Source organism: Paenibacillus sp. 05T425, from assembly GCF_056396205.1.
In genome coordinates, this window is sequence record NZ_JBFTLA010000015.1 from 57,672 (window position 1) to 113,904 (window position 56,233).

At 53.5% G+C, this 56,233-nt stretch carries 60 protein-coding genes, 1 riboswitch and 1 other annotated feature (1 of these 62 running past the window's edge); of the genes, 50 read left to right on the top strand and 10 right to left on the bottom strand.

Annotated features, from left to right (window positions below; all coding sequences use genetic code 11):
- The 20 genes from AC1DF0_RS26790 to spoVM all read left to right on the top strand — a co-directional run.
- Window positions 1-1,806, top strand: the 3' portion of a protein-coding gene (locus AC1DF0_RS26790; protein ID WP_477576352.1) for a calcium-translocating P-type ATPase, SERCA-type. 975 nt of this gene lie to the left of the window's left edge; the window shows 1,806 of its 2,781 coding nt (coding positions 976-2,781); the start codon falls outside the window, past its left edge; it ends in the stop codon at window positions 1,804-1,806.
- A gap of 118 nt (window positions 1,807-1,924) precedes the next feature.
- Window positions 1,925-2,755, top strand: coding sequence for a diaminopimelate epimerase (dapF, locus tag AC1DF0_RS26795; RefSeq protein ID WP_442051585.1), 831 nt, complete (start codon window positions 1,925-1,927; stop codon window positions 2,753-2,755).
- A 31-nt stretch (window positions 2,756-2,786) separates the two neighbouring features.
- Complete coding sequence (locus AC1DF0_RS26800) at window positions 2,787-4,676, top strand: bifunctional homocysteine S-methyltransferase/methylenetetrahydrofolate reductase (protein WP_442051619.1); 1,890 nt, start codon at window positions 2,787-2,789, stop codon at window positions 4,674-4,676.
- A gap of 330 nt (window positions 4,677-5,006) precedes the next feature.
- A complete protein-coding gene (gene remA, locus AC1DF0_RS26805; RefSeq protein WP_005548256.1) occupies window positions 5,007-5,267 on the top strand; it encodes an extracellular matrix/biofilm regulator RemA in 261 nt (86 codons plus the stop codon).
- 19 nt (window positions 5,268-5,286) lie between these two features.
- The gene (gmk, locus tag AC1DF0_RS26810; protein ID WP_442051586.1) at window positions 5,287-5,898 is read left to right on the top strand and encodes a guanylate kinase; all 612 of its coding nucleotides are present in this window, start codon (window positions 5,287-5,289) and stop codon (window positions 5,896-5,898) included.
- A 16-nt stretch (window positions 5,899-5,914) separates the two neighbouring features.
- Window positions 5,915-6,127 carry a DNA-directed RNA polymerase subunit omega gene (gene rpoZ / locus AC1DF0_RS26815; protein ID WP_442051587.1) on the top strand — a complete coding sequence of 71 codons (213 nt, stop codon included), beginning with the start codon at window positions 5,915-5,917 and terminating at the stop codon, window positions 6,125-6,127.
- Window positions 6,128-6,229: 102 nt separating this feature from the next.
- Complete coding sequence (locus tag AC1DF0_RS26820) at window positions 6,230-6,769, top strand: NUDIX hydrolase (protein ID WP_477576355.1); 540 nt, start codon at window positions 6,230-6,232, stop codon at window positions 6,767-6,769.
- An 85-nt stretch (window positions 6,770-6,854) separates the two neighbouring features.
- Complete coding sequence (locus tag AC1DF0_RS26825) at window positions 6,855-7,382, top strand: YfiT family bacillithiol transferase (protein ID WP_475820482.1); 528 nt, start codon at window positions 6,855-6,857, stop codon at window positions 7,380-7,382.
- A 14-nt stretch (window positions 7,383-7,396) separates the two neighbouring features.
- Complete coding sequence (gene coaBC / locus AC1DF0_RS26830; protein WP_477576358.1) at window positions 7,397-8,614, top strand: bifunctional phosphopantothenoylcysteine decarboxylase/phosphopantothenate--cysteine ligase CoaBC; 1,218 nt, start codon at window positions 7,397-7,399, stop codon at window positions 8,612-8,614.
- Window positions 8,611-11,115 (top strand): primosomal protein N', encoded by a 2,505-nt coding sequence (priA, locus tag AC1DF0_RS26835; protein WP_477576360.1) that lies wholly within the window; start codon window positions 8,611-8,613, stop codon window positions 11,113-11,115. Before coaBC ends, priA begins: the two co-directional genes overlap by 4 nt.
- A gap of 82 nt (window positions 11,116-11,197) precedes the next feature.
- Window positions 11,198-11,683 carry a peptide deformylase gene (def, locus tag AC1DF0_RS26840; RefSeq protein ID WP_442051592.1) on the top strand — a complete coding sequence of 162 codons (486 nt, stop codon included), beginning with the start codon at window positions 11,198-11,200 and terminating at the stop codon, window positions 11,681-11,683.
- A 4-nt stretch (window positions 11,684-11,687) separates the two neighbouring features.
- Complete coding sequence (fmt, locus tag AC1DF0_RS26845; RefSeq protein ID WP_477576362.1) at window positions 11,688-12,638, top strand: methionyl-tRNA formyltransferase; 951 nt, start codon at window positions 11,688-11,690, stop codon at window positions 12,636-12,638.
- Window positions 12,635-14,128: a 16S rRNA (cytosine(967)-C(5))-methyltransferase RsmB gene (gene rsmB / locus AC1DF0_RS26850; protein ID WP_477576364.1), complete on the top strand. Its 1,494-nt coding sequence runs from the start codon at window positions 12,635-12,637 to the stop codon at window positions 14,126-14,128. Before fmt ends, rsmB begins: the two co-directional genes overlap by 4 nt.
- Window positions 14,129-14,226: 98 nt before the next feature.
- Complete coding sequence (gene rlmN / locus AC1DF0_RS26855; protein WP_442051595.1) at window positions 14,227-15,273, top strand: dual-specificity RNA methyltransferase RlmN; 1,047 nt, start codon at window positions 14,227-14,229, stop codon at window positions 15,271-15,273.
- Window positions 15,274-15,284: 11 nt separating this feature from the next.
- A complete protein-coding gene (locus AC1DF0_RS26860; RefSeq protein WP_442051596.1) occupies window positions 15,285-16,055 on the top strand; it encodes a Stp1/IreP family PP2C-type Ser/Thr phosphatase in 771 nt (256 codons plus the stop codon).
- A complete protein-coding gene (gene pknB, locus AC1DF0_RS26865) occupies window positions 16,052-18,181 on the top strand; it encodes a Stk1 family PASTA domain-containing Ser/Thr kinase (RefSeq protein ID WP_477576367.1) in 2,130 nt (709 codons plus the stop codon). Before AC1DF0_RS26860 ends, pknB begins: the two co-directional genes overlap by 4 nt.
- Window positions 18,126-19,112, top strand: a complete 987-nt coding sequence (gene rsgA / locus AC1DF0_RS26870) for a ribosome small subunit-dependent GTPase A (RefSeq protein WP_442051598.1) — start codon at window positions 18,126-18,128, stop codon at window positions 19,110-19,112. Before pknB ends, rsgA begins: the two co-directional genes overlap by 56 nt.
- A 6-nt stretch (window positions 19,113-19,118) precedes the next feature.
- Window positions 19,119-19,763, top strand: a complete 645-nt coding sequence (rpe, locus tag AC1DF0_RS26875; protein WP_442051599.1) for a ribulose-phosphate 3-epimerase — start codon at window positions 19,119-19,121, stop codon at window positions 19,761-19,763.
- A gap of 11 nt (window positions 19,764-19,774) precedes the next feature.
- A complete protein-coding gene (locus AC1DF0_RS26880; RefSeq protein WP_442051600.1) occupies window positions 19,775-20,050 on the top strand; it encodes a hypothetical protein in 276 nt (91 codons plus the stop codon).
- Between the two features lie 121 nt (window positions 20,051-20,171).
- Window positions 20,172-20,252, top strand: a complete 81-nt coding sequence (spoVM, locus tag AC1DF0_RS26885) for a stage V sporulation protein SpoVM (protein ID WP_040711006.1) — start codon at window positions 20,172-20,174, stop codon at window positions 20,250-20,252.
- 98 nt (window positions 20,253-20,350) lie between these two features.
- Here spoVM and rpmB read toward each other — a convergent pair whose 3' ends face one another.
- A complete protein-coding gene (rpmB, locus tag AC1DF0_RS26890) occupies window positions 20,351-20,539 on the bottom strand; it encodes a 50S ribosomal protein L28 (protein WP_337098770.1) in 189 nt (62 codons plus the stop codon).
- Window positions 20,540-20,808: 269 nt separating this feature from the next.
- Between rpmB and AC1DF0_RS26895 the strand changes: the two genes are divergently transcribed.
- The 5 genes from AC1DF0_RS26895 to AC1DF0_RS26915 all read left to right on the top strand — a co-directional run bounded on the left by AC1DF0_RS26895 (window position 20,809) and on the right by AC1DF0_RS26915 (window position 26,293).
- Entirely contained in the window at window positions 20,809-21,168 is a 360-nt protein-coding gene (locus tag AC1DF0_RS26895; RefSeq protein WP_337098771.1) for an Asp23/Gls24 family envelope stress response protein, read from the top strand.
- Between the two features lie 56 nt (window positions 21,169-21,224).
- Complete coding sequence (locus AC1DF0_RS26900; RefSeq protein WP_477576431.1) at window positions 21,225-22,967, top strand: DAK2 domain-containing protein; 1,743 nt, start codon at window positions 21,225-21,227, stop codon at window positions 22,965-22,967.
- A 35-nt stretch (window positions 22,968-23,002) separates the two neighbouring features.
- Complete coding sequence (locus AC1DF0_RS26905; RefSeq protein ID WP_477576371.1) at window positions 23,003-23,860, top strand: DegV family protein; 858 nt, start codon at window positions 23,003-23,005, stop codon at window positions 23,858-23,860.
- Window positions 23,861-23,864: 4 nt separating this feature from the next.
- The gene (recG, locus tag AC1DF0_RS26910; RefSeq protein WP_477576373.1) at window positions 23,865-25,940 is read left to right on the top strand and encodes an ATP-dependent DNA helicase RecG; all 2,076 of its coding nucleotides are present in this window, start codon (window positions 23,865-23,867) and stop codon (window positions 25,938-25,940) included.
- A gap of 65 nt (window positions 25,941-26,005) precedes the next feature.
- On the top strand, window positions 26,006-26,293 hold the full coding sequence (locus tag AC1DF0_RS26915; protein WP_442051604.1) for a stage VI sporulation protein F: 288 nt from the start codon (window positions 26,006-26,008) through the stop codon (window positions 26,291-26,293).
- 233 nt (window positions 26,294-26,526) lie between these two features.
- Here AC1DF0_RS26915 and AC1DF0_RS26920 read toward each other — a convergent pair whose 3' ends face one another.
- Window positions 26,527-27,225 (bottom strand): SOS response-associated peptidase, encoded by a 699-nt coding sequence (locus tag AC1DF0_RS26920; RefSeq protein WP_442051605.1) that lies wholly within the window; start codon window positions 27,223-27,225, stop codon window positions 26,527-26,529.
- Between the two features lie 165 nt (window positions 27,226-27,390).
- On the opposite strand from AC1DF0_RS26920, the gene AC1DF0_RS26925 reads away from it, so the two are divergent.
- On the top strand, window positions 27,391-28,719 hold the full coding sequence (locus AC1DF0_RS26925) for a DUF2515 domain-containing protein (RefSeq protein WP_477576376.1): 1,329 nt from the start codon (window positions 27,391-27,393) through the stop codon (window positions 28,717-28,719).
- Here AC1DF0_RS26925 and AC1DF0_RS26930 read toward each other — a convergent pair.
- The gene (locus tag AC1DF0_RS26930) at window positions 28,716-29,042 is read right to left on the bottom strand and encodes a YolD-like family protein (RefSeq protein ID WP_477576378.1); all 327 of its coding nucleotides are present in this window, start codon (window positions 29,040-29,042) and stop codon (window positions 28,716-28,718) included. The genes AC1DF0_RS26925 and AC1DF0_RS26930 overlap by 4 nt on opposite strands.
- Entirely contained in the window at window positions 29,039-30,304 is a 1,266-nt protein-coding gene (locus AC1DF0_RS26935) for a DNA polymerase IV (RefSeq protein ID WP_442051608.1), read from the bottom strand. The genes AC1DF0_RS26930 and AC1DF0_RS26935 overlap by 4 nt, the downstream gene beginning before the upstream one ends.
- Before the next feature lie 289 nt (window positions 30,305-30,593).
- Here AC1DF0_RS26935 and AC1DF0_RS26940 point away from each other — a divergent pair, with 289 nt between their 5' ends.
- The 10 genes from AC1DF0_RS26940 (at window position 30,594) to AC1DF0_RS26985 (ending at window position 41,836) form a co-directional block, all read left to right on the top strand.
- Window positions 30,594-32,141, top strand: coding sequence for a spore germination protein (locus AC1DF0_RS26940; protein WP_442051609.1), 1,548 nt, complete (start codon window positions 30,594-30,596; stop codon window positions 32,139-32,141).
- Window positions 32,142-32,158: 17 nt separating this feature from the next.
- Window positions 32,159-33,379, top strand: a complete 1,221-nt coding sequence (locus tag AC1DF0_RS26945) for a Ger(x)C family spore germination protein (protein WP_477576379.1) — start codon at window positions 32,159-32,161, stop codon at window positions 33,377-33,379.
- Between the two features lie 16 nt (window positions 33,380-33,395).
- Entirely contained in the window at window positions 33,396-34,508 is a 1,113-nt protein-coding gene (locus AC1DF0_RS26950; RefSeq protein ID WP_477576381.1) for a GerAB/ArcD/ProY family transporter, read from the top strand.
- Between the two features lie 73 nt (window positions 34,509-34,581).
- Window positions 34,582-34,697: riboswitch (TPP riboswitch) on the top strand.
- 222 nt (window positions 34,698-34,919) lie between these two features.
- Window positions 34,920-35,966, top strand: coding sequence for an ABC transporter substrate-binding protein (locus AC1DF0_RS26955; RefSeq protein ID WP_477576383.1), 1,047 nt, complete (start codon window positions 34,920-34,922; stop codon window positions 35,964-35,966).
- A gap of 28 nt (window positions 35,967-35,994) precedes the next feature.
- Window positions 35,995-36,297, top strand: coding sequence for a thiamine-binding protein (locus AC1DF0_RS26960; RefSeq protein WP_442051613.1), 303 nt, complete (start codon window positions 35,995-35,997; stop codon window positions 36,295-36,297).
- Window positions 36,287-37,069, top strand: coding sequence for an ABC transporter permease (locus AC1DF0_RS26965; RefSeq protein ID WP_442051614.1), 783 nt, complete (start codon window positions 36,287-36,289; stop codon window positions 37,067-37,069). Before AC1DF0_RS26960 ends, AC1DF0_RS26965 begins: the two co-directional genes overlap by 11 nt.
- Window positions 37,070-37,071: 2 nt before the next feature.
- Window positions 37,072-37,935, top strand: coding sequence for an ABC transporter ATP-binding protein (locus AC1DF0_RS26970; RefSeq protein WP_442051615.1), 864 nt, complete (start codon window positions 37,072-37,074; stop codon window positions 37,933-37,935).
- Window positions 37,919-38,746, top strand: coding sequence for a TatD family hydrolase (locus tag AC1DF0_RS26975; RefSeq protein ID WP_477576386.1), 828 nt, complete (start codon window positions 37,919-37,921; stop codon window positions 38,744-38,746). Before AC1DF0_RS26970 ends, AC1DF0_RS26975 begins: the two co-directional genes overlap by 17 nt.
- Window positions 38,747-38,946: 200 nt before the next feature.
- Window positions 38,947-39,717, top strand: a complete 771-nt coding sequence (locus AC1DF0_RS26980) for a glucosaminidase domain-containing protein (protein ID WP_477576388.1) — start codon at window positions 38,947-38,949, stop codon at window positions 39,715-39,717.
- Window positions 39,718-39,775: 58 nt separating this feature from the next.
- Window positions 39,776-40,034: a binding site (T-box leader), on the top strand.
- Between the two features lie 95 nt (window positions 40,035-40,129).
- Entirely contained in the window at window positions 40,130-41,836 is a 1,707-nt protein-coding gene (locus AC1DF0_RS26985; RefSeq protein WP_477576390.1) for a glutamine--tRNA ligase/YqeY domain fusion protein, read from the top strand.
- Window positions 41,837-41,923: 87 nt separating this feature from the next.
- Here AC1DF0_RS26985 and AC1DF0_RS26990 read toward each other — a convergent pair whose 3' ends face one another.
- Both AC1DF0_RS26990 and AC1DF0_RS26995 read right to left on the bottom strand, forming a co-directional pair.
- Entirely contained in the window at window positions 41,924-42,082 is a 159-nt protein-coding gene (locus tag AC1DF0_RS26990) for a hypothetical protein (RefSeq protein WP_442053494.1), read from the bottom strand.
- Between the two features lie 182 nt (window positions 42,083-42,264).
- A complete protein-coding gene (locus AC1DF0_RS26995; protein ID WP_442053493.1) occupies window positions 42,265-42,459 on the bottom strand; it encodes an aspartyl-phosphate phosphatase Spo0E family protein in 195 nt (64 codons plus the stop codon).
- A gap of 557 nt (window positions 42,460-43,016) precedes the next feature.
- On the opposite strand from AC1DF0_RS26995, the gene AC1DF0_RS27000 reads away from it, so the two are divergent.
- Together AC1DF0_RS27000 and AC1DF0_RS27005 are read left to right on the top strand one after the other, a co-directional pair.
- Complete coding sequence (locus AC1DF0_RS27000; protein WP_477576392.1) at window positions 43,017-43,262, top strand: YolD-like family protein; 246 nt, start codon at window positions 43,017-43,019, stop codon at window positions 43,260-43,262.
- An 83-nt stretch (window positions 43,263-43,345) separates the two neighbouring features.
- On the top strand, window positions 43,346-43,999 hold the full coding sequence (locus tag AC1DF0_RS27005) for a hypothetical protein (protein ID WP_477576394.1): 654 nt from the start codon (window positions 43,346-43,348) through the stop codon (window positions 43,997-43,999).
- Between the two features lie 31 nt (window positions 44,000-44,030).
- Here AC1DF0_RS27005 and AC1DF0_RS27010 read toward each other — a convergent pair whose 3' ends face one another.
- A complete protein-coding gene (locus tag AC1DF0_RS27010) occupies window positions 44,031-44,189 on the bottom strand; it encodes an asparagine synthase (protein WP_337098799.1) in 159 nt (52 codons plus the stop codon).
- Between the two features lie 697 nt (window positions 44,190-44,886).
- Window positions 44,887-45,063: a putative motility protein gene (locus AC1DF0_RS27015; RefSeq protein WP_475820511.1), complete on the bottom strand. Its 177-nt coding sequence runs from the start codon at window positions 45,061-45,063 to the stop codon at window positions 44,887-44,889.
- Between the two features lie 172 nt (window positions 45,064-45,235).
- On the opposite strand from AC1DF0_RS27015, the gene AC1DF0_RS27020 reads away from it, so the two are divergent.
- From AC1DF0_RS27020 to coaD, 3 genes are all read left to right on the top strand, one after another.
- A complete protein-coding gene (locus tag AC1DF0_RS27020) occupies window positions 45,236-45,361 on the top strand; it encodes a hypothetical protein (RefSeq protein ID WP_442053417.1) in 126 nt (41 codons plus the stop codon).
- Between the two features lie 129 nt (window positions 45,362-45,490).
- The gene (gene rsmD / locus AC1DF0_RS27025) at window positions 45,491-46,087 is read left to right on the top strand and encodes a 16S rRNA (guanine(966)-N(2))-methyltransferase RsmD (protein ID WP_477576397.1); all 597 of its coding nucleotides are present in this window, start codon (window positions 45,491-45,493) and stop codon (window positions 46,085-46,087) included.
- Complete coding sequence (gene coaD, locus AC1DF0_RS27030) at window positions 46,074-46,583, top strand: pantetheine-phosphate adenylyltransferase (protein ID WP_477576399.1); 510 nt, start codon at window positions 46,074-46,076, stop codon at window positions 46,581-46,583. The genes rsmD and coaD overlap by 14 nt, the downstream gene beginning before the upstream one ends.
- A gap of 6 nt (window positions 46,584-46,589) precedes the next feature.
- On the opposite strand, the gene AC1DF0_RS27035 is transcribed toward coaD, so the two are convergent.
- Complete coding sequence (locus tag AC1DF0_RS27035) at window positions 46,590-47,825, bottom strand: nucleoside recognition domain-containing protein (RefSeq protein WP_477576401.1); 1,236 nt, start codon at window positions 47,823-47,825, stop codon at window positions 46,590-46,592.
- A gap of 157 nt (window positions 47,826-47,982) precedes the next feature.
- Between AC1DF0_RS27035 and AC1DF0_RS27040 the strand changes: the two genes are divergently transcribed.
- Window positions 47,983-49,044, top strand: a complete 1,062-nt coding sequence (locus AC1DF0_RS27040; RefSeq protein WP_477576403.1) for a S16 family serine protease — start codon at window positions 47,983-47,985, stop codon at window positions 49,042-49,044.
- Window positions 49,045-49,064: 20 nt separating this feature from the next.
- On the opposite strand, the gene AC1DF0_RS27045 is transcribed toward AC1DF0_RS27040, so the two are convergent.
- The gene (locus tag AC1DF0_RS27045) at window positions 49,065-50,309 is read right to left on the bottom strand and encodes a nucleotidyltransferase (protein WP_477576405.1); all 1,245 of its coding nucleotides are present in this window, start codon (window positions 50,307-50,309) and stop codon (window positions 49,065-49,067) included.
- A 159-nt stretch (window positions 50,310-50,468) separates the two neighbouring features.
- Here AC1DF0_RS27045 and AC1DF0_RS27050 point away from each other — a divergent pair, with 159 nt between their 5' ends.
- The 8 genes from AC1DF0_RS27050 to AC1DF0_RS27085 all read left to right on the top strand — a co-directional run bounded on the left by AC1DF0_RS27050 (window position 50,469) and on the right by AC1DF0_RS27085 (window position 56,118).
- The gene (locus AC1DF0_RS27050) at window positions 50,469-50,981 is read left to right on the top strand and encodes a YceD family protein (protein ID WP_477576407.1); all 513 of its coding nucleotides are present in this window, start codon (window positions 50,469-50,471) and stop codon (window positions 50,979-50,981) included.
- Window positions 50,982-51,015: 34 nt separating this feature from the next.
- Window positions 51,016-51,189, top strand: coding sequence for a 50S ribosomal protein L32 (gene rpmF, locus AC1DF0_RS27055; RefSeq protein WP_116043433.1), 174 nt, complete (start codon window positions 51,016-51,018; stop codon window positions 51,187-51,189).
- 237 nt (window positions 51,190-51,426) lie between these two features.
- A complete protein-coding gene (gene fapR / locus AC1DF0_RS27060; RefSeq protein ID WP_337098808.1) occupies window positions 51,427-52,023 on the top strand; it encodes a transcription factor FapR in 597 nt (198 codons plus the stop codon).
- Window positions 52,007-52,996 (top strand): phosphate acyltransferase PlsX, encoded by a 990-nt coding sequence (gene plsX / locus AC1DF0_RS27065; protein ID WP_477576409.1) that lies wholly within the window; start codon window positions 52,007-52,009, stop codon window positions 52,994-52,996. The genes fapR and plsX overlap by 17 nt, the downstream gene beginning before the upstream one ends.
- 9 nt (window positions 52,997-53,005) lie before the next feature.
- Window positions 53,006-53,992 carry a beta-ketoacyl-ACP synthase III gene (locus AC1DF0_RS27070; RefSeq protein ID WP_477576411.1) on the top strand — a complete coding sequence of 329 codons (987 nt, stop codon included), beginning with the start codon at window positions 53,006-53,008 and terminating at the stop codon, window positions 53,990-53,992.
- Between the two features lie 51 nt (window positions 53,993-54,043).
- Entirely contained in the window at window positions 54,044-54,973 is a 930-nt protein-coding gene (fabD, locus tag AC1DF0_RS27075; RefSeq protein ID WP_442052362.1) for an ACP S-malonyltransferase, read from the top strand.
- 22 nt (window positions 54,974-54,995) lie between these two features.
- On the top strand, window positions 54,996-55,745 hold the full coding sequence (fabG, locus tag AC1DF0_RS27080) for a 3-oxoacyl-[acyl-carrier-protein] reductase (protein ID WP_442052361.1): 750 nt from the start codon (window positions 54,996-54,998) through the stop codon (window positions 55,743-55,745).
- A gap of 139 nt (window positions 55,746-55,884) precedes the next feature.
- The gene (locus AC1DF0_RS27085; protein ID WP_053375686.1) at window positions 55,885-56,118 is read left to right on the top strand and encodes an acyl carrier protein; all 234 of its coding nucleotides are present in this window, start codon (window positions 55,885-55,887) and stop codon (window positions 56,116-56,118) included.
- The last annotated feature ends 115 nt before the right edge of the window (window positions 56,119-56,233 follow it).

The following is a 56,233-nucleotide window of genomic DNA, read 5'->3' on the forward strand; positions in this document are numbered from 1 at the left end:
ATCTGTTCCGATAAGACGGGTACGCTGACGCAAAATAAAATGACGGTTACGCATGTCTGGCTTGGAGGCCGCCAATTGGAAGTGAGCGGCGAAGGCTATGAGCCGGTCGGCAACATATACGAGGACGGCAAGGCGCTTGACGTGAAGCATGACCAGTCGGTCAAGCGGCTGCTGCAAGTTGGCGCGTTATGCAATAATGCGCAGGTTGTGAAGGTTGAGGCGGAGGAGACGAAGCGCCGCAAGAGCAAGGAGCCGCAGGAGGAATGGGTTCTGAAGGGCGATCCGACAGAAGGAGCGCTTGCCGTTCTTGCCGCGAAGCTAGGCTCATCGGCGAAATCGTTGGAAATGCTCTATAAAAGGGAGCAAGAGTTTCCGTTCGATTCCGAGCGCAAACGAATGTCTGTCGTTGTATCTCATCAGGGCGGCAGGCTTGTATGCACGAAAGGCGCGCCGGATATGCTGATGGAGCTGTGCAGCTACGTACTGTGGGACGGCAAGGTCGTGCCGTTCACGCAGACGCTGAAGCGCAAGTGCGCGGATGCGGGAGAAGTGATGGCGCAATCGGCGCTTCGCGTATTGGGCTTCGCTTACCGCGACCTGCGAACGACCGACAAGTGCGATTCGGAACAAGATGTCGAGAGCCAGCTCGTGTTCGTTGGTTTGACCGGCATGATCGATCCGCCTCGCCGCGAGGTGAAAGACGCGATTGCAACTTGCCGCCGCGCGGGCATCAAGACGGTTATGATTACAGGCGATCACCAATTGACGGCGGAAGCTATCGCCGGGCAGCTTGGCATTATGCCGCGCGGAGGTATCGCAATGAGCGGCAAGCAGCTTGAAGCGATGACTGACGAGCAGCTTGATCGACTCGTCGATAACACTTACGTCTATGCGCGAGTATCGCCTGAGCATAAGCTGCGTATTATTAAGTCGCTGCAGCGTCAAGGCCATGTCGTGGCGATGACCGGCGACGGAGTGAACGATGCTCCTGCAATCAAGGCGGCCGACATCGGCATTGCGATGGGCATAACGGGCACGGACGTATCGAAGGAAGCTTCGGCGCTCGTGCTGAGCGATGACAACTTCTCCACAATCGTAGCTGCTATCGAAGAGGGCAGGGGCATCTATGAGAACATTAGAAAGTTTATTCGTTACTTGCTCGCATCCAACGTTGGCGAAATACTCGTTATGTTCCTTGCGATGATGGCGGGTCTGCCGCTGCCGCTCGTGCCGATCCAAATCTTATGGGTCAACCTCGTAACCGACGGCCTGCCTGCCATGGCGCTTGGCGTCGATCAGGCCGAGAAGGATCTGATGCAGCATAAGCCGAGAACGTCCAAGGAAAGTATATTTGCCCGCAGGTTGGGCTGGAAGATCATAAGCAGGGGCATTCTGATTGGCGTCTGTACGCTGGGCGCTTTCTGGATTACGCTCAGGGAGGCGCCGGGAAGCGCCGACCACTTGATAAAGGCGCAGACAGTCGCATTCGCCACTCTCGTTATGGCCCAGCTCATTCACGTATTCGATTGCCGCAGCTCGCGCTCGATTTTCCACCGCAACCCGCTGCAAAACAAATATTTGGTGCTGGCCGTGCTCTCGTCGCTCATCCTTATGCTAGGCGTACTCTATATCGACGCGTTRCAGCCGATCTTTAAGACCGTTCCGCTTGGCTTCCGCGAATGGTGTCTCGTCTTCGTCGCGGCAGGCATTCCTACCTTCCTCATGGGTATCGGCAGCGTCATGGGCACGCGAAAAAACAAGTCGCAATCGAAGACGCCATTCCGTCCGCAAACGGCAGCCAGATAACGGAATAATGCAAATGATGATACAAATTATGAATAGCCTTTCTCCTTTCTTTACGGTATGCTAATAGCATTATTAATAGCTTATTAGACATACGTAAGGTTAAGGAGAGGGCTAATAGATGAACTTTACAAAGATGAACGGACTAGGAAATGACTTTATCGTTGTCGCAGGCGAGCAGCAGCTTCCAGGCAACGCTGCTGAACTTGCTGCCCAGCTATGCAACCGATTTTTCGGTGTCGGGGCAGACGGTCTCGTCTATATTTTGCCATCAGAAATCGCTGATTTCCGTATGCGCATCATTAATTCGGACGGCTCAGAGGCCGAGCAATGCGGCAATGCGATTCGTTGCGTCGCGAAGTACGTCTACGATAACGGTCTTACGAATAAAGAAGAGATTACGATCGAGACGCTGGGCGCAGGGGCACAGAAAGTGCAACTGACGGTTAGCGACGCTAAAGTGCAAAGCGTACGCGTCGATATGGGCGAGCCGATCCTGAATGGTCTGCAAGTGCCGACGACGGTAGACGCAGAGCGCGTTATCGAGCATCCGATCGAGGTTGACGGACGCGAATTCCGCTTTACTGCCGTATCGATGGGCAATCCGCATGCCGTGATCTACGTGGACGATGCGGTGAACTTCGATCTGAATACTTGGGGACCGAAGCTGGAAACGCATCCGATGTTCCCGCGCAAGATCAACGTGGAATTCGTTACGGTCAATTCGCGTACGCAAACCGATATGCGCGTATGGGAGCGCGGCGCAGGTCCAACGCTCGCTTGCGGAACAGGAGCATGTGCGACTGTCGTAGCGTCCGTGCTTAACGGAGCGACAGACCGCGAGGCAACCGTATCGCTTAAAGGCGGCGATCTGTTCATTGAATGGAATGAAGCGGACAATCACGTATATATGACAGGACCTGCTGCGGAAGTTTTCCGCGGGACGCTGTAGGCGTCCGCGCAGGATGGGTGAAAGAGAAAAGATGAAGCCGGATTTGCGACAAGCTCTGCAAGAGCGCATATTGACCGGAGACGGCGCGATGGGAACCTATCTGTATCAGATGGGGTTCCCTGTTGGCGTTTCTTACGAGGAATTCAATACGCTTAGACCTGATGTCATTGAACATGTTCACCGCAGTTATTATGAAGCGGGCGCAAGAGTGATTGAGACGAATACGTTCTCGGCCAATACCGAGAAGCTGTTGAAATACGGCCTTGAGGCAGAGATGGAAGCGATTAACCGCGCAGGTGTCCGAATCGCGCGTTCGGCCGTCGGAGCGGATGCGTATGTTGTCGGCGCTGTCGGCTCGATCCGCGACGGCAAGCTGAGAAACATGCGTACGGCGATCGTAAGCGAATCCTATGAACGCCAAATCCATGCTTTGCTTGAGGAGGGCGTGGACGGCCTCTTGTTCGAGACGTTCTACGATTTGGACGAGATGCTGCTTGCCCTGCGGATTGCAAGAAACGTGTCGAAGCTACCTATTATTTGTCAATTCGCAGTTGACGATATCGGCCGCACGCAAGACGGCATCGGCCTAAAGGATGCCTATGAGACGCTTCGCCAGGAAGGCGCAGACGTTGTTGGCCTTAATTGCCGAAGCGGCCCTAACGGGATAATGCGGGCGATTGATACGATAGACGGTCCGATCGGACTTCCTTTGTCCGTATTTCCGAATGCGGGCTTCCCGGATTATGTGGACGGCAAATATACGTACTCGGCAGGACCGCAGTACTTTGCCGAGACGGCGCTTCGCTTCGCGGACCGCGGCGCGCGTATTATCGGCGGCTGCTGCGGTACGACGCCGGAGCATATCGCCGCTATCGCGCAGGCGTTAGACGGCTATGTGCCGCAGAGCGGAAACGCTGCCCCGCTGCGTACGCCTGCGGCGCCGCAAACAGAAACGATCACACCGCGAACCGCTAACGATGGAGCGTCTCAAGAGCAGCCGGCTGATCAGTCGGCGGTTGAACGCGAGCCTTCGATCGTAGATCTCGTTAAGCAGCGGCATACGGTCATCGTGGAGCTTGATCCTCCGCGCGATCTAGACATTCGCAAGTTCATGGACGGTGCGGCGGCGCTTAAGGCGGCGTCCGCGGACGCCGTTACGATGGCGGACAACTCGCTTGCGGTTACGCGAATGAGCAACATCGCATTGGCCGCGCTCGTTCAAGAGCGGGTCGGCATCCGTCCGCTCGTTCATATTGCCTGCCGAGACCGCAATCTGATCGGCACGCAGTCGCATATGATGGGACTTGATGCGCTGGACATCGACCATGTGCTCGCCGTAACGGGCGATCCGGCACGCTTCGGCGATCTGCCTGACTCCAGCTCGGTGTATGACTTAACATCGTTCGAGATGATTCGAATGATTAAACAGCTTAACGACGGAACGGCATTCAGCGGCAAGCCGCTGAAGCAGAAGGCGAAGTTCGTGGTCGGAGCGGCGTTCAATCCGAACGTCAAGCACTTGGACAAAGCGGTTCAGCGACTTGAAAGGAAGATTGCTTCCGGCGCCGACTATATCATGACGCAGCCTGTTTATGATCCCGATCTGATCGTGAAGGTTGCGGAAGCGACGAAACAACTGTCCGTGCCGGTATTCATCGGCATCATGCCACTGGCCAGCGGACGGAACGCCGAATATTTGCATAACGAAGTGCCGGGCATTCAACTGTCGGACGAGGTGCGGCAACGGATGGCTGGGCTCGAAGGCGAGGCAGGCCGCGCGGAGGGCGTTAAGATCGCAAAGGAGCTGCTTGATTGCGCTTTGCCTCATTTTAACGGCATTTACTTGATTACTCCGTTCATGTTCTACGACATGGCGGTTCAATTGACGGAATATGTATGGCGCAAAACAGAGAAACAATGAGCACCATTGCCTAAGAGAGAGCGAATATGAGCATTTTGTGCTCTTTTCGCTTTTTCCCTTGTTCGTAAGCGGAAAATCAATTAGAATATAATAAAGTTTGGATACCGTTGCCATGCTCCTTCCAATTCAGACAAGCACGAACCTGTGCCCCAGCACGAAGCGGGCAGCAACCGTATCACGTATGCTCCGAGGTTTTTTCGTCAACAATAGTGCAGTAGTTCTGTCGGTATTTGGCAAGAACGCAAACTTCGTCGTATTCACATTATTAATAATAGAAGTTTATTAGAGGCAGAAGCATAAGGATTAGTGGGGGCGAAGGGGGAACCTGGGTTGGCTATAAAGCTTATTAATATCGGGTTTGGCAACATTGTATCGGCAAATCGCATTATTTCGATCGTAAGCCCGGAATCGGCGCCTATTAAGCGGATCATCCAAGAAGCGCGCGACCGTCACATGCTTATCGATGCGACATATGGACGCCGGACGCGTGCCGTTATTATTACGGACAGCGACCATGTCATTTTATCGGCTGTACAACCGGAGACGGTGGCACACCGGTTATCCACCAAGGATGACGATAACGACGAATAGTACGGGGAGTATTAAGAATATGGGATTGCTAATTGTTTTATCCGGACCTGCCGGTGTCGGCAAAGGAACGGTGTGTACGGCTCTTCGGAGCAAGATGCCGGATATCGTCTACTCTGTGTCAGCTACTACGAGGCAGCCGAGACAGGGAGAGGTTGACGGCGTCAACTACTTCTTCAAATCGAAAGAGCAGTTCCAGGACATGATCGCGCGCGACGCGTTGCTTGAACATGCCGAGTATGTAGGCAACTACTACGGAACGCCAAGAGACTTTGTCGAACGCACGCTTGCGAGCGGCAAGGACATTATTCTGGAGATTGAAGTGCAAGGCGCCCTTAAGGTGAAGGAGAAGTTCCCGCAAGGGATATTTATTTTCCTAATGCCTCCTTCCATGGAGGAATTGAAGCAGCGTATTACGGGCCGAGGCACGGAATCGCAGGATACGATTAATCATCGGATGAACGTTGCAGTGGAAGAGATGAACCTGCTTCGCCATTATGATTATGCAGTCGTGAACGATCAGATCGACTCGGCTTGCCATCGTATTCAGAGCATTGTTGTCGCTGAGCATTGCCGCAGTGAGAGGGTTATGCCTTACCTAGCGGAAGCGCAAGCGGCTATTGAGAAAGCATGAGTGAGGAGAATGAATAATGTTATATCCGTCCATTGACGAAATGGTTAAGAAGGTAGACAGCAAGTACACGCTGGTCGTTGCGGCTTCCAGACGCGCACGCATGCTTCGCAACGGTGAGAAATCCGAGCTTCGCAACCCGCGTTCCCGCAAATATGTTGGCGTAGCGCTTGAAGAAATTTATAACGATATTTTAATAGTGGAATCCAACGTCACCAAAGACGAGCAATAAGGCACGGAATATGGAGGCTGTCCGGTGGTCATTGACCTTCGGACAGCTTCTTTGTATTTTCATAGAGTCGGCGCGTAATAAAGAGGGCAGGAGGAAAAACGAATGTACACAGAGTTGGAGCAGTATAAAGCTTTATCGCAGCCTATTGTATGGGGAGCGGTAGAAAATTGTTTTACGCTGGATATGGAGATAGATGAATCGCTTGTAAGCAACATTAGCATCATACCGACAGTCGGTGAGCATTACGCGGTCATTCAGCTTGAGGATGGACGGTGGGAGCTCGCGGGGGGGACGCTTGAGCCCGGCGAGCATTATCAGGATGCGCTTGTGCGCGAAGTGCGGGAGGAGCTTGGAGCCGAGCTGAAGTCGTATACGCGGTTTGGCTGCTTCAAATGCCGATCTTCGGCTGCCCAGCCGTATCGGCCGCATATTCCGCATCCTAGCTTTATTAGGCTTGTCGGCTATGGCGAGGTGGAGCTTGTCGGCAAGCCGCTGAACCCGCCGGATGGGGAACAGATTTCCGTCGTCGACGTCGTAGATATTGATGAAGCCGTACGGCGTTTCGAGGAGATCGGTAGACATGATATCGCCGAACTTTACTTGCTGACGCATCAATTAAGGCAGGCGGAAAGACGTCTGTAATCGGCCAAAAAAAGATGAAAGCGCAGTTAGATTTTAAATCGGCATATGGTATGATAGGGAAAATAGGTGTCAGGAGGCGAAGCAAATGGAAAAGCTGCGTTACCCGATTGGCAGATATGTGTACGAAGGTATGACGACGAAGCAGAAGGATCAATGGATTTCCGATATGGAAAAATTGCCCGGTCAGCTTAGAGAGGCTTTATCCGGATTGTCCGAGGAAGGGCTTGATACCGCTTATCGAAGCGGAGGCTGGACAGCCCGTCAAGTCGCACATCATCTTGCAGACGCCACAATGAACTCTTTCTCCCGCTTCAAGCTTGCCTTGACGGAGAAAAATCCGACCATTAAGCCATTCGACGAAGAGCAGTGGGCGGAAACAGCTGATAGCTTGAACGCATCGCCGGATATTAGCCTGGCAATCGTCGAAGGCATTTATGCGCGCTGGGTGCTGCTGCTTCGTTCAATGGAGCGTTCCGATTACGATAAACAGTTTTATCATCCCGGGGAAGGTAAGCAGATCGGTCTTGCTTATTTCCTAGGTTTCGTAGCTTGGCATGGCAAGCATCATGTAGCGCATATCAATATAGCGAAAGAACGGACGAATGGGCAGTGACAGGAGACATAAGCATGCTAAGAGGAAAATCTATTATTCTTGGAATTACCGGCGGAATCGCCGCTTATAAGGGAGCAGCGCTATGCAGCAAGCTTGTGCAGGCCGGCGCTAACGTTCGCGTCATCATGACGGAGTCCGCGACGAAGTTCATTACGCCGCTAACGTTGCAAACGCTGTCGCGAAATCCTGTATATATCGATACGTTCGATGAGCGCGACCCGGCTGTCGTCTCGCATATCGACCTAGCCGATCATGCCGATCTTATTATTATTGCTCCAGCGACCGCGAATGCGATTGCCAAGCTTGCCGGAGGGCAAGGAGACGATATGCTGAGCACGACGCTGCTCGCCGCGACGTGTCCGATCGTTGTTGCTCCGGCCATGAATGTGCATATGTATGAGCATCCGGCCGTTGTTGCGAATATGGAGCTGCTTGCCTCGCGAGGCGTTATGTTCGTCGAGCCTGGCACCGGGCAGCTCGCTTGCGGTTATGTCGCGAAGGGGCGTCTTGCCGAGCCCGAAGATATTGTGGCAGCGGTTGAAGATTGGCTCTCCAGCGGGAGCCTGCTTGCCGGCAAGCGGGTCATCGTGACGGCTGGCGGAACGATGGAGCGACTTGATCCCGTTCGTTACTTGACGAATGATTCCTCCGGCAAGATGGGCTTCGCTATTGCAGAGGCTGCCCTGCTGATGGGCGCGGACGTGACGCTCATTGCGGGCAGAACGTCTGCCGCCCCGCCTGCGGGTGTTAAGCTCGTTAGAGTAGAATCAGCTGAGCAGATGCTGGCTGCCGTTACTGCGGAATACGACGAGGCTGATATTGTCGTGAAGGCGGCGGCTGTGGCCGACTATCGACCGGTCGTTGTCAGCGGACAGAAGATTAAGAAAAACGGTGACCGGCTCACGCTTGAGCTGGAGAGGACAACCGATATTTTGCAGAAGTTAGGCGAGAGGAAGCGGCATCAATTTCTTGTTGGCTTTGCTGCCGAGACGGAGCAGCTGGACCATTATGCAATGGACAAGCTGCAACGCAAAAACTGTGATCTGATCGTAGCGAACGATGTGAGCGAGAGCGGAGCGGGCTTCAACGGAGAGACGAACATCGTTAAGCTGTTCGATGCCGGAGGGCTCGTGGAATCGTTGCCGTTGCAATCGAAACGGTCGATCGCCCGCAGGCTTCTAGAGGTTGTCGCGGAACGGTTGCCGCGCAGCAGCGGGGGAATGAAGTCATGATTGCCAAAGTGATCGTAGACGTGCCGAGCCGCCAGACGGATCGGCCGTTTGACTATTTGGTCCCATTCGAGATGGAGACGTGGATCGAGGTCGGCAGCAGAGTCGGCGTGCCGTTCGGCGGACGCGTGCTGCAAGGCTTCGTTGTTGGACTTGCCGGTGAGGCGGATATTGATCCGAAACGTCTTAAAGCCGTGTCTGAGCTGCTTGATCCGATGCCGCCGCTGCTGCCTGATCTAGTAGAGCTCGCGAAGTGGCTTAGCGATAAATACTGCTGCTCATGGACGACTGCTCTGCAAGCGATGGTACCGGGAGCCCTGAAGGGGAAAGCCGAACGTGTAATCGAGCTAGGGGAGACTTCCGAGGAAGACGAGCAGGAGCTTCCGGATGAATTGGTGGACTGGCTGAACTCGCAAGGAGGCGCAGCGAAGCTTGATTCGCTGCTCGCGCTGTTCCCTCACTATGCGAAGGAAGTGAAGAACGGACTTCGAGCTGGCGAGCTCATCGAGCACGCCTCAATTAAAGATCGGTTATCTATTAAGAAAGTGTTAACCGTCTTCCTCGGCACAGCGGGAGAGGCGGCCATTAGGGCCGCAGCAGAGGAACTGCCCGCAAGAGCGGCGAAGCAGCGCGATATGCTGCTTTATATGCTCAGTCATGGCAAGCCGCTCCAACTGCAGGCGTTAATCGCGGCGACCGGAGGTTCGGCATCGACTGTTCGGGCACTGGGGGGCAAAGGGTTGCTCGAGCTTCAAGAGGTTGAGCAGCAGCGCGATCCATATGCCGGCCGCGAGTTCGAGCGCACGAAGCCGTTGCCGCTCATGCCGGGGCAGCAAGCGGTGTTCGAGCGTATTGTTCGCTCGGTACAATCGGGCGAGCCGGATACGATGCTGCTGCACGGCGTAACGGGCAGCGGCAAGACCGAGGTCTACCTGCAATCGATTCAATATTGCTTGGAGCTCGGCAAGCAAGCGATCGTGCTCGTGCCGGAGATATCCTTGACCCCGCAGATGGTGGAGCGGTTCAAGGGACGCTTCGGCGATGCGGTAGCCGTTATGCACAGCCGGCTGTCGAATGGCGAGCGGTACGATGAATGGCGCAAAATCCGCAGCCGCCAAGTGCAGGTCGCCATCGGCGCACGATCGGCGATCTTCGCTCCCTTCGAGTCGATCGGTCTTATCATTATCGACGAAGAGCATGAATCCTCCTACAAACAGGAGGAGAGTCCGAAATACCACGCGCGCGATGTTGCGGTGCGCAGGGCGAGGCAGCATGGCGCAGCCGTTGTGCTTGGTTCGGCTACGCCTTCGATCGAGTCTTTCGCGGCAGCGAACCGTTCTGCGCAGCTATCGGGTACAACTGGCGGCCGGGAGCCGGCGCTGCTGCCGATGCCGGAGCGGGTAGGCGGACGTCCGCTTCCGCCGGTTGAGGTCATCGACATGCGCGAGGAGCTTCGCGAAGGCAATCGCTCGATGTTCAGCCGCAAGCTGCACGAGCTGCTGACCGATCGTCTAGAGAAGGGCGAGCAATCGGTGCTGCTGCTTAATCGGAGGGGCTATTCGACCTTCGTTATGTGCCGCTCCTGCGGGTACACCGCGCAATGTCCGCATTGCGATATTTCTCTTACATATCATCAGAAGACGCGCGTCATGCGCTGCCATTATTGCGGCCATGCCGAACAAGCGCCTGCCAATTGTCCTTCTTGCGAGAGCGAGCATATTCGCTACTTTGGAACAGGCACGCAACGGGTCGAGGAGGAGCTTGCCAAGCTGTTCCCCGGCATACGCGTAATTCGGATGGACGTGGATACGACGACCGAGAAAAATGCCCACGAGAAGTTGCTTAAGCAGTTCGGCGAGCGCAAAGCCGATGTGCTCCTAGGCACGCAAATGGTAGCCAAAGGGCTGGATTTTCCATACGTTACACTAGTGGGCGTTATCGCGGCCGATACGTCGCTTAACTTGCCTGACTTTCGCGCGGCTGAGAGGACGTTCCAGCTGCTTACACAGGTGGCGGGACGCGCGGGGCGGCATCATTTGCCCGGGGAGGTCGTCATTCAGACGTATTCGCCTGAGCACTATGCAGTTACAACCGCTCAGCACCACGATTATGCTGCGTTCATCACTGAGGAACTGCGCCATCGCGGTGCAATGGGATATCCGCCTTATTGCCGCTTGATCCTCATAACGATGTCGCATGAGCAGCTTACGCTGCTTTCCTCGGTAGGCGAACAATTCGCTTCGCGCCTGCGCGATCTGGCGGAAGAGCAGGGCATTCTCGTTCCGCTCAGCAGCGGCTTGCCGAGAGCTTTCGACGTGCTTGGACCGGTCGCATCGCCAATCTCTAGAATGAAAGATCGCTACCGTTTTCAATGTGTGATAAAATATCGTGGTAGCATTGACGCTTCCGCGCTTATTAAGGAGGCGCTCGCACCGTTTAGCGACGGTCCGCCCCAGCGTCAGGTGCAATTCAGCGTCGATGTGGATCCGCAAGTTATTTTATAAACATAAGCATGTTCAAGATTTACGTCCATACCATATAGACGTTATATTCTCACTATTAACATGAGTAAAGGAAGGGAATACCATGAGTATCCGTATCATTGTGAAGGACCCAGATCCTGTATTGCGGGAAGAGGCAAAGGAAGTAACGAAGTTTAATCCGAACTTGAAAAAATTGCTCAAGGATATGGCGGAGACGATGTACGATGCGGAGGGCGTTGGCCTTGCTGCGCCGCAGATCGGCATTTCGAAGCGCGTTATCGTTGTAGACATAGGCGATGAGACAGGTCTGATCGAGATGGTTAACCCAGTAATCGTCGAGCAAGAGGGCGAACAGCTTGGACCTGAGGGCTGTCTAAGTATCCCGAACTTGAACGGCGAGGTTATGCGCGCGGATCGCATTGTCGTGAAAGGGCAAAACTCCGACGGCGAGTACTTTACGGTAGAAGCCAGCGGCTACTTGTCACGCGCCTTCCAGCATGAGGTCGATCATCTGAACGGCATTTTGTTCACCGATCTTGCCGAGAGCATTTACGACATTTCGGAGAGACCAAGAAAAGGCGGCGAATAGATTCATGCGTATTGTATTCATGGGAACGCCTGAGTTTGCCGTTCCCTCCTTGAAGCTTCTGCTGGAGCAGAACTACGAGGTTGTTGCTGTCGTATCGCAGCCAGACCGGCCGAAGGGCCGCAAAAAAACGCCTACGCCGCCGCCTGTGAAGGAAGCGGCGTTGTCGCTTGGACTGCCTGTGCTGCAGCCGGAGAGGATGCGCAGCGCAGAAGCGGCAGCTGCGATTGCCGAGCTGGCGCCTGATCTGATCGTTACGGCAGCTTATGGGCAAATACTGCCGAAGGCCGTGCTCGATGTTCCGCGTCTCGGCTGCATTAACGTGCACGGCTCGCTGCTTCCGAAATACCGCGGAGGAGCGCCGATTCAGCGTTCGATCATTAACGGCGAGGACAAAACCGGCGTTACGATCATGTATATGGCTGAAGGGCTGGACACCGGCGATATGATCAGCTCGGTAGAGGTAGCTATCCAAGAACATGACACTTCGGGTACTTTATTCGAGAAGCTAAGCGCGGCAGGAGCAGAGCTGCTGGGCAGAACGCTGCCTTCCATCGTGGACGGTACGGCAGTTGCCGTACCGCAAAATAACGAAGAAGCGACCTACGCCCCCAATTTGACCCGCGACGACGAACGTATAGATTGGAGCAAATCAGCTCGAGCGATATACAATCAAGTGCGCGGACTTTCGCCGATGGCGGGGGCTTTCACTTATTTGGGCGGTGAGGTGTTCAAAGTTTGGTCTTGCTCTCCTGCAGCGAACGGGGACAAGGCTGGAGCAACGCCGGGAACGATTATTCGTACCGATAATACGGGAATTACCGTTCAGACGGGACAAGGCCAGCTGCTGCTTACTAACATCCAGCCAGCAGGCAAGAAGGCGATGGCTGCCGCAGAGTGGCTGAAGGGAGCCCGCATCGAAGCTGGCAGCAGCTTTGATGACGGAGGTGCGCAATGACCGGTGCAAAGAACGGCAAGCCCCAAGGCAGACGGCAAAGTGGCGGCCATTCGCCTCGGAAGGCTCCGCAAGGAGCGGCTGTCTCTTCATCAGCGGCTCCGCAGACGCAATCCCGCAAGGCGAAGTCGCCCCGTGAATTGGCGATGGACGTTCTCGTCAAAGTAGCCGAGACCGGCGCATACAGCAATCTGCAGCTTAATCGTACGCTGCAGGATGCGAAGCTGGAACGCGCTGACGCAGGACTTGTTACCGAGCTTGTCTACGGCACGATCCAGCGTCAGCTGACGCTCGATTATTGGCTCGATAAGTTCGTAGCCAAAGGAGTAAGTAAGCTGCAGCCTTGGGTGCATCAGCTGCTTCGCCTGAGCGCTTATCAGCTTCTCTATCTAGACCGGATTCCGCCGCATGCAGCGGTGAACGAAGCGGTTACGATTGCGAAGAAACGCGGACATATGGGGATCTCCGGCATGGTGAACGGCGTCTTAAGAAGCATGGATCGCGGCAAAAGCGACCTAACGCCTGACCATATTAAGCATGATGATCCGGCTGTGCAGCTGTCGCTTCGCCATTCGTACCCGGAATGGCTCGTTAGACGGTGGCTGGCTTCATACGGCGCAGAGACGACGGAAGCCATATGTGCGGCAGGCAATGAACAGCCGCATTCCAGCATACGCGTCAATACGCTTCGGTCTACCCGCGAAGCGGCGCTTGAACTGCTGCGCGAGAGCGGTTACGACGCCGAAGCGTCCAAGCTTGCTCCGTCCGGCATTAACGTGGGCAAGGGCGGCAATCTGGCCGATACGATCGAATTCCGTGACGGATTATGGTCGGTGCAGGACGAGAGCTCCATGCTCGTCGCCGAAGTTGTTGCTCCAGAAGCGGGCATGAAGGTGCTCGATTGCTGCGCGGCGCCGGGAGGCAAGAGCACGCATCTTGCGGAGCTTATGGGCGGCAAAGGCAAAGTATGGGCGAATGATCTGCACGAACACAAGCGTGAGCTGATCGTATCGCAGACGGAGCGCCTGAAGCTGCGCAACGTCGAAGCGATTACGGAGGATGCAACAAAGCTGTCCGAACGGTTCGCACCGGGGTCGATGGATGCGGTGCTGCTGGACGCGCCTTGCTCCGGGTTCGGCGTCATTCGAAGAAAGCCGGAGATCCGGTGGACGAAGACGGCGGGAGATGTTGCAGAGATTGCAGCGGTGCAGCATCGGCTGCTCGATGCGGTATGCGGGCTTGTACGCATAGGCGGCGTATTCGTCTATAGTACGTGCACGATGGAGGCGGAAGAGAACGAGGAGCAGGTTGCGGCATTTTTGCAGCGTCATCCTGAATTCAAGCTCGATGCGGCCGGCTGGAATGAAGCTATCGTGGACAGCCTGCGGGAGGCGCGAGCAATCCGCGAAGATTTTGACGGGCAGGCACAGCTTCTTCCGCATCATTTTGGCAGTGACGGATTTTTCATTGCGAGGATGATTCGGCGCGCTTAGGACGATTATGGCTGAATATGGGCGTTTGTGGTAAAATAAATCGATGGCGGCTCGCAATAGTTCGAAGCCGCCCTACTTTAAGGTACAGGTGTGATGAGATGAAACCGTTCATTTATGACTATACGCTCGAGCAGCTTCAAGAATGGGTGAAGGAAAATGGTGAGCCTGCGTTCCGCGCGGGACAACTGTTTGACTGGCTCTACGTGAAGCGGGTCAAGAGCTTCGAAGATATGACCAACTTGCCGAAGCAGCTTCGCGATAAGCTGGAGGATCAATTCCAATTCGTGACGCTGACGGAGATTACGAAGTTCGAATCGAAGGACGGCACCGTTAAGTTTCTGTTCGGCCTTCATGACAACCATGCAATCGAGACTGTAATTATGAGACATAATTACGGCAACAGCGTATGTGTAACGACACAGGTTGGCTGCCGTATCGGCTGTACGTTCTGCGCATCTACGCTCGGCGGACTGAAGCGCAATCTGACTGCAGGCGAGATTATCGCACAGGTTGTTACTGCGCAGCAGATGCTCGACGCAACAGGAGACCGCGTATCCAGTATCGTTATTATGGGCTCTGGCGAGCCGTTCGAGAATTATGAAGCAACGATGACGTTCCTTCGTAATATGATTCATGAGAAGGGGCTCAATATTGGCCAACGCCATATTACCGTCTCCACGAGCGGTATCGTGCCTAGCATGTACAAGTTCGCGGACGAGAACACGCAGATCAATCTGGCGCTCTCGATCCACGCGCCGAACGATACGCTTCGCTCGAAGCTGATGCCGGTTAACCGCCGCTTCCCGTTCGAGGACGTAATGGCCGCTTGCCATTACTATATTGCGAAGACGGGACGCCGGATTACGTTCGAATACGCTTTGATCGGCGGCGTCAACGATCGTCCTGAGCATGCGCAAGAGCTGGCAGACGTGCTTCAAGGCATGTTGTGTCACGTCAATCTAATTCCGGTCAACCATGTGCCGGAGCGCAATTACGTGCGGACACCGCGTGAGGATATATTCGAATTCCAACGCATCTTGGAGCGCAATAAGATTAACGCGACGATCCGCAGAGAGCAAGGCCATGATATAGCGGCCGCATGCGGCCAATTAAGAGCCAAACATATGGAGTCCCAAGCGAGGTAGGTGAAGATCGATTGTTGACTGCAAATCGCAGCGATATTGGACGAGTTCGGCAAGTTAATGAAGATTATTCATGGGTGAGCCAATTCAATAACGGAGTTACGCTTGCCATTGTGGCCGACGGCATGGGAGGACACAAAGCGGGCGACGTTGCCAGTCAGAAGGCGGTTGACGCCTTCCGCAGCACGGTCGAGCATGGCGCAGCCAAACCCGATCTATCGCTGCAGGAGGGCAAGATGCTTATTCGACAGGCGATTTCGTCTGCGAACGAGGCTGTCTATGACTTGGCCTCCCGAAACGAGCAATATTCCAATATGGGCACGACGATCGTAGCGGCGCTTGTAAAGAGCGACAATGCGATCATCGGCTATGTCGGCGACAGCCGGGCCTATAAGATTGCCGAAGGTGACATTACGCAATTGACGGTCGATCATACGCTTGTCAATGAGTTGGTCAAGTCGGGACAGCTAAGCGCCGAGGAAGCGGCTCATCATCCGCGCCGCAACGTGCTGACGCGCGCAGTGGGAACGGATTCCCATGTAGATATTGATATTCAAACGGTTGATTTGTTGCAAGGTGACGTATTGCTGCTATGCAGCGACGGTCTCACGAATATGGTTACCGATCAGCAGATGCTGGAGACAGTAATGAATGAGCATTTAGAGCTGGACGCGAAGGCGGAGCATCTCATTTCGCTGGCGCTGCATGCAGGTGGAGACGACAATATTACGATTGTTCTTCTACAGGATGCGGCTGGCGCGAATCGAGAGGAGCGAGTTGGATGATCGGACATGATCTAGGCGGACGCTATGAGATACTGACTAGAATCGGCGGCGGCGGCATGGCGCTCGTATATAAGGCGCATGACGTGCTTCTGAACCGCAAGGTGGCCGTTAAAGTGCTGCGGCAGCAGTTCGTGCACGACGAAGAGTTTATTCGCCGTTTTCGCCGCGAGGCGCAATCGGCTGCGGCTTTGTCTCATCCGAACGTCGTAAGCATCTATGATGTAGGGCAAGAGGACGATACGCATTACATCGTCATGGAATACGTGGAAGGCAATAATCTGAACGAAGTCATTCAAGAGCGAGCGCCGCTGCAAGCTGATGAAGCGGTGCGCATTGCCATGCAAATTTGTGATGCGCTTGATCACGCTCACCAGAACCATATTATTCATCGCGATATTAAGCCTCATAACATATTGATCGGCAAGAACGGCCGCGTTAAGGTAACCGATTTTGGTATTGCCCGTGCAGTAACCTCCTCTACGATTACGCAGACGGGTTCGGTTATCGGCTCCGTCCACTATTTCTCTCCGGAGCATGCCAAGGGCATCAATACCGGCGAGAAATCGGATATCTATTCGCTGGGTATCGTTCTGTACCAGATGCTGACGGCAAGACTTCCGTTTCTTGGGGAAAGCCCGATTAGCGTAGCTCTTAAGCATCTTCAGGACAACTTCGAGGAGCCGCGCGTGGCTAACCCGCATATTCCGCAAAGCGTGGAGAATATCATCCTCAAGGCTATGCGCAAAAACCAAAGCGAGCGTTATAGCTCGGCTCGCGAAATGCTGCTCGATCTGGATACATGCTTGCGCCCGGATCGGCTTAAAGAGAAGAAAATTACGTTTAACAGCGACAGCGATATGGAAGAAACGAGAGTCATGCCCGCGATTCGCGACATGCAGGTGTCGAAGCCGATTGGGGGCAGCGAGCGGTCGGAGCAATCCGCCGCGGCAGCAAATGCGAATACGGATACGCAATGGAACGAGAAGGGCTTATCGGCCAAAGAGAAGGGCTGGAAGAAGCCGGTTACGATTGTTGGCGTAACGCTCGTCGTGCTGGCGCTCATTATCTGGGGCTTCATAGCGCTGCTCGGCCGACTTGACGTTCCAGAGGTTAAAGTACCTTATGTTGTAGACAAATCATTCGAGGTCGCCAAGGCGGAGATCGAAGCGGCTGGTCTGAGGGTGCAAGATCCGGTTACTCGGGAGTTCAAGAAGGACATTCCGAAGGATCAAGTATTCCAGCAGTCGAAGGCGAATATGTTTGTCAAGGAAGGTTCCCTTATCGAGCTGTGGGTTAGTGACGGGCCTGAGATGGAGAAACTGGATAATTACGTTGACAAGCTGCTTCAGGACGCCAAGGACGCGCTTGCTGCGCTTGGTGTTGAGGAGGGTCAGATCAAGACCGATCCTGTGTTCAGCGAAGAACCCGAGGGTACGATTCTGAAGCAAACACCGGAAGCCGGCACGGACTTCGATTCGGAGCAAGTGGAGATCACGTTCATGGTCAGCAAAGGCAAGGAGGAGGTTTCGATGCCGAATCTTATCGATCGATCGCTAGATGAAGCGAAGGACCTGTTGAAAGCGAGCGAGCTCGTTCTAAACAATGATGACATCCTCTATGAGCCGAGCTATCTGCATCAGAAAGGCTATGTCATTAGCCAAGGGCCATATCAGCCGAATGAGAAGGTTGGCAAAGGTGAAAAAATTACGATTACCGTAAGCTCCGGATCGCCGGCTGATGCGAAGGAGCATAAGTTCAATTTCATTATCTCGCCTGCTGAAGCGGGCAAGACGAGCCAAATACGAATCATGTATTCCGACGCGCGCGGCGAGGATTTGGAATGGGACAAACCGCGGCAAATTGACAGCACGCGGACATTCGCGGTAACGGTTGTCGTCGCGCCGGATACCGAAGCGAGAGTAACGATCATCCGCGATAATCAATTCGTCGAGACGATGACGATTACGTATGATGAAGTTGCGGGAGGGTCAACCTCATCGAACGTGACGATTCCGGGCAACGAGGCGCCTCCATCCGAGGAGCCGACCCAAGCGGAGGTAGGCGAAGGCAATGAGCAGCCAAAGCAAGAAGAACAACAACAGCAAGAGCAGCAAGACCAACAATAACAATAGTAATGGCACAGATAAGCTGAGAGGCACGATCGTCAAAGCGCTTAGCGGATACTATTATGTTCGCGCGGAGGGTGTCTCCACCGATACAGCGCCGGTCCAATGCCGTGCGCGCGGCATATTCAAGAAGCGGGGAATATCCCCGCTTGTTGGAGACGAGGTGCTTTACAGCATGACGGATAACGGCGAAGGAACGGTTGAGGAAGTGATGCCTCGCAGCACGGAGCTCATTAGGCCCCCGGTAGCTAATATCGATCTTGCCATTCTCGTGTTCTCAGTGACGGAGCCGGCGCTTAACTTGCAGCTTCTGGATAAATTTCTAGTCCATATCGAGCATGCGGGCATCGAGCCCGTTCTATGCTTAAGCAAGCAAGATCTTGAAAATGACGGTATGGAGACGGAGGAGGCGCAGCTTGCGGCCTCCTCCGTTAACCGTATTTACCGTTCTATCGGTTATGAGGTGTTTGGTACAAGCTCGCGCAAGGGCGAAGGCATCGAAGCGCTGCATGAACGTCTTAAAGGCCACTTGGCCGTCTTCGCAGGTCAATCAGGCGTCGGGAAGTCGTCGTTGCTGAACGCAATCGTACCTGGGCTTACGCTCGAGACAAATGAGATCAGCAACAGACTTGGCCGCGGCAAGCATACGACACGTCATGTTGAGCTGATCGCGATTGGCGGAGGTTATGTCGCGGATACGCCGGGCTTCAGCCAGCTTGACTTTGCTGAGCTGGGTATTGAGGATTTAAGCTACTGTTTCGTAGAGATGCGTCATCTTGCTTCCGACTGCAAGTTCCGCGGCTGCACGCATCTGCATGAGCCGGGCTGTGCGGTGCTTGCCGCGGTGGATAAAGGCGAGATCGAGCGGAGCAGATATGACAACTATGTATTGTTCATGAATGAAATGAACGACAAGAAACGGAGGTACTAACCTATTATGACTATTATTGCGCCTTCTATATTGTCGGCCAACTTCGCCAAGCTTGGCGATGAGATTAAGGATGCGGAGAGAGCAGGGGCGGATTGGATTCACGTGGACGTCATGGACGGACATTTCGTTCCGAACCTAACCTTTGGCCCGCCGGTTATTGCCGCGGTTCGCAGCGCAACGAAGCTGCCTTTCGACGTTCATCTCATGATTGAGCGTCCTGAGCTGTCGTTATCCGATTATATTGCCGCAGGTGCGGATCGAATTACCGTACATGCGGAAGCGTGCGTTCATCTTCACCGTACGGTTCACTTTATTAAAGAAAAAGGATTGCCGGTTGGCGTTGCCCTTAATCCGGCTACGCCGGTGTCCGTACTTACGCCGATTCTACAGGATCTCGATCTGGTGCTGATTATGACAGTGAATCCGGGCTTTGGCGGTCAATCGTTCATTCCGTATTCGCTCGTCAAGCTGCGCCAGCTGCGAGCCGCTCTGAATGAGCGCGGTTTGGACGGGGTGCATGTTCAAGTTGACGGGGGCGTTAATCGCGAGACGGCTCCGCTTATCCGTGAAGCAGGCGCCAACGTGCTTGTGGCGGGTAATGCGGTGTTCGCCGAGAACGATCGCGCTGCGGCGATTGCGGCTCTTAGATAGGGGATGTAACGATGAGCGATAGATTCAAGTCGATTGTATGGATGATTCTTTATTCGTTCGCGGCTGGGGCACTGCTGGCTGCTTTCAGTTTTACACCCGGATTTATGAAATACTTGTTCTCGCTCTTGGCCTTATATATCGGCATCCGCTTCTTTCGCAAGTACGATAGCATCGGCCTGCGAATCGCTTTCTTCGTTGTTGCGATCCTTTTTTATCTCGTTGTCGCGATCATCGTCTCAATCGTTACGTATATGCGCGATAATCCGGATTTGATAAACAACGTATAACAGCCCTTTCAGAGCACGCTCACGATGGAATAGGACAGACCAGGGACGCATAGGATGGTTACATAAGCGTATGTTCTGGTCACGGTACAATTCGATGAGCGTGTCTGAGGAGGGATGAGGCATGAAATTTTACACGATCAAACTGCCGAAATTTTTGGGCGGTTTCGTAAAGGCGATATTGAATACCTTCCAAAAAAGCTGATAGTGTTCCTGGCTGCCGCCTTACGACCGCGATCGCGTAAAGGGATAACAAAAAGCACCTGAGGTCTCAGGTGCTTTTATCTATGGCCAAAGCCATGATTATACGCGTGTAACTTTGCCGGATTTCAGTGCGCGAGCACTAACATAAACACGTTTCGGTTTACCATCAACAAGGATGCGAACCTTTTGAACGTTTACGCCCCAAGTACGACGCGTTTTGTTGTTGGCGTGGGATACGTTGTTCCCTTTGCCCGGTGCTTTACCTGTAAGAAAACATTTGCGGGACATGACTACACCTCCTTCAAGATTTGCGTATGCAAAAACTTAAGTTCGTTAGCGGATATTCATTAGAACGCATTTGAACACACTTGAACATCGTATCATAAACTAAGTTTCTGTTCAACCCAATTCTAAAGGATCCAGCGTGTAAAATATAATGAATAATTAAGCATTTTGCTTGATTATGACCGTATTTGGCGTGTACACTTCTATAAAGACGCTGTTTATAGTACAATGATACATAGTCCATAATACTTACAGTAAGGGAGTGTAGTTCTATGCCTCTGCAGCTTAGCACCGAGCTTGGTTCCATTCACGTTACAGATCACTGCATTGCCGTTATTGCTGGCTCCGCAGCTTTGGATTGTTATGGACTTGTCGGAATGGCTTCGAGAAAGCAACTGAAGGACGGTATCGCCGAGCTATTGGGAAGAGACAATTATACGCGCGGGGTAGAAGTGCGGCGGGAGCAAGAGAAGCTGCATATCGATCTTCATATTGTCGTGAGCTACGGCACTAAGATTTCCGAAGTTGCCCATAATATTCAATCAAAAGTGAAATATGTACTTAACAATGTATTCGATCTACAAGTGGAACAAGTCCATATATTTGTTCAAGACGTGAGGGTATCCAGGTAGCGGAAGGGGAATTTTCTTTGAGTAAGCGCTTTATTAACGGATCTGATTTTGCCGCAATGGCACTGCTAGGTGCAGAATATTTACAGCGTAACGCCGAACATGTTAACGCTTTGAATGTGTTTCCTGTGCCGGATGGCGATACGGGAACCAACATGAATTTAACGATGACCTCCGGTATTCGCGAGCTGCGCAGTAAACCGTCCGCAGGGGTGGGCAAAGCGGCAGAAGCTCTTTCGAAAGGGCTGCTCATGGGCGCGCGCGGCAATTCCGGCGTTATTCTATCGCAGCTGTTCCGCGGCTTCTCGAAGTCGCTGAGCGGGGTGGAAGAAGCGGGAGTGCTCCAGCTTGCGAACGCGCTTCAGCACGGTGTAGACATGGCCTATAAGGCGGTTGTTAAGCCGGTCGAAGGAACAATACTTACGGTTGCCAGAGAAGCAGCCAAACATGCGGTTCAGTATGCGCGCAGAACGAATGATGTTGCCGATCTGATGCGTGAAGTGCACGCGAAGGCGCATGAAGCGTTGCAGCGCACGCCTGATCTGCTGCCTGTCCTGAAGCAGGTCGGCGTAGTCGATTCCGGCGGGCAAGGGCTCGTATTTATTTATGAAGGCTTCGTGCATAGCTTGAACGCTGGTTCTGGAAACGCAGAGCAAGAAGGCTACACATTGCCTTCTGAAGCCGCGCCTCCTGAGGAAGTGGCCGTTCCCGGCTCAGCGCCAAGCATTMGCAAGCAGGAGCCAAGCTCTGCGCAAGCGAGACTGTCGACGGAAGCCATTGAGTTTTTATACGACATGGAATTTTTTATCAATCGCAAGCTGATCGGCAATAAAGCGGCGTTTTTTGATGAATCCGCTTACAAACGTGCGCTCGAGAAGGACGGAGACTCCATTCTCGTCATTACGGACGACGACATTATCAAAGTGCATGTTCATTCGCGCAAGCCTGGCGATGTGCTTAACTTATCTCTGCCTTACGGCGAGTTGACCGATATTCATATCTTAAACATGAGAGAGCAGCACCGCGAGCTGCTGGAGCAGGAGCATGAAACATCCAATTATGCGACTGCAAGCTTAGCTGCAGCGGAATTGCTGGCGGGGCAAGTGCCGGATGCGGCGGTAGCGCCTGGACAAGTATACGAACGCGCTCCTTACGGCATCATCGCAGTAGCTCTTGGCGACGGCATTGCCGACATTTTCCTCGAAAATGATGTGGATACCGTATTGTCCGGCGGACAAACGATGAATCCGAGCACGGAAGATTTCGTGAAGGCAATCGAGGCGCTCTCCGCTGAGCATATTTATTTGCTTCCGAATAACGGCAATATCATTCTTGCCGCTGAACAAGCTGCCGAGCTTAGCGAACGCAGTGTGACGGTTATTGCTACACGTACGATTCCTCAGGGGCTGGCGGCTGTGCTTGCCTTCAAAGAGGATGAATCGATGGAGCGCAATACGGACTGGATGCGGAATGCGGCTGAACAGGTCGTTTCCGGCCAAGTAACGAAGGCCGTTCGGGATACGACGATCGAAGGGGTCTCGATTCGCGAAGGCGAATATATCGGCATTAAGGAGAAGACGATTGTTGTTTCTGATCCGGCTGTGCTGGGCGCGTGCCAGTCGCTGCTAGCCAGCATGCTGGCGGACGGCGGCGATCTCGTAACCGTGCTTACAGGCGAGGATGCCGACCCGAGCGTAACCGCGGCATTGTGCGAATGGATTGCCGAGCAGTACCCAGAGCTTGAGACCGAGGTGCAAGAAGGCGGTCAGCCTCTTTACCCTTATTTGTTCGCCGTTGAATAATTGGCAATCGTTATTATGTCCGGGAGGGGATTCCTATGGGGAAGGTTCGAATTGTAACGGATAGTACCGCTGATATTCCGCTCGAGGTAAGAGAGAAGCTGGGTATTTCGATGGTGCCGCTCAAGGTTCTGTTCGGGGAAGAAACGTATTTGGACGGCGTGACGATCCAGAACGAGGAGTTMTACGCGAAGCTGACCTCATCGTCCGTTCTGCCGACGACCTCGCAGCCGTCGCCGAACGAGTTCTCCGAGATGTACGAGCAATTGCTCGCCGAGGATCCGGAAGGGCCGATTATTTCGTTGCACTTATCGGCAGCGCTGAGCGGAACGTATCAATCGGCGGTTATTGCGCAGTCGATGCTGGAGGACGCCGGCGATATTACGATCATTGATTCCAAGTCGGCTTCGTACGGCTTCGGCATGCGTGCTATTCGGGCGGCCGAGATGGCGCTGGCCGGTGAATCGAAGGATGTCATCCTGGCCGAGCTGCAGCGTCTCGAAGGCGAGATGCAAATTTATTTTTTGGTGGATTCGCTTGAATATTTGCAGAAGGGCGGACGGATCGGCAAAGCTTCGGCACTTATAGGTTCGATTCTTAATATTAAGCCGATTCTGTCGCTGGACCCGGACGGAACGGTCTATCCTGTCGATAAGGTGCGCGGAACGAAAAAAGCGATGGCGCGCGTGCTTGAGATGTTGAAGCAGCGCTTCGACGCGCAGGAGCCTGTGTCGATGACGATTGCGTGGTCTTCAGGTCATGATACAGCTATGGAGCTGTGTGAATACTTGAAGGGCCATTTCAATATTCAGCATATAGGCTTCACGACAATCGGAGCGGTTATCGGAACGCATACGGGACCGGGGTTATCGGCCGTATTTATGTACAAGGTGTGAGTGAATGATGATTAGCTTAGATCAAGTTTCCGTTAAACAAATTAAAGGCGTGAGCGCTCCTAAGGAACAGGAGCTTCACGCCTTTGGCATTCAAACCGTCGCCGATCTGCTCGACTATTTTCCATATCGGTACGAGGACTATCGCATTCGTAATTTGGCAGATGCCAAGGATGGCGAGAAAGTGACTGTGCTTGGCCATATCCGCGGTAATCCGCTGCTTCAACGATACGGAAAAGGGAAGTCGCGGCTGACCTGCAAGATTGAGATTGACGGATGGCTTGTGACGGCCGTCTGGTTCAATCGGCATTACTTGCAGGAGCAGCTTACGCTTGGGCGTGAAGTGATGCTGACGGGCAAATGGGAGCAGCATCGGCTGCAGATGACGGTATCCGATTCGGAGTTTCAGGATGGCGGCAGCACGGCTACAGGAGGCAAGGCGGCTAAGAGCGGTACGCTTCAGCCCGTCTATTCTGTAGGCGGCAGCATTACGCAGCCGTGGATGCGAAAGACGATTCGCCAAGCGCTGACGCAATACGAGACGATGATCGAGGAAGTGCTGCCGCATGAGCTGGTGCAGCGTCATCAGCTTATGGCTAGGCGCGACGCTGTGCGCCATATTCATCTGCCGGAGGACGCGAAGGAAGGACAAGCTGCCAGGCGGCGCCTTGTGTACGAGGAGCTGTTCCTGTTCCAGCTCAAGCTGCAAGCTTATCGCGCGCTGAATCGCAAACGCGGCGACGGCTTGGCGATGCGTGTGGAGAGCGAATGGATACGGCAGTTCGCGGCAACGCTGCCATTCGAGCTCACCGATGCGCAGAAGAAGGTCGTCAACGAAATATTGATGGATATGCGCCGTCCATCGAGCATGAACCGGCTGCTGCAGGGCGATGTCGGCTCGGGCAAAACGGTCGTTGCTGCTATCGCGCTGTATGGAGCGGTCAAGACCGGTCATCAAGGCGCGCTCATGGTGCCGACGGAAATATTGGCCGATCAGCATATGCGCTCCCTGCAGAAGCTGTTCAGCGGGATGGGGATCGAGGTCGGCTTGCTGACGGGAAGCTTGACGGAGCGGAAGCGCCGCGATGTGCTTGCCGGCTTGCAGATGGGGATGATCGATATCGCGGTTGGCACGCATGCGCTTATTCAAGACGACGTATTCTTCCGCAGTCTTGGACTTGTCGTGACCGACGAGCAGCACCGGTTCGGCGTTAATCAGCGCAGCGTGCTGCGGCGCAAGGGGATGAATCCGGACGTGCTGACGATGACGGCTACGCCGATTCCGCGAACGCTTGCCATTACGGCGTTCGGGGATATGGACGTGTCAACGCTTCGCGATCGCCCTCATGGGCGCAAGCCGATCAAGACGTATTGGGTGAAGCACAGCATGATGGACCGCGTTCTGGAATTCATTCGCAAGGAAGTGGATCAAGGGCGCCAAGCGTACATTATTTGTCCGCTTATCGAGGAGTCGGAGAAGCTTGACGTGCAGAACGCGATCGATCTGCATATCCAAATGCAGCAAGCGTTCCCGCAGTATAAGGTTGCGCTTCTTCACGGGCGGCTGACGGCAGCCGATAAGGATGCCGTCATGAGCGCCTTCGGTGCGAACGAGACGCAGGTGCTCGTCGCGACGACCGTCGTCGAGGTTGGCGTCGACGTGCCGAATTCGACGTTAATGGTCATTATGGATGCGGAGCGCTTCGGCCTGTCGCAGCTCCATCAGCTTCGCGGACGCGTTGGACGCGGCGAGCATCAGTCGCATTGCATTCTCGTGGCCGATCCGAAGTCGGAGACCGGACGCGAGCGGATGAAGGTCATGACGGATACCGATGACGGCTTCGAAGTATCGCGGCGAGACCTGGAGCTTCGCGGACCAGGCGACTTCTTCGGAACAAAGCAGAGCGGGCTCCCCGAGTTCAAGCTGGCCGATATGGTGGCTGATTACGAGACGCTGGAAGAGGCGCGCGATGACGCGGGCGAGATCACGGGACAAGACGATTTTTGGACCAATACATCCTATGCAAGGTTGCGCGCGCTGCTGCAGAAGGATCAAATTTTTCAAGGGGAGCAATTGGACTAGGCAATAATTCCTTAATTCCGGCATATAGTTAACCGTTAACACTGTCGGTTGGAGGTGTCTAGACTGTGAGTTACCAAAAGTACGGCATTAAGCCGCAGTTGGTCGAGCGCGTCAAATATAAGTTGAAAAATCCGGTCACGAAGGACCGGATTCGAGAGCTGCTGGGCAACGTAACGAAATATGATTTGCAGGAACGTCCGAAGGTGCGCAGGCTGGTGAAGGCTGCTGCCGTTATTTTGCAGGAGCCGCTCACCGATGTGCAGGAGGATCAAATCGTCGCTTTCGTTCTGGGACAAAAGATTGATCCGAACAATACGTTTCATTTGCTCAAGCTTTGGGGCATGTTTCGCTGACCTATCCGGTCGGCGATTTTTTTTGTTGTGGGGCAAGCTTAGCTTGCATTAAATTGCATTGCAGTGCCGTTGGTGCCGTTGCGGACTCATGAGTCCCCTATAGGAGGGGCTGGAGTCCATTAGGGACATCGGTGTTCGCATGATCCGTCAAATGATGCGAAACCCATTATTAAGGCCTCAGGTGTCCTCAGCTCCACCTTACTATGAACTAGATGATGCGTGTACGCCCGAGCTTAGAACAGCCGCAACTGCTCGTCCACCATCATTTGCTCAATTAATTCGGGGGAGTCGTTGCGCACGTTGCCTACAGCGGAAGAGACGGCGTAAGCGACCATGTCGCGCTCGTCATATGGGCGCAAGAGCGGCAGAATGGCTTCTACGTCCTGCGTCTTGCGATCAAGCCATAACGCTTCATTCTCTGGCTTTAAAATGACCGGCATTCGATCGTGAATAGGAGCCATTAACGGATTGGGTTCTGTCGTAAGGATGGTACAGCTGTTTATTTTGGCACCATCGGGAGAGATCCAAGTTTCGTAGAGACCCGCCATGCTGAATATCTCACGGCTCTTCAACGTAATCCGCATCGGCTGCTTGCCGCCGCCGCTTAGCTTCTTCCACTCATAGAATCCGTCCGCGGGAATGAGGCAGCGCTTGCTGCGAAGCGGCTTCTTGAATGCTGCCTTCGCGGCTGCCGTCTCTGCTCGCGCGTTAATCATCATGAAGCCGACCTTCGGATCATCGGCCCATGGCGGAACGAGACCCCACTTCAGCTCGCCGAGCCGATTGGCGCTCCCATCGTTAATGACTGCGAGCACTTGCTGGCTCGGGGCTACGTTATATTTTGGACGATGGAACGGAATGCCTGTCTCGTCTACCATATACCGCACCATTAGCTCTTCTATCGTTATTGTGAGCGTATATCTTCCGCACATCGCTTCCAACCTCCGTCTGCTGCTGCTCGCTTAAGGCAGAGCGTAAATTTGGCTCTATTATACTATGACTTCCCCTGTATGCCCAACTTGCACGCCCGCTTCCGTATGGCAGCCTGCGACTTGGAGGATACTGGTCTTATAAGGTGATGATCGGGAGGGGCGTGTATGGACAAACAGGGAAGTTTCCGAGGGCGAAGGCAGCAGCGGGGAAGCGGCGAATCGTTTCTCGGTCGGCTGCTTGCGCTTCCGCGCGCTGCTGTCGCTTATGCTGTCGGGAAGTGGAAAGCAATGAGCGTATCGGAGCAGATGATCGCGGAAGCATCTCCGCTCCTGCTGTCGCCAGCTGCGATATCCCGGCTGACGGCTGCGTGGAGAAGGCTGGAGGAGGAGGCGGAGACGTCGCCCCTTCATGCTTCCGAATCGTGGACGGATGAGGAACTGGCGCTCATCTCACAGATTCGCACGGAGACGGACAAGTGCAATCGGAATAACGTAACGCGGACCGAGGCGTACCGGACCGTCTATTTTCGCACGCCAGTGCTTCATTGGGCGCTGCTTGCGCATCTCGTCTCGCGCAACGGCGGCTGGAATATGACGGATCTGCAAGGGGAGTGGCTGCCCTATTTGCTTCGGGACGATCAGCGGGAGGAGCTGTTCTCTTTCCTGGAACGCGCGAATGCGCTTATTTTCCAAGATGCCTACCCGCAGTTGCTGCTCTACGAGCGCAGCCTGAGGGAAGGGAGAAGCCTATTCCATCTGTTGCCGGCGTTTGACGTTTCGGTGTTCATGGCGCCTGTATGGCGGCAGTTCTGGAAGGAACGGGATCCGGTTCCCTTGACGGTGGCGCTTATCGTTAACGAGCAGCATTACATCGAACAGCGCGTTATACAGAACGAGCATTTCAAAGAAAAGGTGCTGCAAACGCTGTTCTTCGGTCTGCAGTCCGTGCTGCAGTTGAACGGCGTCGTCTTTCCTTACGGCAGCGGCGGCAAATCAGCTGCCGACGGGGATTGCAGCACGGAGGCAGGCACGCAGCTGGCGGGTATCATTATCGAGCGATTCGAGAATGTAGAGGAGCGGGTTGAATTCGGCAAGCAGCTCTATGCGATGCTGTTCGGCATCGCTCCTGTTCTCCACGGCGCGCGCTGCTTCGCTGCCGCCGTGAAGCATACAGGCTCGCGGGCCGACTTCGCGCCCCAGCTCTATGCCCGCATCCGGCAGTTGCCGCCGCAGCGCGTCTATAAGGAGCGGCTTATCGGCGGCGCGTTGAAGCCGGGCGCGAAGCCGCTGTATAGCCCGGAGCTGCCGTCAGCTTGGGGGGATCGCCCTGTCGCTCCTGCCGAGAAGGGAGATTGGTTTCATTCGGCAGATCAAGTGCTGCCTTACTTCCGCAAGTTGCCGCTGCCGCCGGTGTTCGAGCTGACGAACGAATACGGACTCATCCTGAATAAGATTGAGCTTGCCGTGCTTGCGGCGCAGCGGCAAAAGCTTTAGTCGCTGCTCGCGACGCCTTCAATATCCCGGACCGCGAACCATTCGCCGTCGATCATGAACCGGCCCTTCAGTGAATCGACCCGATCAACGATGCCGATAATCATGAGCTCCTCCAGCGGGTGGAACATCCGCAGCGTGATCGGCAGCCGCAGCTGCAGCGATTCGGCGACGGCGCGGGAGACGGCTTCCCATTCCTGTTCATCGAGCGAGGCGCGCACGCGCCTCTTCAACGCTTCGTTGTTCCGGACAATCTCGGCTTTGTGCTCAGGCAGCATCATGCGGCTTGATTCCCACAGTCCGTTTCCCTCAAGCTTCTTTCTCATTTGTAATGGCCTCCAATTTTGGCGGAGCGGTCTCGCGCTTGGCCGCTCGGTGTGTGCGATACGGCGCGTATAATGCTGGCGTCGCCGTATTTTTGCTTAATAGCGTCGGTCGTCTTCTCCAGCGCGATCAACTTCTCCCGGTGCAGATCGAACAAAGAGAGCTGGTATTCGTCATCCGCCGAAAATTGCGAGAGGCTGACGCCGACCTTCCGGACAGGCAGGCCGTCCCAATGCTTCTGCAGCAGTGTCACGGCGGATCGATATACTTGGTTCGTAATATTGGTCGGGTCCTCCATCTTCATCTGCCGGTTGAAGCCGCTCGGACGGTCGTAGTCGGCGCCCATGCATCCGACGGAAACGACATGTCCCATGTAGCCCTTGCTGCGGCAGCGCTGGCATACAAGCTCGACGAGCTCCAGCAGCACGACCTTAATCTCCGCCAGGCTGCCGTAATCGCGAGGCAGCGTCATCATATGGCCGACGGTCGTAGGCGCGACCTGATGCGTGCCGGGCGTTACGGGGCTGTCGTCGATGCCGCTGGCAATGCGCCAATACAGCTCGGCGTTGATGTCCGAGTTTTTGCCGAATTTGCGGCGCATCATCGCTTTCAGCTTATCCAGCGGCGTTCGCGCGATATGGCCGATGGTCGGCATACCCATCGCATTGAAGTGGGCGTTCATCCGGTTGCCGACCATGAACATCTTGCCTACCGGCAATGTCCATAGCGTCTCTTCCAGCAAATCCTTGGTTAGCGTGTAGATGCCGGATTCGTTCTTCTTGGCATAATTGTCGCAGGCGGTCTTCGCCAAAATTTTGTTCTCGGCGATGCCGAAGCGGGTGTAGATGCCGGTCTCGGCCAGTACGCGCGCCTGTATGAGCTCGGCGAGCTTCTCCGGCGGGCCGTACAGCTGCAGCGATCCCGTCACGTCGAGAAACTGCTCATCGATTGAGTACGGCTCGACCAAATCGGTGAAGCTTTCGTAAATTTGCGTAATTCTCATCGACGTATCAATGTAAAGCTTCATGCGGGGCTTTACGATGACGAGATTCGGGCATTTGGCGAGCGAGTCGCCTAGCCGCTCGGCGGTTGTGACGCCGAATTGTTTCGCCAGGGGGCAGGCGGCGAGAATAATGCCGGATCGGCGCTCGGGATCGCCGGCGACGACGAGCGGGAGATCCTTGTATTCGGGATGCTCCGCCTTCTCGACGGAGGCGTAGAACGACTGGCAGTCCGCCAGCATGACAACTCTTTGACGGGGCATCGTGTTCCTCCTATACTGTGCAGAACGTTTGTTTAAATATAAGAAAGCATAAAATGGGATGCTTATACTGTGCTTATATTTCTCCGGAATGAAACGCGCCTCGCCGCCAAAGTACGGCGTTAGCCGTTTCACCTTGCCTTATTATATACAGAACATACGTTCTTATGCTATAGGCTCCGCTATGGTTATTATTTACAATCATAAGGAGACGGGATGATCTTACATATATTCAACCAGTTTGCGCCAAAATAGAGGCAACATGGAAACGGAAAGGTGTCCGAATGCCGCTATGAAAAAAAATGCCCAGAAGGCGCGAACGCCGCTTAGTCCGTCGCTTCAGGCTAATGCAGATGCGATCCGAAGCCGCTTCGGCGGCAGCTTCGATCTGGTCGTTCGTATGTTCCGCAGCGATGCGACCCCCAGCCGGGAGCTTGCGCTTATCTATATCGACGGCATCGTCGACGCAGAGACCGTGAACGTTAGCATTATGGAGCCGCTGATGTCGATGCAGCTTCCGCAGCATGCGCATACGAAGGAAACTAAGCTGCTGGAGGCTTTGCGCGATTGCATTGTATCCGTTGGCTCCGTAGGAGAAATGTTCACGCTGGAGGAAGCGCTGCAGGCGGTGTCTGACGGCTTATGCCTGATCGTAGCTGAAGGCTGCACGTCGGTGCTGACGGCCAGCGTTACAGGCGGCGAGCAGCGGTCCGTAACGATTCCGCAGACGCAGACGGTCATACGCGGTCCGCAGTATGGTTTTGTCGAAAATATCCGGACCAATATTAGTCTTGTTAGGCGTATTATCCGCTCAAGCGATCTTCATGTGCAGATGCATAAGATCGGCCGCCAAACGCATACCGACGTCGCGGTGCTTTATTTGAACGGCGTCGTCGACGAAGGCGTGCTTAAGGAAGTGTATCGCAGGCTTGGCGATATCGATATTGACGGCGTGCTGGAGAGCGGCTATATCGAAGAATTTATTCAAGATGAGACATTCACGCTGTTCCCGACCATTCTGAACACCGAACGTCCCGATACGGTAGCCTCGATCCTGCTGGAAGGACGAGTGGCGATTATGGTGGATGGCACGCCGATTGCTCTGATGGCGCCGATAACGTTCTTCAGCTTCTTCCAATCGCCGGAAGATTATTATCAGCGGTTCGATATAGCAACGCTTGTGCGGGTGATCCGATATGTGGCGTTCATTGTATCGATCTTGCTGCCGGCCTTATATATTGCCGTTACGACCTTTCATCAGGAAATGCTGCCGACGACGCTGCTTATTAGCATAGCGGCTCAGCGAGAGGGCGTCCCTTTTCCAGGACTCGTAGAGGCGCTGCTGATGGAGATGACGTTCGAGGTGCTGCGCGAAGCGGGGCTGCGGATGCCGCGGGCCATCGGACCTGCCATATCGATTGTAGGAGCCCTCGTGCTTGGGCAATCGGCCGTGCAGGCCGGCATTGTATCGGCGGTGATGGTAATCGTCGTCTCGTTCACGGCGATCTCGAACTTCGTCATGCCAGAGTTCAATATGGGCGCGGCATCGCGCATTATCCGGTTTATCTTCATGGTGATGGCGGGCATGTTCGGCTTCTTCGGCATCTTCATCTCCGTGCTGCTTATGCTCGTTCATCTCGTGTCGCTGCGCTCGTTCGGCGTGCCCTATATGTCGCCGATGGCGCCGGGGTCGGCAAGCCAGTCCGTATTTCGTGACGTATTCATCCGCCTGCCATGGTGGGCCATGGTATTTCGCCCATTCGATCTTAAGCTGCGCAATCCGCGACGGCTGCCTAATCGCCGGAAGCCGCCGGCACAGAGGCATTCAGACAATCCATAACGGAAGGAGGGGGGCGTGTGATCGGAAGGAGGCTGCTATCCGGACTGCTGGCGCTGCTCATTTGCTTGCCGCTGGCGGGCTGCTGGGGCAAGGTTGAGTTAAGCGATATCGCGATCGTATCGGCAACGGGCATCGATTGGAAGGATGGGCAGTGGCAGTTGTCCTATCAGGTCGTCATTCCGCAAGCAATTTCCGGCCAAAGCGCTGCGGCGGGCACGAACGCGGCGGTTAATGTGTTCTCCACCAAAGGGGACAACTTTCGGATTGCGATCAGCAAGGCGAGCCTGGAGACGCCGAGACGGCTTTTTTTCGCTCACAACCAAGTCGTTATTATTGGACAGGATGCAGCGCGCAAAGGCATATCCGCGCTTGCGGAAGCCTATCTCCGAAATCCCGATTCGCGCGAGACGGTCAGCGTATTTCTGACGAAGGGCAACGCGCGCCGCGTACTGGAGCAGCTCATTCCATTGGAGAAAATACCTGGGGCCGCCATTCAGCAGATGATCTTCAATGAGCAGTTGAACGGCTCGACCTTCCAGGAAACGACGATGCATAAGGTGCTTAAGGATTTGCTTGGCGGGGCACAGGTTGTTGGCATACCGAGTCTGGCGATCTCCGGAACGGGAGAAAGTCTAGACCAGGTAGACAAGCTTAGCCGAACGAATACGTCCTCCAAGGTGAGGCTGATGGATCTGGGCATCGTCTCCGGCGATAAGCTCGTAGGCTGGATTACGAAGGAAGAAAGCTCAGGTCTGATGTGGATCAAAAATCAGATCAAGAAGACGACGGTAGCGTTCGGCTGTCCGGATGACGGAAAGGAGGGCAAAGTCTCCTCCATTCGTATTACGAAGGCGAAAACGAAGCTTCGCCCGCAACGTTCCGGCAGCAAGTGGACGATGCATATTGAGACAAAAGCGGAAGGCACGCTGCTCGAGTACAACTGCAGCGGCGACATGAATAAGCCGAAAGAAGTAGACCAGACCGCGCAAGTGATAGCCGAGACAATCAAAGCGACGATGGAAAACGGTTGGAAAGCTGTTGTGGGATATAAGGCGGATGTGGTTGGTTTCGGTAATATCATTCATCAGAGGCATCCGGACGCTTGGAAGCAGATGAAGGGGGATTGGCCTGACTTATTTGCAGAGATGGAAGTGAAGATTGACGTAAAGGTGAAAGTGAATTCAGCGGGCATGAGCGGCGGCGGATTTAAGAAACTGCAGGAGAAGGCGCGTTCATAGACGGAAAGGAGATGCCATGCAGCAGATCGGCAAACAACAGTTGTCTATTCTGATTATTGTTTTCTTAATCGGCAGCACGCCGCTGTTCGAGCTCGGCATCAAAGCGAAGCCCGATTCATGGCTTGCGATGACGATGGCTGCGGTCATCGGATTGCTGTTGACCGTTGTTTATGTGACGGTGCAGAAGCGCGCGCCCGAAGCGGGACTCGGCGAGCTGATCTTGATGCATTTTGGCAAATGGCTCGGCGGAGCGGTTGGACTTGTCTATGCGCTATGGTTCGCCTATGAATCGATGCGTAATGTGCGAGACGTAGGGGAACTGACGAATATGGCACTCTTGACCGTGACGCCCAAATGGATGATTATGCTGCTCATTCTGTTTGTCGCTGCGTACACGGTCAGCAAGGGGCTTGAAGTGTTCGTGCGTGTTACACAGCTGCTGTTCCCGATTGCGGGGATCAGCTATTTGTTTATTATTTTGCTGTTGTTTATCGCGAAGCTGCCTGATATTCACCAGTTGCTGCCGCTGATGGAGAACGGGATAGGCCCGATTGCGAAGGCGGCGTTTCCGGATCTGGTTTCGTTTCCTTTTGGGCAAATGGTCATTTTTCTTGTCTATTGGAAATATTTGAAGGAGAAGCAAGTGCTGCGGAAGGTCACCTTCTGGGCGCAAGTGGGCGTATCTGCCTTTTTGATTTTTATGAATATGCTCGTGATGAGCGTACTGGGCCTCTCCTTGTCTGAGGTTACGGCGCTGCCGCTTCTGCAGGCGGTTCAATTGATTCGGTTGGCGAATTTCCTCGAGCGGCTGGACGTTATCGTTACGCTGCTGCTATACATCGGACTCTATGTAAAAATGACGGCACTATACTTGGCGGCGGTCCTTACGCTTAAGGAAGTGACGGGGGCGGCTTACCGTCATTTGGTCTGGCCAGTCGGGATGGTCATCTACGCTGCATCGTTTCTGGAACCGAATAATACGTATCATATATGGCTAGGGTTCGATGTGACGTTGAAAATCGTTCCGTTATTCCAAATCGTGCTGCCGCTGCTTCTGCTGATCGTCGGTGTGCGCAAACGGTACAAGAAGGCGGCGCAGCAGCATTCCGACGCAGGGCAAACGGGTTAATGCCGACCTTCTAGCTTCAAAAAAAGATAGCTATTTAGTCGGGATTTGCTATAATAGGCATATTGACGAAACCGAATATGTTCCGGGGAGCTGGTTAGGCCGGCTGAGAGGGGATTTATGTATATGCAATCCCGACCCTATAAACCTGATCTGGATAATGCCAGCGTAGGGAAGATAAGCTTTGCGCGTTTCATGCAAGGGACGACCGTTAGATCGTGCTTCTAACGTCATGCCGAAGCAGCGTGCATAGGCGCAGCCGAATTTCAGGCGTCCTTCCATACGGGAGGACGCTTTTTTGCATGCGGCAGCGGCCGATCGCACGGGGGCAACCAACCGGACACAGACAAGATATCCTTTCGATTCGTTTCGTTTCGACAAAATAAAGAGATACAGGGAGAGGGAGACAGCAGGATGAAGAAACAAACTGGACGAATGACTTGGAGGCTTACGGCGCTGTTAATGGCGCTCGTTATCGTACTTGCAGGCTGCGGCGCGAACAGCAATAAGCCGGAGAGCGGCAACGCGGGAGAGAATGAAGGGAGCGGCGCGGATAAGCCGCTGACGAAAGTACAGGTCGTGCTCGACTGGACGCCGAACACGAATCATACGGGGCTGTATGTGGCTCGGGATAAAGGGTTCTTCAAGGAGCAGGGGCTTGACGTTGAAATTATTCAGCCGGGCGAGAGCGGCGCTGACCAAATGGTCGCTTCCGGCAACGTACAATTCGGCGTCAGCTATCAGGAGTCGATCACCATGGCTCGTATCGCGGGCGTACCGCTCGTATCGCTCGCGGCAGTCATTCAGCATAACACGTCGGGCTTCGCTTCGCCTGTCGATAAAGGCATCGATTCGCCGAAGAAGTTCGAAGGCAAAACATACGGCGGCTGGGGCGCTCCGCTTGAGGAAGCGGTCATTGATTCACTCATGCAAGAGGAGCAAGCGGATGTGAAGAAGGTTAATATTATGAGCATCGGCGACGGCGATTTCTTCACGGCTGTTAAGCGCGATATCGACTTCGCTTGGATTTATTACGCGTGGACGGGCGTCGAGGCCGAGCTGCGCGGCGAGAAAATCAATATGGTATATTTGACCGATTATAGCGACAAGCTGGACTATTATACACCGGTGCTTGCGACAAGCGAGAAGCTGATCGCCGAGGATCCGGAACTCGTTAAGGCGTTCGTTGCGGGCGCGGCTGCAGGCTACCAATATGCAATCGACAATCCGGAGGATGCTGCCGAAGTATTAATTCAGGCAGAGCCGGATCTGAATGCCGAGCTCGTTCGCGCGAGCCAAAAGTGGCTGAGTCCGAAATACCAGGACGATGCCGCGCAATGGGGCGAGCAGAAGCTGAGCGTATGGGAAAATTATGCGAACTGGATGTTCGACCACAAGCTGCTGGAGAAGGAGCTTGAGGCGGACAAAGCGTTTACGAACGACTTTTTGCCTAAGAAATAATTCATACTGACGAAAGCAGGGGAAACGAATGGCTAATGCACTGGTAAGCATACAAATATTGCCGACGACGCCGGGCGGAGAAAGCGTCATTCCGTACGTCGATCGGGCGATTGACATCATTAAGGCAGCGGGCGTGCCCTACAGGGTAGCTCCGCTGGAGACGACAATGGAAGGCGAGCTGAGCTCTTTGCTAGGGGTTGTGCAGCAGATGAGCGAAGCGATGGCAGAGATGGGCTGTCCGTCCGTCATTTCGCAAGTGAAAATCTACTATAATCCGGCAAACGGCGCTTCGATGGGCAGATTGCTGGAGAAATATCCAGATGGGCAATAAGTCGGGCGTATGGGCAAAGGTATGGCCGCCGGTAATCGTTATCGCTGTACTGCTGGCTTGCTGGCAGGCGGTGACGATGTGGGGACAGGTCGATCAATGGCTGCTTCCCAGCCCATTATCGATCGTACAGGAGGCGGCCTCGGCGAACGTATGGCCGCGGTTAGCGGAACATACCGGTGCGACGCTGCGGCTTACGCTGCTCGGATTTGCAGGCGGATCGGCGGCGGGTTTCTTGCTCGCCGCTTTGCTGCATCTAATTCCGGGTTTGCGTACCGCAGTCTACCCGCTCCTCGTCGTTTCGCAGAACGTTCCGATCGTCGTGATCGGCCCGCTGCTTACGATGTGGCTCGGCTACACGCTGCTGCCGAAGGTACTGCTCGTTATGATGGTATGCTTCTTCCCAATCTCGGTAGCCATGCTTAGCGGCCTCACGAATACAGATCCGCAATTGCGCAATTATTTGCAAATGATCGGCACAGGCAAGTGGCAGCTGTTCTGGAAGCTGGAGCTGCCCCATGCCGTCATTCATCTGTTCTCGGGACTTAAGCTTGCGGCATCCTATAGCGTACTTAGCGCGATTGTCGCGGAGTGGCTGGGTACGAATAAGGGACTGGGCTACTTCATGCAGCTGTCGGCCAAAGGGTTCATGCCGGAGCGGGTATTCGCGTCGGTATTCATCATCGTGGCGCTTAGCCTGTCGCTGTTCGGCTTGATGACGCTGGCCGAGAAGCTGCTCTTGCGCTGGCGTCCTGCCAAGAAGGAGGGAAACTAGCAATGAGCGATATAACAGATCAAGAGCGACGAACGACGATGGCTGCAGGTGCTGGAGCGGCTGGAGCTGTTGCCAAAGCGCTGGAGGTTAAATCGGTCAGCAAAAGCTTCGGCAAAGGAACAGCCGTGAAGGAAGTGCTCGGAGGGCTGTCGCTGACGGTCGGCGAAGGGGAATTCGTCTCCATCGTCGGGCCGTCAGGAAGCGGCAAGTCGACGCTGTTCCAGGTCATCGGCGGCTTGGAGCGTCCGACTAGCGGCGAGATATGGATCGATGGCCAGCAGGCGACGGGACAGACGGGGCATATCTCGTATATGCCCCAGCAATCGTCGCTGCTGCCGTGGCAGACGGTAGCCGGCAATATTGAACTGTCGCTGACGATCGCTGGCATGGAGCGCAAGGAAGCGAAGCGCAGCACGGAGGAGTGGCTGCGCCGCATCGGGCTTGAGGAATATGCAAAGAGTTATCCGCATGTTCTCTCGGGGGGCATGCAGCAGCGCGTATCCTTCTTGCGGGCGCTGTTGTCGCCGCAGCGGCTCATGCTGCTTGATGAGCCGTTCGGTTCGCTCGATGCGCTGACGCGGCTGCAGATGCAGAAGTGGCTGTTGTCGATCTGGGAGGAGAACCGCAGGTCGGTGCTGCTTGTCACGCACAGCATCGATGAGGCGTTGTTCTTATCCGATCGGGTTATCGTGCTGTCGTCCTCGCCTGCAGTTGTGCTCGAGCAATTCGACGTGCCGCTGGCAAGGCCGCGCAGCGAAGCGATGTGGTCGGAGCCTGCGTTTATTGACCTAAAGCAGCGGATCTATGAGCTGCTTCAGGCAGGAGCGGGAGAGAAGGGGGAAGCGGAATATGCCAAACGCCGTTAACGGGGAAACAGCAGCAGGGACGTGGATCGATGCTCATATCCATGTCGATCATTATGAAGCAGCGGAACGGGAAGCGATGCTGGAGCGGGCGTTTGATGCGGGTGCGGCTGCTGTCGTAGCCGTGTCGATGCACTTGCAATCCTCGATTGTCAATCGAGAGTTGGCGCTAGCGCACCTGCCGAATCGCGTTCATCCCGCATATGGCTTCCACCCGGAGCAGCCGATACCGTCTCCTGGTGAGCTGGATGAACTGTTCGCTTGGATTAGAGCGCGTCATGCGGAAGGCGAGAGCTTCGCAATCGGCGAGGTCGGATTGCCGTATTATACGAGAACGGAAGCGGAGGCTGCGGGGCAGTCGTTCGACGAAGCGCCTTACCTCGCGCTGCTCGAACGGTTCGCAGCGCTTGCCGCGGAACTGGAGCGGCCGATTGTGCTGCACGCCGTCTATGAGGACGCGGACAAGGCTTGCGACATACTTGAGCGGAGCGGCGTACGGAGCGCGCACTTCCATTGGTTCAAGGGAAGCGAAGCAACCGTGCGGCGAATGATCGCCGCAGGCTACTTCGTGTCGATGACGCCGGATATCGCCTACGAAGCGGAAATTAGGGTGCTGGCGGAGCAATATCCGCTTCACTTGCTGATGGCCGAGACGGATGGGCCATGGCCGTTCGAAGGACCGTATGAGGGGCGAAGGACCGAGCCTGCCATGTCGCAGGATGTCGCGGTACATATTGCGGCCATTAAGCAGCAACCGGTGGAGCTTGTGCGTACTGCTTTATTGCAAAATACGAAACGGCTGTACGGAATATAGCGGGAATACGACAACAAGCTGGCGTTTGCGCATGATGCGACGCCAGTTTGTTTTTGGTTTCGCCTGAGGACAGCAGAGGCGTTAATTGCTGTCTATCGCCTTTAATGCCCTTGCCGATTCATGCCATTTTGTCCGTTGCGCCGTTCTACTCTACCGCATACAAAGATAGCATTAGGGTTGAGAGAAGGGAGAGTTCTAAGATGGCAGCTTTGACTAGAGAACAGTTTTTTGCGGCACTTGCTCCAACCGTSATTCGGGTAAGAGGGGAAGGCTCGACGATGTTTCCTTCCGTACGGTTAGCCCAAAATTTGCTCGAAACAGGCGGTGTTATTCACCCTTGGAACAATCTGAGCGGCATTAAGGTCGGCAGCGGGCAGACGAATGCTTACTGGCATGGCGAAGCAGTGGTGAAGGGGACGTGGGAGTATGTCGATGGCCGCAATGTCAACACGAAGGCGGCGTTCCGCGCTTACACAAGCTTATATCACTTCTATAAGGATCTCGATCTGCTGCTTGCAACGCCGCGTTACGACCGCGTTCGGAAGGCGGAAACGCCTGAGCGCCAAGCTCAGATGCTGCTCGCTTGCGGTTATGCGACGGATCCGAATTATCCGCTCAAGCTAATGGCAATTATTAAGCAGTACTCGCTCATGAAGTACGATCTAATGGGCAAACCTCCCGTTAAGCCGGAGAAGTTCAAAGACGCTGAAATCGTGGCGGTTGTGCATGGCGGGCAAGCGGTGTCGGATGGTTACTTGGTTCATGGCGCTACCTGGGTGCCTGCTAGACTGGTTGGCGAGCGGCTTGGAGCGGTCATTGACTGGAACGGAAAGCAGGTTACGGTGAACGGGGTTGCAATCGAGTCCGTACTGTCTAATGCAAAGGGCTACGTCAAGCTGCGCGTTCTGGCAGACCAGCTTGGACTTGCGGCCAGTTGGGACGCTATGGCGCGAGTAGCATCGATCGACTAAAGTAGAAGATTCGCCGGTTTACATCGAGGTTGCTCTTTTGGTATTCTATAGGCAACATTGAAACGCGATGACGAGAAGAGTAAGGGAATAGGTTGTTGCACAGAGAGCCCTCGGCAGCTGAGAGGGGGCGAACGACGTTTCCCTGAACCAAGCCTCTGAGCGGCATGTCGGAATCGCCCCCGGGCGAGGATGGCATGACGGGAGCTCCCGTTACAGAGCTAGAGTATAAGCATTGCCTGCAATGCCGTACTTGAAGAGGTTAATATGGCGACATGTTAATGAACCTGGGGTGGCACCGCGAGAACTTCGTCCCCAAGACCAACGTCTTGGAGGTGAGGTTCTTTTTTGCGTTTATTAGGCGCATTTGGCGGTAGCTTGGCTGTTACAGTTATTCATTAAGGAGGAGCCGACAATGGAATCGGATAATAAGAAAGAGCATTCAAGCGACAACTTTTTATTTAGGCTGATAACGGAGGAACTGGAGCAATATCCGTTCACGAGGGAGATGCGTACGCGGTTTCCGCCCGAGCCGAACGGCTATCTTCATATCGGCAGCGCCTACGCGATTCAGACGAATGACACGATAGCAAGGCAATTCAACGGCAAGTTTCATTTGCGCTTTGACGATACGAATCCGCTTAAGGAGGACATTGCTTACGTGGACGCGATCATCGAGGACATCAAGTGGCTTGGCTACGATCCGGGCGAGCACGTCTATTACGGGTCAGATTACTCCGAGGAAATCTACCGTGCAGCCGTTCATCTAATCGAGCGCGGGCGTGCATACGTATGCGATCTGACGCCGGAGGAAGTATCGGAATACCGGGGAACGTTGACGCAGCCGGGCAAGAACAGCCCGTTTCGAGAGCGCTCCACTCTAGAGAATCTGACGCTTTTTGCGAAAATGAAAGAAGGTGCTTTTCCGGCCTCTTCCAAAGTACTCCGCGCCAAAATCGATATGGGCTCGCCTAACATGAATCTGCGCGACCCTGTTATTTACCGCATCATCCATGCTGAGCATTACCGAACGGGAAGCGAATGGTGCATCTATCCGATGTACGACTTCGCGCATCCGATTCAGGACGCTATCGAAGGCATTACGTATTCGCTCTGCTCCGTCGAATTCAAGGATCATCGGCCTTTGTACGAATGGGTGCTTAGGGAGCTTGGCATAGACAGTCCGCCGCGGCAAAGGGAGTTCGGCCGCCTAAGTCTGACGGGCGTCGTGACGAGCAAGCGTTTCCTGCGGCAACTGGTCGAGGGCGGTTATGTAGACGGCTGGGACGATCCGAGATTGCCGACGCTCCGCGGTTTAAGAAGGAGAGGATTCACGCCCGAGAGCATACGCGGCTTCATCAAGGAGATCGGCAGCATCCGTACGCAAAGCACGGTGCATATTTCCTTGCTCGATCATTGTCTAAGACAGGAGCTGAAGGCATCGACAGTTAGTGTCATGGCGGTGCTTAATCCGCTCAAAGTCGTCATAACGAATTATCCAGACGATGAAACCGAGCTATTGATGATCGAGAATAACAGCGAGAATGAGGAGCTTGGGAAGCGGGAAGTTCCTTTTGGCAAAACGATCTATATCGAAAGAGACGACTTCGAGGAAAATCCGCCGAAGGGCTTTCATCGACTAACTCCGAATGCCGAGGTTCGATTGAAGGGCGCTTATTTTATTCGCTGCGAGGGAGTGATTAAGGATTCGGTTACCGGAGAGGTTATTGAGCTTCGCTGCACCTATGATCATACGACGAAGAGCGGTACAGGATTTAACGGGCGCAAGGTGAAGGGGACGATTCACTGGGTGTCGGCGGATCACGCCTTGAAGGCCGACGTTCATTTGTACGATAAGCTGCTGCTAGAGGATTCGGAAAAGGATACGCCGACTAACGGGGATTGGACGGAGCGCGTTAGTCCGGATTCGCTAATCGTCGTCAGGGATGCTCGGATCGAGCCGTATGTGGCGGAGGCGGAACATGGAGCCGAAATTTTGGAGCGGAGGCTGCAGTTTTTCCGTCATGGCTATTTCTGCTTGGATAACAAGCATACAACTGCCGATAGACTTGTATTCAACCGCATCGTACCGCTTAAGGATAGCTGGAATAAAAAGAATTGATCGGTTAAGATGTGCGAAGGCTGCTGATTGATGAATCAGCAGCCTTTGTGCGCTTCCTGGCGCGTATGCGAGGCGAGGGCGAGGGCGTTACTTGCCTTTCTTAGAGGCGGCCCAAAACGCTAGCACAATAAGCGGCAGCAAAATAAACCAAGGGATCGTAATCGTCCCTCCGACGATAAATGCCAATATCATAACGAAGATAACGCCCAAAATAATATACAGACAACCTCGTCCGAACGTTTCCATGCCATTGCTCCTTTCGTATGCCTATCTTCAGTTGTATACCGCAAGCTACAAAGAAGTATATTCACGGATATAGCAGGATAGAGCAGCGGGTTGTTGGCAGGGGTATTGTTCGCGGCTTGACTTCGACAAAGTGATGGGCAAAATAAAAACCCGGCCGCGGGGGCCGGGAAAGTAAATGCGTTTTAGTAACATAATGTATCGCCGTTATCTGTTTTTTGAATCCTGGAGCTACATTTCGTGTACTCCATCAGCTTTTTGTCGAGCTCCTGACTTATCTGTATAACCACTCTGTCCGAAAAGCTATTGGATACTCCAAACACACGAACCATCTCTGTTCTCAACGCCTCAATCTGTTGTTGACAAACACAGTTATGCATTTAAAGTGTCCTCCTACGTAAGGTCCAAGATGTAACTGTTAAGCTAAAGCATACATCATTTTACTGTAAATTTCCTTCTTTTACAATTGGGTTATGTCAAAAAGGGACAGGAGTACGAAAAAAATGGAAGTAAAAGTGTAGAGGACCCACATTGCTGTGGGTCTGTCCTAGCTCGTCATCAACTGTGGGGTTGATAGGACTAGTATACKGATCTAATCTTAACGCTTCCTTAAAAATAATTGTCGATGTGTTGAACTATTCTGATAATTATTGAAGGCAAGTGCAGAGTGATGTCATGAAATTGTGTCATTTTTGTTACCACATAAGAATTTAGAAGTTTCCGAGCATTGCGGAAGAACAAATTCTTATTGGCGATAAAACATTCCCTGGCTTCCGAAGTGAGTTTGCTACGCAAACTTGTAGGTCGCTCATCTTCGAATAGCCTCGATAGACGTTTCCTCAAAATCGTTGTGGCAACCGGAGGCCATTCATGATAACGTTAATGTTTCTGAACGACTGATTATAAGCGGGTTACGGAATAGAGGGAGGGCAATGGAATGGCATCAAAAGGACCGAAACGGCCGACGCGGGACGAGTTCCAAATGGAGGAGCTTGGTGAGCGCTTGGTCGAAGCGCAGCGGGAAGAAATCGAGCTTCTGTTCACCGTCTGGAATTGGGCTGAGCAGCCTCGCGGCATTATCGTGAAGATGGACTCGAGGACGAAGCTTGTACATGTCGAGTACGCAGGCGAACTGACGAAAATTCCTTTTATGGATATTATGCAGGTAGAGAACCCTTATTAAGCTGCTGAAGCGTGGCTTGGCTGTAACATTGCGTGCTTCATTGACGTTTATTGGTTAACCGACTAATTATGGAGGAAATGCCAATGATGAAGCAATTCGTATTGTTGTTCATGGTAGCAACCGTGTTGAGTGCCTGCGGGCAAGTTCAATCGAATACAGAAGAACAACCCGTGATTGCCGAGAGTGCTGAGTTCGCTGGTGCTCCTCGGGCTGTCGGACAAGGGGAATATGGAGAGCTGCATGTCTTGCCGTTGACGGAAGACGGCGGAGTAACGGAATCGCTGGGAGCGCCGTCATGTCTAGGAGAAGAGACGGATTACATATCATCCGGCGACTATGATGTCGTGTTCAAGCGAACGGACGGAACTGAGACAAGTGTCGGGAGTTTATCTGATACGCAGATCGTCTCGGAAGGCGGATCCGATGAGCCTCGCAATCTGGGCAGATTGGCGTCCGAAGGCGTTGAATTGTACTATTTTCAACCTATCCAGAACAAATGCCGCGCGGACGCTGTTTATGTATATGTAGTGAGCGAAGACGATGCGTATCAAGCAAGCTTCGAGGTAGAAGGGCAAATGTTAGATCAGTTTAGCCTAGCTCCCGAGAGCGAGCCCTATATCGAAGCGGKGCAGCTTGTGCTGGAGTCGACAGAGGATGAGCAGCAGGGATACACCTATAAGTTCAAGCTGGAAGACAAGAAGCTGAGGCTTGCGAAGAAGGAGGAGAGGGGCGATTAAGCCGCCTCTCCTTTTTCGATGACTTGCCAAACTAACGATGCTCGACTAAATCGATCGCCCCAAGAATGACATGGGCAAGACCGAAGCCGAGGACGCCCGTACCTATAAGCTTATACTTGCTCTTCAGCAGTGTAGCGCCAGAAGCCGTAACCACAGTTCCAAGAACGGCAGGTATCAATCCTTCACGCATCATCCAACACTCCCTATGGTTTGTTTGGCAAGCAGTGTTAGTGTGCTACGGGAGCGGGTTTGGCATACTTCGCTGGCTGCTTGCTTTGTTCTTATTTGCCTTTTGGAGAAGCTATGATGGATTTTGGCAGTAACTTTCTGCATTTTACCTCGCGTTTGCTAGCTATATTGGATATTGGCAGTAACTTTTCCCTCTTGCACCATAAAAGAGCTGATTTTGAACAAAGTTATTGGAGAAATCCAACATAGCGGAGAAACCTTACGTTTAGTAAACGAAGTTAGTGCGAGAATCCAACATAGCACGTATTAGCAAAAGTTTCTCCTCTCCCATTGAAAAGGGCGCCCTCTTTCGGGGACGCTCTTTTTTCATTGGAGAGACTGCTGTTTTTTCAGCTGCTAACTGCATTAGGCTCATTCATAAACCATGAAATATAAGTACATCGTTGGCATACAAGAATGGTTGCGTTTTTATTTGCCCAGTCGACKCCGAAAAAGGTAGCGCTTCTTGAATTGAGTTGACGATAATCTTTGTTAAAGGCGTCATGTTGACAACAGGGGCAACGCAGCATAACACCGCCTGCAGAATAATTCACATTATCAAATCCTTTCTCAATGTTCTAGTTGAAATCGGATAATTAATAATGGATAGTACGAAAATTAACGATTTTGGTTACGGGAGGAAGACAGAGCATGAAAGCTTATACGCTTATGTCCAGATTTCCGCCTAAGTTTGGCTGCACGCTTAGTTCCATCATTTTTACTAACTGCTGCATTTGATCGGTAGATTGCTCGGTAGCCATTTTAAGAACACTGATTCCAACAGCTTGAGATAGATTGCTCTGGGCTAGGGATACGGATAACGCCGCGATGTCCATTTACTTCCTCCTTCATTATGATCCTTCACATGATTTATCGGAAGTTGCAGGTGCAATTCTTAACTTCGTTTGGGATAGAAAGCAAAGGATTGCAATGGATTAGCTCAAATGCGGGCGGAATATAAAAGAATTGGACAAAAAAATCGGGCATCCCTTTCGGGATGCCCTTTTCATGGGAGAGGAGAAACCGGACGAAGAGCTTATGGGGAAACGTAAGTCTTCTCCGCGGTTGTCTACGGCATCTTGCGACGCCGATGACATTATCTTGTCCGCTTTGTGGGGGAATATACATAATTAGGACAAAAAAGTTGAACGAGGCACTCGTATGGTACTAAAATCGCTCATTTGCACACCATTCGACAGCTTTATCTACAAAGGGAATGTATGGTACGATAGGCGGGAATGAGACAGAAGGGGGCAATTGCAAGTGAGAGTCATTGCGGGCGAGGCTAGAGGCCGCACGCTGAAAGCGGTGCCCGGCGTGAATACGAGGCCGACGACCGACAAGGTGAAGGAAGCGATATTCAGCATGATCGGTCCTTATTTCGACGGAGGAACAGCGCTTGACCTGTTCGCCGGTACGGGAGGACTTGGGATCGAGGCGTGGAGCAGAGGCACGGAACGTGTCATCTTCATTGATCGGGAAAAAATCAGCATCGATATTATCCGTCAGAACATACAGACAGCCGGCATGGGCAGCGCGGCGGAAATATATCGCAACGACGCGGAGCGCGCGTTGAAAGCGCTGGCGAAGCGGGAGCTGAAGTTCGATCTTGTTTTTCTTGATCCGCCATACAAGCTAACGACGATGGACGAGCTTATGGGAGAGCTGGCAGCGAGAGGCATGCTTGAAGAGGCGGCGGTTATTGTCGTTGAGCATGATTCGTCGGTACGGTACCCGGAAGCGATGGAACATTTTGACCAAATCAAATACGCCAAATACGGAGATACTGCCGTGTCCATATACAAATACTACAGCCAGGTCAGCCATGACGACAGGAGTGAGACCGATGTTAACGATTAACGCAGGCAACGAGAGAGTGGCGGTATACCCAGGCAGCTTCGATCCGGTTACATACGGGCATTTAGACATAATCCGAAGATCCGCCAAGCTTTATGATCGCTTGATTGTAGCGGTACTGAACAACACGAGCAAAAACCCGCTGTTCACTGTAGATGAGCGGAAGCAGCTGCTAGCGGAGGTTACACAAGATTTGCCTAACGTTGAGATTGACAGCTTCCGCGATCTTCTCGTTCGGTATATGAAGTCAAGACAGGCGAATGTCATTATTCGCGGCATCCGGTCGGTAACGGACTTCGAGTACGAGCTGCAGCTTGCCTCCACGAATCATTTGCTTGATGGCGAGATCGATACCGTATTCATGATGACGAATCCGAAGTATTCGTATTTGAGCTCCAGCATTGTGAAAGAAATCGCGCAATTCGACGGCGAAGTGAAGGAGCTTGTGCCTCCTGCGGTTGAACGGGAATTAAGGAAGAAGTATAACGCCCGCAAATAAGCGGAATTAGCGTCTTATACGCCGAGCACGCCAGCGAGGCGAGGCAAGGTGCAATAGCGTGAAGACTGCGAGCAGCAGCAAGCTTGCTGTGATGGAATAGGACCATAACATAGGCATGTCGCTTACGGTCATAGCTGACATACCGCCCCAAGCTCCTTCGGTCTGATTAGGGCTGAATACGGGGAACGTCCCTGGAGGCGTTACATAGCGCAGCAAGGCTGACATAGGATTCCATAGCAGCAGCATGAGCAAAAAAGCAGCAACTGCGTGCATCATGCGGAACGCGGCGAAGGGCAGCAGCTTCAAATCGGTCCCCGCAATCGTATATCCCGTCTGCAAAATACCGCCAAGACCGCTCCAGGCCAATACCGCTGCAATAGCCGCGGCATTCATCAGGCTTCCGCCAACAGGGCTTTCCCAAATCGCAGCCGCATAAGCGCCGATATGTCCTTCGAATAGTGCTGGCCCGATGAATGGGGCATTCAGTTTCGTTAGGATTGGTGCGAACAACGGCTGCGCGAGCTTTGCGAGCACGGAGGCGAAGATCATGAAGCCGCCGATCATAAGCAGCTTTTGTACGCTTGCGGTCACGGCGTCGCCGAGCACTTTGCCGAAGCTGCGGCCGTCTTGGTCTCTGCCAAGCTGCATGGCTGCTCCCAGCTGCCCCAATAGCCTGCTTTGCTGTGCCTTATCAGGGGAAGCCGTTTCTATGGAGGGAGCAATCACGTTATTTTTTGCTCCGATATTTGCTATGGACAATAAAAGCAGCAGGAAGAGAGCAGACAACCAAACGGCTGCTGCTATCATAATGCCTACAATCGGTTTATGAAGGAAGCCCGCACCGATGACAACGAGCATGAATAGCGGATTAGGCATATGCGCGATGGCGAGCAGGCGTTGGCCTTGCGTTTGGTCGACTTTATTTTGTTTGCGCAGAGAGGCTGTTGCTTCCGCTCCCGCAGGATACCCTCCCATCCAGCCAAGCGCAATGGCGTGCGCCGCCTCGCCGGGCAGCTTGAACAGCTTGTTCATAGCTGGACTTAGCAGGGCGCTAGTGACATGAGCGAGCCCAAAGGCGGTCATGAGCTCGAACAGGACGAGAAAAGGCAAAATGCCGGGAAACACAATGTTCCACCAAACGGTCAGACCTTGCAGCGACGCTTGGAAGGCGGCATCGGGCTGTACAATAATCGTACCGACAAGCAGGATGGAAATGATGGCGATCAGTATCGTTTTGGCCATTGCCGTTCAACTCCTAGGACAATCTGTTCGTATAAGTTAATTAGTACGCTTATGGCGCAGCAGATAGACCAAGCAAGGACATGGATGAACGACCGCACGACTAGAGAGCTGTAACCGAGAGGAAGTCAGGTACAGAGGAATAGGAGGCTTGCTTCTTGTGAATAGGCAGGTTTCGGATTTAAAACGGATAACGCTTGTTGCGGTTGCGACGGCGGCAGCCATGTGGATTCTGTTGTATGCGCCAACACCTTATGTCGTCTATGAGCCGGGTATTGCAACACCGGTAGCCCCGATGGTGGCAGCTGAGCAGGGAGATGCCGAAGGGAACGGAAGCTTCCTGCTCACCGCGGTTAAACTAAGCGATCCTAATTTCTTCAACGTCCTGCGTTCGGCATGGGACAAGGATGATGATATCCTCATGAAGAAGGATGTGTTCAGGGGCTATACGCAGCAGCAATATGCAGACCGGCTTTCCGTCATTATGGAAGGCTCGCAAAATAACGCAGTCGAAGCTGCCTACCATCATTTGAAATTATCCTATACGATCGAAGTACAAGCGATCATCGTGTCGGATAATGCCTCCCAGGTCGAAGAGGGAAAGAGCTTATTCCAAACCGGCGACAAGCTGATCGGAATGACTGGCGGTCCGCGATTTGAGAATGCGGCCGATATGCTGGACAAGCTGCGTAACGTAGAGGAAGGCAGTCCGTTAACGGTCGAAATAGAGCGCAGCGGCGCGCGAATGCAGGTGCAACTGGATGCGGCTCGTCTTGGTTCAGGCTTAACGGAAGAGCGGTTGCCTGCTTTGTTCGGAGCATCTGGGCTTACGGAGCTTAGAGCGCTAGAGCCAACCGAAACGCGCGACCGGCTTACGATAAAGGCGGGAGACATTGGAGGGCCGTCAGCCGGTCTCGTATTCGCTCTGCAATCGATTGATTTGCTGACTGAAGGCGATCTAACTGGAGGAAGCCGTATCGCTGCTACAGGCACGATTACGCCAGAGGGCAAGGTTGGACCGATAGGCGGTATTAAGCAGAAGGTCGTGATCACAAGCCGGGAAGGCGCGCAGCTGTTCCTCGTTCCGGAAGGCAATTATAAGGAAGCGACAGCGAAGGCGAAGCAACTGGGCACGGCGATGAAGATTGTAGAGGTTACGGATCTTGAGGATGCGCTTGGCAAAATAAAGCAGTTCAACGCTGCCGCAAGCGGCGGCCAGTAAAAAAAGAAGCACGGAATCCTTTACAGGATGACGGGCTTCTCCTTGAAATCTCTGAACAACGCTTCAGACGGAACGGTGTCACCGCGGCCAAGCATGTACACGGCGCTTGCCCTTGTGTCGAGCTCTAAGTAGGGATAAGGCTCGGGCGTCCTGGCAGCGCTAAGCAGCACAGGCAGCGAAGAAGTTGTTCTCATGCGGCGCAGCAGCTGCTTGCCCTTCTCAGTGAAGCCAAGAACGCGAATGTACTGAACGCCGGAGGCTAGCTTCTCTGTTGTGAAGGACGGCTTCTCATGTCCGAGAAGCACCGACAGCAGCGCGCGTTGCAGACGCGTGCGTGTGTATCGTTTTGTTTTGAGCATGACCAGCAGCTCCTCGAACTGCATCGAGGTCAGCTCCGGGAGCGTACGGAGCAAACGATGCTCCATACCTTCCGATATGTCCCGCAGCTCGGCAAGTTGACTGGCGGAGCGGGTCACGGTCTGATGCAGCAGCGGCTGCATGAAGTTGGTCCAACTGATCGGGCAATGACCGGCCGACCATTGCTCTTCTATGATATGATAGGTCGATGATGGAACGTATGCGCGAATAGGTGCCAGATTACGTTCCTCGAGCAGCAGCTTGCGAATAGCAGTCGCGCTGGCAATCTGGCTGTCCGAGATCGTCTGATCATTGTATTGCGATTTCTCGCGGGCGATCGTGAACGGCTGCATTCGGCCCTCCAGTCGCCGCAAGGCTAGCAAATAATGAAGACCTAGCGTATGATTAGGCTGGGCGAATGGAAATGAAGCCGTATCCGTATGGCCCTGCTCCGATAAATAAGCGGCGACGGCCGCGCTGTATGCGTTAGGGTAATTCACTCCCGTATCGAGCAATTGCTTCAGCGATGCACGGAAGTCAGGCGGCTCGTCCGCCAGCAAATCGGCTGCCTGTTGCAATGGAGCAAGCTCGCCGCTCTCTGTGCCGAAGCAGAAGGCGTCTACGACGCCTGTCGCCTCGAGCAGAGCAACTGCGCCGTAAGCGAACCATTCTGCGGCATGCGTGGCGTAGGCGACTGGCAGCTCGATGACAAGGTCGCAACCGCCCTCCAGCGCCATACGTGTGCGTGACCATTTATCGAGCAGCGCGGGTTCGCCGCGTTGTAAGAAATTACCGCTCATGACAGCGACTACAGTATCGGCGCCCGTTATTTTGCGCGATTGTTGTAAATGATAATGGTGACCGTTGTGAAACGGATTGTATTCGACGATGAGTCCTACCGTACGCATCCTCTAACCTCTCTCTGTTAAATCTTGGTCGTCCTATCATAACATAGAGAGGCGCGCCATACACGGCCGCATAGTGGATAAACGAAATAACCGTGTGAAAATGTTGACAAAACGGTAGGCTGATAGATATAATAATCTTTGTTTGTTTGGGGTGATCTGATGCAGTTTCATATTCAAGAAACGATGTCCAAAGGTCTAAAGTCGACGATCAATGAACAATTGGACGTCAGCGACCTATTTCAAGGACGCCAAGATGTTATTCGTACTGGGCCGCTTCACGTCTCGCTTCAAGTAACCGGCAATGAAGGCTTCATTTCGGTTGATGGAGAACTTTCCATCGATCTGGAGCTGGCTTGCTCGCGTTGCCTTGATCCGACAAGTGAGCATACGGTCATTCCGTTTTTCGAACAATTCAAGCCTGCTTCGGGTGACGAAGAGAAGGATGAGGAAGATGAGAGTGACTTCATCGAAGTAAGCGGAGAACGACTGGACTTGAAGCCTTATCTCGAAGAAGCGCTTCTGCTGTTCATGCCATTCGCGCCGCTTTGCAGCGATGATTGTAAAGGTCTATGTCAAGAATGCGGACAAAACTTAAATGAGCGCACATGCAGCTGCAAGACGGAGAAGATTGACCCTCGATTTGCAGCGCTGAAGGATCTATTTAAGGAATAACGGCTCGATTGATTTTGTGAAGGAGGTGGGAAATATGGCAGTACCTCAACGTAGAACGTCCAAAACTCGCCGCGACAAACGTCGTACGCATTTCAAGCTCGCAATACCGGGCATGGTGAAATGTGAGCAATGCGGAGAGCTGAAATTGGCTCACCACGTATGCAAAGTTTGCGGATATTACAAAACAAAAGAGATCATTTCCCAATAAGAATGATTTCAATAATAGCACTTCATCTCGCGATGAGGTGCTATTTTTTTTCTCCGTTCATTGCGCTTGGGCCATTTTTTTTATATACTCATATTTAGTACCTGGTGATAATATCTGCTTTCATACATATACTAATCGCAAACCAAGCAAGCTATGGCGGTGCTGTGTCTGCGATCAGGCCATCTATACATGCGGTCACTATTTTTGTCAAAAAAGGCGGTGCCGGACATCGAACGAATGCCCAAACGGCAGCGGCATCAGCAGCTTGCCCGACTTATAGAAGAAAATCCTTTCATCACCGATCGGGAGCTTACTCGCCAGCTGAAAGTCAGCATTCAGACGATCCGTTTAGATCGTATGGAGCTTGGTATCCCTGAGCTGAGGGAACGATTGAAGCTGATGGCAGAACGCTCATACGATTCTGTCCGTTCGTTGCCGCTGCATGAGGTCATCGGCGACATCGTTGATTTGGAGCTCGATAAGAGCGGTATCTCGGTATTCGAGATTCGGGAAGAACATGTATTCTCCAGAACGGGCATCGCGCGCGGTCATCATGTGTTCGCACAGGCGAACTCGCTTGCGGTTGCCGTAATCAACGATGAGATTGCCCTTACTGTAACGGCGGACATTCGGTTCATACGTCCTGTTAAGCTCGGTGAGAAATGTATAGCCAAAGCTTATGTGAGATCTATCTCGGGCGAGCGGAACAAAGCGAAGGTGGAGCTGTTCACTTACGTGGCCGACGAGATGGTTTTCCAAGGGAACTTTGTTATATTCAGATCCGCGGGTGCTGCAAACAGTGAAGGAGGAGACGAACATGCGGATCGCTATTGATGCGATGGGGGGAGATCACGCCCCTGGCTTAATCGTGCAAGGCGTTTTGGAGGCTGCGGTAGAGTGGCCCGATACGGAGCTTCTGCTCGTTGGAGACACTGCCGTAATCGAGAAGCTGATTGGCGGCTCTAAGCCTGCTAATATTACAATATGTCATGCCGATGAAGTGATCGGCCCGGATGATGAGCCTGTTAAGGCGGTGCGCCGTAAGAAAGGCGCGTCGATGGTCGTAGCAGGCCAGCTCGTTCGCGAGAAACAAGCTGACGCTATGCTGTCGGCCGGCAATACCGGTGCCCTGATGGCGACGGGATTGCTCGTCGTTGGCCGAATGGACGGCATTGAGCGTCCGGCGCTCGCGCCTATGATGCCGACGATGGATAACCTGGGCGTGCTGGCGCTTGATCTGGGTGCGAATATGGATGCGAAACCGGAGCATTTGCTGCAATACGCAATAATGGGCAGCATCTATCGCTCGAAAGTGCATGGCGTGGAGAAGCCGAGAGTCGGCTTGCTGAATGTCGGCACGGAAGCGAAGAAAGGCAATGAAGTGTCGAAGGCTGCTTACGATTTGCTTCAGCAAGCTCCGATTCATTTCATTGGCAATGTCGAGGCAAGAGACGTGCTTACGCGCAACTGCGATGTCATCGTATGCGACGGCTTCGCGGGGAATATTATGTTAAAAGCGATGGAAGGCGCGGCTGGCGCGATTTTCACCGAGCTTAAGGGTGCATTCGGGCAGACGCTTCTGACAAAGCTTGCGGCAGCGATTATGATGCCGCGCTTGCGTCAATTGAAAAATAAGATGGATTATAAGGAGCACGGCGGAGCGCCGCTCCTCGGTTTGAACGGTCTCGTCGTGAAATGTCACGGCTCGTCCGATGTTGTCGCTGTGAAAAATGCAGTCCGGCAAGCACGCATAGCGATTCAAGGACAATTGATTGAATCGATCGCAGATGAAATCAACGGGAAATGAGTGTGTGTTATGAGTTTATATCCTGTAGGCATTATAGGAACGGGTAAATATGTTCCGGAACGAATTCTTACGAATCAAGAATTGGAACAAATGGTTGAAACGAACGACGAGTGGATTGTCACTCGCACGGGCATTAAGGAGCGCCGTCTCGCTTCCGCAGAGGAAGCGACGTCGGATCTAGCGCTGCACGCTTCAAGAAAAGCAATTGCTGCCGCAGGTCTTACGGCCGAAGACATTGATCTCATCATCGTCGCGACAATTACGCCGGATATGTTCTTCCCATCGACGGCTTGCTTGCTGCAAGATAAGCTTGGCGCGAAGAAGGCAGCCGCGTTCGACTTGTCGGCTGCGTGCTCAGGCTTTATTTATGGCCTGGCTACTGCTTCGAACATGATTGCTACTGGTATGTACAAGCATGTGCTTGTGGTCGGCGCAGAGACATTATCACGCATTACGGACTACACGGACCGCAATACTTGCATCCTGTTCGGCGACGGTGCTGGCGCAGTCGTCCTCGGGCAGGTGGAGGAAGGACGAGGCTTCCGCTCGTTCGAGCTTGGAGCGGACGGCAGCGGCGGCGACCTGCTTAAAGTATGCGGAGGCGGCTMGCGCGTTCCTGCTTCAGAGGAGAGCATCTCGGCTAAGCAGCATTTCATTCATATGGCAGGCAACGACGTGTTCAAGTTCGCGGTGCGCATCATGGGCAGCGCAGCGGAGGACGCTTTGCAGAAGGCCGGCATGACGAAGGAAGATATTGATCTTCTTGTGCCGCATCAAGCGAATATTCGCATCATTAACTCGGCGCTTAACCGCTTGGATCTGTCCGAAGAGAAAGCAATGATCAACTTGGACAAATACGGCAATATGTCGGCCGCTTCGATTCCGGTCGCGCTGGCAGAAGCCGTAGAGCAGGGTCGCGTGAAACAAGGCGATTGCCTTGTGCTTGTAGGCTTCGGCGGCGGCCTGACATGGGGCGCATCGGTACTCGTGTGGTAATATGCTTTCGAAGTTAGGTTTGCATACGCAAACCTTTTAGGAGGAATTTAGTTGAGCAAAACAGCATTCGTATTTCCCGGACAAGGCGCTCAAGCCGTTGGCATGGGCAAAGACGTGTACGACGCTTACGATCATTCGAAGGCGATTATCGAGCAAGCGGACGAAGCATTAGGCTTCAAGCTTAGCGAAATTATTTTTGAAGGACCTGAAGAGGCTTTGAAACAGACGGCTAACACGCAGCCGGCACTTCTCGCTGTCAGCATTGCTTTGCTTGAAGCGCTTGAAGGTCGCGGCTTTAAAGCCGATTATGTTGCCGGACATAGCCTTGGCGAATATAGCGCACTTGTCGCAGCTGGCGCATTGTCGTTCCAGGACGCGATTCGCACGGTTCGCGCACGCGGCTTGTTCATGGAGCAAGCGGTCCCGAACGGTCAAGGTGCGATGGCTGCCGTGCTGGGCGCTGAACGTGATGCTCTTGCCGCGCTCTGTGCGTCTGTGACGTCCGAAGGCATGGCTGTGGAGCTTGCCAATGTGAACTGTCCGGGCCAGATTGTCATATCCGGTACGGCAGCAGGCGTTCAGGCCATAGTGGAACGCGGCAAGGAAGCTGGCGCCAAACGCGTCATTCCTCTTGATGTCAGCGGTCCTTTCCACTCTTCATTGATGAGGCCTGCTGCAGAGAAGCTTGGCGAAACGCTGACAAGCGTAGAGCTGCGAGATGCTTCAATCCCAGTCGTTGCTAATGTAACGGCGCGTGAAGTGACAAGCGCAAGCGACATTCGCGGACTGTTGGTAGAGCAGGTCTACTCGCCAGTTCTATGGGAAGACAGCGTTCGTTACTTGATCGAGCAGGGCGTAGATACGTTCGTCGAGATCGGTTCTGGAACGGTGCTTGCCGGTCTGATCAAGAAGATTGACAAAAATGTACGCATCATTTCGGTGAATAGCATCTCTGCGCTTGATGCGCTGCAACTCAATTAACGCCAAACGGAGGGGATAGTTTATGTTTGCCAGTCTGGAAGGCAAGAAAGCGCTCGTAACGGGAGCATCCCGCGGAATCGGCAGAGCAATTGCCATTGCGCTTGCTGAAGCGGGAGCGGATGTTGCGATCAATTATTCCGGCAGCGAAGCGGCAGCGGCGGAGACGGCAGCGGCCGTTGAAGCGCTCGGCAGACGCGCTGTCATCGTGAAAGCGAACGTCGGCAAAGCCGATGAATTCGACGCGATGGTGAAGGAAGTTATTGAGCAATTGGGAGCTGTTGATATTTTGGTGAATAACGCTGGCATTACAAGAGATAATCTTATTATGCGAATGAAGGAAGAAGAGTTCGATCAAGTGATCGAAACGAACCTCAAAGGCGTGTTCAACGGTATCAAAGCTGTCACCCGTTCGATGATGAAACAGCGCTCCGGCCGAATTATTAACATTTCTTCGGTTGTTGGCGTGCTTGGAAATCCCGGGCAAGCAAACTATGTGGCTGCCAAAGCAGGCGTTATCGGTCTAACGAAGGCAAGCGCGCGCGAGCTCGCTTCAAGAGGCATCACGGTCAACTGTGTGGCGCCAGGCTTCATTCAGACCGAAATGACGGACAAGCTGCCTGAGGAAATGCGTCAGTCGCTTGCTGGACAAATCCCGCTTGCGCGTCTAGGCGACGCGTCAGATATTGCGAACGCGGTTCGCTTCCTGGCTTCGGACGCCGCTGCATATATGACAGGCCAGACCGTCCATGTTGACGGCGGCATGTACATGTAAAGCAGCCTTAATGCCGCAACCACGAAACGTTAGCCCTCGCCGCCAGAGACGGTGAAATCCGCTTCCGATTCAATTAAAACGGTTACGTATGGCATTTTATCTTTAATTCTCGTATAATACCATGGAGGAGGTGAACCGGATGTCCGAAGTAGTAGATCGTGTAAAACGTATCGTCATCGACCGCCTTGGCGTAGACGAAGCGGAAGTCACGCTGGAAGCTTCCTTTAAAGATGACCTCGGCGCTGACTCTCTTGATGTCGTTGAATTGGTCATGGAGCTGGAAGACGAGTTTGATATGGAGATCTCTGATGAAGATGCAGAGACAATCACAACGGTGGGAGAAGTTGTTAAATACATACAATCTCATACCTAAGAAGGACAAGTCCCGTTATAACAAACGGGACTTCTCTCCATCTTAACCGTTTTCAAACGACACGTGATCACAAGGCCTGAGGGCTTATTCCTAACAATTATACTTAGCGTTATAG

Excerpts from the sequence above, each read along its gene's own strand:
- dapF (WP_442051585.1), top strand. The coding sequence starts at position 1,925 with ATGAACTTTACAAAGATGAACGGACTAGGAAATGACTTTATCGTTGTC.
- AC1DF0_RS26800 (WP_442051619.1), top strand. The coding sequence starts at position 2,787 with ATGAAGCCGGATTTGCGACAAGCTCTGCAAGAGCGCATATTGACCGGA.
- gmk (WP_442051586.1), top strand. The coding sequence starts at position 5,287 with ATGGGATTGCTAATTGTTTTATCCGGACCTGCCGGTGTCGGCAAAGGA.
- rpoZ (WP_442051587.1), top strand. The coding sequence starts at position 5,915 with ATGTTATATCCGTCCATTGACGAAATGGTTAAGAAGGTAGACAGCAAG.
- AC1DF0_RS26820 (WP_477576355.1), top strand. The coding sequence starts at position 6,230 with ATGTACACAGAGTTGGAGCAGTATAAAGCTTTATCGCAGCCTATTGTA.
- AC1DF0_RS26825 (WP_475820482.1), top strand. The coding sequence starts at position 6,855 with ATGGAAAAGCTGCGTTACCCGATTGGCAGATATGTGTACGAAGGTATG.
- coaBC (WP_477576358.1), top strand. The coding sequence starts at position 7,397 with ATGCTAAGAGGAAAATCTATTATTCTTGGAATTACCGGCGGAATCGCC.
- priA (WP_477576360.1), top strand. The coding sequence starts at position 8,611 with ATGATTGCCAAAGTGATCGTAGACGTGCCGAGCCGCCAGACGGATCGG.
- def (WP_442051592.1), top strand. The coding sequence starts at position 11,198 with ATGAGTATCCGTATCATTGTGAAGGACCCAGATCCTGTATTGCGGGAA.
- fmt (WP_477576362.1), top strand. The coding sequence starts at position 11,688 with ATGCGTATTGTATTCATGGGAACGCCTGAGTTTGCCGTTCCCTCCTTG.
- rsmB (WP_477576364.1), top strand. The coding sequence starts at position 12,635 with ATGACCGGTGCAAAGAACGGCAAGCCCCAAGGCAGACGGCAAAGTGGC.
- rlmN (WP_442051595.1), top strand. The coding sequence starts at position 14,227 with ATGAAACCGTTCATTTATGACTATACGCTCGAGCAGCTTCAAGAATGG.
- pknB (WP_477576367.1), top strand. The coding sequence starts at position 16,052 with ATGATCGGACATGATCTAGGCGGACGCTATGAGATACTGACTAGAATC.
- rsgA (WP_442051598.1), top strand. The coding sequence starts at position 18,126 with ATGAGCAGCCAAAGCAAGAAGAACAACAACAGCAAGAGCAGCAAGACC.
- rpe (WP_442051599.1), top strand. The coding sequence starts at position 19,119 with ATGACTATTATTGCGCCTTCTATATTGTCGGCCAACTTCGCCAAGCTT.
- AC1DF0_RS26880 (WP_442051600.1), top strand. The coding sequence starts at position 19,775 with ATGAGCGATAGATTCAAGTCGATTGTATGGATGATTCTTTATTCGTTC.
- spoVM (WP_040711006.1), top strand. The coding sequence starts at position 20,172 with ATGAAATTTTACACGATCAAACTGCCGAAATTTTTGGGCGGTTTCGTA.
- rpmB (WP_337098770.1), bottom strand. The coding sequence starts at position 20,539 with ATGTCCCGCAAATGTTTTCTTACAGGTAAAGCACCGGGCAAAGGGAAC.
- AC1DF0_RS26895 (WP_337098771.1), top strand. The coding sequence starts at position 20,809 with ATGCCTCTGCAGCTTAGCACCGAGCTTGGTTCCATTCACGTTACAGAT.
- recG (WP_477576373.1), top strand. The coding sequence starts at position 23,865 with ATGATGATTAGCTTAGATCAAGTTTCCGTTAAACAAATTAAAGGCGTG.
- AC1DF0_RS26920 (WP_442051605.1), bottom strand. The coding sequence starts at position 27,225 with ATGTGCGGAAGATATACGCTCACAATAACGATAGAAGAGCTAATGGTG.
- AC1DF0_RS26925 (WP_477576376.1), top strand. The coding sequence starts at position 27,391 with ATGGACAAACAGGGAAGTTTCCGAGGGCGAAGGCAGCAGCGGGGAAGC.
- AC1DF0_RS26930 (WP_477576378.1), bottom strand. The coding sequence starts at position 29,042 with ATGAGAAAGAAGCTTGAGGGAAACGGACTGTGGGAATCAAGCCGCATG.
- AC1DF0_RS26935 (WP_442051608.1), bottom strand. The coding sequence starts at position 30,304 with ATGCCCCGTCAAAGAGTTGTCATGCTGGCGGACTGCCAGTCGTTCTAC.
- AC1DF0_RS26940 (WP_442051609.1), top strand. The coding sequence starts at position 30,594 with ATGAAAAAAAATGCCCAGAAGGCGCGAACGCCGCTTAGTCCGTCGCTT.
- AC1DF0_RS26950 (WP_477576381.1), top strand. The coding sequence starts at position 33,396 with ATGCAGCAGATCGGCAAACAACAGTTGTCTATTCTGATTATTGTTTTC.
- AC1DF0_RS26955 (WP_477576383.1), top strand. The coding sequence starts at position 34,920 with ATGAAGAAACAAACTGGACGAATGACTTGGAGGCTTACGGCGCTGTTA.
- AC1DF0_RS26960 (WP_442051613.1), top strand. The coding sequence starts at position 35,995 with ATGGCTAATGCACTGGTAAGCATACAAATATTGCCGACGACGCCGGGC.
- AC1DF0_RS26965 (WP_442051614.1), top strand. The coding sequence starts at position 36,287 with ATGGGCAATAAGTCGGGCGTATGGGCAAAGGTATGGCCGCCGGTAATC.
- AC1DF0_RS26970 (WP_442051615.1), top strand. The coding sequence starts at position 37,072 with ATGAGCGATATAACAGATCAAGAGCGACGAACGACGATGGCTGCAGGT.
- AC1DF0_RS26975 (WP_477576386.1), top strand. The coding sequence starts at position 37,919 with ATGCCAAACGCCGTTAACGGGGAAACAGCAGCAGGGACGTGGATCGAT.
- AC1DF0_RS26985 (WP_477576390.1), top strand. The coding sequence starts at position 40,130 with ATGGAATCGGATAATAAGAAAGAGCATTCAAGCGACAACTTTTTATTT.
- AC1DF0_RS26990 (WP_442053494.1), bottom strand. The coding sequence starts at position 42,082 with ATGGAAACGTTCGGACGAGGTTGTCTGTATATTATTTTGGGCGTTATC.
- AC1DF0_RS26995 (WP_442053493.1), bottom strand. The coding sequence starts at position 42,459 with ATGCATAACTGTGTTTGTCAACAACAGATTGAGGCGTTGAGAACAGAG.
- AC1DF0_RS27000 (WP_477576392.1), top strand. The coding sequence starts at position 43,017 with ATGGCATCAAAAGGACCGAAACGGCCGACGCGGGACGAGTTCCAAATG.
- AC1DF0_RS27010 (WP_337098799.1), bottom strand. The coding sequence starts at position 44,189 with ATGCGTGAAGGATTGATACCTGCCGTTCTTGGAACTGTGGTTACGGCT.
- AC1DF0_RS27015 (WP_475820511.1), bottom strand. The coding sequence starts at position 45,063 with ATGGACATCGCGGCGTTATCCGTATCCCTAGCCCAGAGCAATCTATCT.
- AC1DF0_RS27020 (WP_442053417.1), top strand. The coding sequence starts at position 45,236 with ATGGGAGAGGAGAAACCGGACGAAGAGCTTATGGGGAAACGTAAGTCT.
- coaD (WP_477576399.1), top strand. The coding sequence starts at position 46,074 with ATGTTAACGATTAACGCAGGCAACGAGAGAGTGGCGGTATACCCAGGC.
- AC1DF0_RS27035 (WP_477576401.1), bottom strand. The coding sequence starts at position 47,825 with ATGGCCAAAACGATACTGATCGCCATCATTTCCATCCTGCTTGTCGGT.
- AC1DF0_RS27045 (WP_477576405.1), bottom strand. The coding sequence starts at position 50,309 with ATGCGTACGGTAGGACTCATCGTCGAATACAATCCGTTTCACAACGGT.
- AC1DF0_RS27050 (WP_477576407.1), top strand. The coding sequence starts at position 50,469 with ATGCAGTTTCATATTCAAGAAACGATGTCCAAAGGTCTAAAGTCGACG.
- rpmF (WP_116043433.1), top strand. The coding sequence starts at position 51,016 with ATGGCAGTACCTCAACGTAGAACGTCCAAAACTCGCCGCGACAAACGT.
- fapR (WP_337098808.1), top strand. The coding sequence starts at position 51,427 with ATGCCCAAACGGCAGCGGCATCAGCAGCTTGCCCGACTTATAGAAGAA.
- plsX (WP_477576409.1), top strand. The coding sequence starts at position 52,007 with ATGCGGATCGCTATTGATGCGATGGGGGGAGATCACGCCCCTGGCTTA.
- fabG (WP_442052361.1), top strand. The coding sequence starts at position 54,996 with ATGTTTGCCAGTCTGGAAGGCAAGAAAGCGCTCGTAACGGGAGCATCC.
- AC1DF0_RS27085 (WP_053375686.1), top strand. The coding sequence starts at position 55,885 with ATGTCCGAAGTAGTAGATCGTGTAAAACGTATCGTCATCGACCGCCTT.